This window comes from Streptomyces sp. NPDC050085, assembly GCF_044460595.1.
Classification (GTDB): Bacteria; Actinomycetota; Actinomycetes; order Streptomycetales; family Streptomycetaceae; genus Streptomyces.
Genome location: NZ_JBITJZ010000006.1, coordinates 56,710 through 113,125, shown reverse-complemented (window position 1 = coordinate 113,125; position 56,416 = coordinate 56,710). Strand labels below are relative to the sequence as shown.

Genomic DNA, 56,416 nt, shown 5'->3' with positions numbered 1-56,416 from the left:
CAGCTTGCGGTCACCGTCGTCCGTGCGCAGCCGGTCGCGGAAGCGCAGCATGCGGACGACTTCCTCGCAGCCCTCGGGCAGGACGTGCAGGTTGGCCGACTCGCTGCTCGGGTCGAGGTCGTACTTGCGCAGCAGGCGGTGCTCGTACCACTCGGGCTCACGGATGACGAGCGTGTAGCCGAGCTCCTCCAGGGCCGGTACGTAGCTCGCTTCGTCGCCGGCGTCCGGGACGATCAGGAGCACGTCGATGACCGGCTTGGCGGGCAGGCCGGGCACGGACGTGGAGCCGACGTGCTCGATCCGGTGCTCGACGTGCCCGAGGAGCTCCCGCATGCGGGCGGCCTCGCGATCGAAGACCACCGGCCACCGGGGGTCGTACTCCCGCAGCGTGACCCGGCCGTTGAGCTTGGGCGGCGCGGCCACGTGGGCCGCCTCGATCTCCTCGGTGGTCATGGCGGTGCGCGGCTCTTGCGCTTCGGGTCGTTCGGACATGGGAGCTCCTGTAAGCACTGTGCGGCGATCGTGGCAACACCGCACATCCAACGCTACGCACACCAACCCGGGGAACTCCGGCGTCAGTTGCGGGCCGGGACGAGGTCCTGGTCCCGGTCGGTGCGGGGCTCGGGCGGCGCGACGCGTCGGCTCCCGCGCAGCACGGTGAGCGCGATGACGGCGGCCGCCAGCAGCAGCGCCGCGCCGAGGGCAAGCCCCAGGGCGTAGCCGCTGTTGAGGGCCTCGATGGTGGTGGCGGTGCCGGTGCGGTGCTGGGCCGCGGTGCCCAGTGCGGCGAGGCCGAGCGAGGCGCCGATCTGGCGCGAACTGTTGAGCAGGCCGGAGGCGGTGCCGCTCTCGTGCGCGGCCACACCCGCGGTGGCCAGTGAGACGACCGGGCCGAGGCAGAGCCCGAAGCCGACGCTCGCGACGATGGAGGGCCCGAGCACGTCGACGACGAACGACCCGTCGGCGCTGATCAGCCCGAACCAGCCGAATCCGACGGCGGTGAGCAGCGCGCCGACGACCAGCAGCGTGCGCGGCGCGAACCGGTGGCCCAGCTTCACGGCCAGCACCGAACCGGCCACCACACCGAGCGCGAAGGGCAGGAACATCAGCCCGGTCATCGCCGGTCCCGTGCCGAGGACGCGCTGCACGTAGAGGGACACGAAGTAGAACGTGGGCGTCATGGCGGCGCCGACCAGCAGGTTGTACGTGTTCGCGCCGGCGACCGAGCGGTGGGCGAACAGGCCGAGCCGCAGGAGCGGTTCACGGGTCGTGGTGCGCTCGACGTACAGGAACGCGGCCAGCAGCAGGGCGGCGGCCGCGAGCGTGGTGAGGGTGGTCGCGGACGTCCACGCGTGGCGGTCCGTACGGACCACGCCGAACACGAGCAGGGCGATGCCGGAGGTGGCGAGCACCGCGCCGACCACGTCGGGACGTCCGCCGCGTACGGCCGAGGGTCCGTCGGCGGCCCCGCGTCGCGCCAGCACCAGGGCTCCCGCGGCCATCGGTACGTTCACGAACATCACCCAGCGCCAGCCCGCGTACTGCGTGAGCAGACCGCCGACGAGCACCCCGAGCGCACCGCCCGCGGCGTTCATCGCGCTCCACACGCCGAAGGCCTTCACCCGGGCCCTGCCCGTGGGGAACGTCGAGGTCAGCAGGGCGAGTGCGGCCGGGGCGAGCAGCGCCGCCCCGACACCCTGGGCGGCGCGGGCCGCGACGAGCTGGCCGGGTGCCTGCGCGCACCCGCCGACGAGCGAGGCGAGCCCGAACAGGCCGAGCCCGGCCAGCAGTACGCGCCTTCGCCCGTACCGGTCCGCGGCCTTGCCGCCCAGCAGGAGCAGCCCGCCGAACGTCAGGGCGTACGCATGGATCACCCAGGTCAGTCCCGCTGCGTCGAAGCCGAGGCCGGCCGCGATCCGGGGAAGTCCCACGTTCACGACCGACAGGTCGAGGGAGACCATGAACTGCACGACGGCCACGGCGGCGAGCGTGCGCCCCGGCCGGATTTCCACATGACTGGTCATCGTTTGCTCCGCATCTCACGGGCTGACGGCGGCTTCAGGAACGTACTGAAACGTGCTGACACACTTTAGGAACGCGTTCCGAAAGTAGCATCGCGCGCAGTGCCTCGTGAAGTACTTTCGGAACGCGTTCTGAAAGTGATGCGCACGCGCCGGTGCGGGCGGCATGATGGGAACCGTGTCCCGATCACCCGCATCGCGCGGCCGCACCGGCCGCCCGCCCGTCACCTCCCGCGCCGAGATCCTCGGGGCGGCCCGCCGGCTCATCGACCGTGACGGCTGGGAGAAGCTGACCGTCCGGCGGCTCGCCGCGGAGCTCGGGGTCGGGTCGACGACGCTCTACCACCACCTGCGCAACAAGGAGGACCTCCTGGTCCTCCTCCTCAACGACCACGCGACGCGCATCGAACGCCCCGCGCTGCCGGCCGATCCGGCCGAGCGCATCGTCGCGGCCGCGGTCGCGATGCACGACGCCCTCGCCGACTGGCCCTGGGCCGCGGAGGTCCTGACCGTCGACGGGTTCGTGGGCCTCCTCGACGCCTCGGCGCTGTGGATGGTCGAAGCGATCGTGGCCGGGGCCGAGGACGCCGGATGCACTCCCGAGCGGGCCGTCGACGTCTTCCGTGCCGTCTGGTACCTCACCGTGGGCGAGATCCTCGTCCGGATCCGCTCGACGCACCACCCGCGCGACGTCCAACTCCCCGCGCGCGAGGGCGCGTTCACCGACTTCGACGCCGACACCCTTCCCCGCCTGGCCGCGATCGGCCCCCGGTGGCCGGAGCTGGCCGCCCACGACGTCTACCCGCAGGCGCTGCACGCCCTCGTCACCGGCTTGCTCGCCGTCACACACTCGTGAGGTTCTTGAAGAGCTGACGGGCGCCCTCAGGCGGAGAGGACCACGCCGATCGTGCTCGCCGCCTTGAGCGCGGCCAGACTCGGGAGCCAGGCGTCGGGCACGCCCAGCTCGGTCATGCTCGCGGTGATCGCTTCGTTTCCGGTGAACGTCAGGAAGGCCGATGCGGCCAGGGCCGGGGCGAGCACGGCGCCGACGACGGCACAGGTGACGAACATGAGGGCTCCCGGGGTTGTGGGCCGGTGACCCAGAAGGTGCTCGCGGAGGCGCTCCAGGTCGACCCGAGCGTCCTCGTCTGCCGCGCTCTACGCGGTGGAGCGGGAGCTCTTCGCCGGCCTCTCCGAGTGCGAGCGCCGCGCGCTGCGCACCGCGCTGGGCAAGTTGCGCGCGTCGCCGGAGGGCTTCACTGCACGGGCGAGGACGCCGGTCAGCAGGCCGCGTTCCCATTTGTGCGCGAGGTTGTGCGAGGCGTTGTGTGAGGCTTCGTGTGCGGCGGGAACAGTTCGTGCGTCCGTCACTGTTGCAACGGCCGGAGGCCGGGCGCCGTGGGGCGGGGGAACGCGCACGTGACAGAGCGTCCCGACGGACCCGGACCGAGGCCTTTTCACACAGGAGGAATGTTTTCATGAACGACCGGCCCAGGAACGACCGCCCCTTGACGCTCATGGCTGTGCACGCGCACCCCGACGATGAGGCCACCAGCACGGGAGGCGTCCTCGCGAAGTACGCGGCGGAGGGCGTCCGCACGGTCCTCGTGACGTGTACCGACGGCGGCTGCGGTGACGGTCCAGGGGGTGTCAAGCCGGGCGATCCCGGCCACGACCCGGCGGCCGTCGCCGTGATGCGACGTCAGGAACTCGAGGCGAGCTGCGGCATTTTGAAGATCAGTCACCTGGAGACGTTGGGCTACGCCGACTCCGGGATGATGGGCTGGCCGGCCAACGACGCCCCGGGTTCCTTCTGGCGGACGCCCGTCGAGGAGGGGGCCGCCCGCCTCGCCGAGCTGATCCGGCACTACGAACCCGATGTCGTCGTCACGTATGACGAGAACGGCTTCTACGGCCACCCCGACCACATCCAGGCCAACCGCATCACCATGGCGGCGCTGGAGATGACTGAGCTGTCGCCGAAGGTGTACTGGACGACGATGCCGCACTCGGCGATGCAGCGGTTCGGGGAGACCGTGCGTGAGTTCCACGAGGACATGCCGGAGCCGGATCCGGCCGAGGCCGCCGCGATGGCCGAGCTGGGCCTGCCCGACGAGGAGGTCACCACCTGGGTCGACACCGCGGCGTTCGGCGCCCAGAAGTTCGACTCGCTGGCCGCACACGCCAGTCAGGGGGAGAACATCTTCTTCCTCAAGATGGGCCTGGAGAGGTTCACCGAGTTGATGGGCGTCGAGACCTTCGTGCGCGTCCAGGACACCACCGATGCGCCGCTGCCGGAGGACGACCTCTTCGCCGGACTGCGCTGATCCGCCGACCGTGCGCAGATGACCTGACCGTGCTCAAGAAGTGGCGCGGCGCCCGGCGCACAGGGCACGGTCGACGAGGGCGGAGGCCGCGATCACCTGCTCCGTGACGTGCTCCGAGGTGTCGCCGCGTGCCTCGGACATGGAGACTACGGCGCTTCGCCCGCCGTCGCCGCCCTCGTGGCTCCAGTAGGTTCCCCCGCAGCTCACGGGACGTTCGACCAGGCCGAGCCCGTACCGGCCGCCGGGCCACTGCTGTTGGGCGTCCGCGCTCACGGGGACGGTCCGCCTCATCTCGGCGAGTTGCCGCGCCGGCAGCAGGCGGCCCGTGAGCAGCGCGCGGAAGAAGCGGTTCTCGTCCCGCGTGGTCGTGGCGAACGCCAGGATCGAGTGGTCCACCGAGATCTGGTCGGTGACGTCGCCTCGGGAACCGGGGCCGAAGAGCTGGCAGGCGCAGAGCACCACCTACGTCGCCCCCGTACCGGCCGTTCCCGCGGGCGGCACCCACACGCGCGAACCGACCCTGGAGAACCTCACCCACCAGGCCCCGCGCTACGCCCAGGCCAGTGTCAGGACCTCGATCCCCGGCGACACGAACCCGTCGGACAACTCCGGCTACGCCGACCTCACGTTCCGCGGGTAGCGGTAGCCCGCATCCCCAGAGATCCCCAGAGATACCCGGATATGCCCTGAGGTGCCCGGAGATCCCCAGAGGGTTCCGGGGGACGGTTTGTCACCGTTCTGTGCCAAGCCCGGCCGCCGTACAACGCAGACGACCGTTGCCATGTCTACCTGGTCACAACCGTGATCGGCAGTGGGCGACGTGCCCACGCTCAGCCGGTCGCACGGTGGGGATCGGGAGAGAGGAACTGCCATGGGGGACATACGCAGACGGGCCGTGGCCGCAGTCGGTGTCACCGCGTTGGCCGCACCGCTGCTCGTGGCGCTGGGAACTGTCCCGGCGCAGGCGGCGAGCAGTTGCACCACGCAGAGCGGGCCGTACCAGAAGAAGGTCGAGAAGTTCCTCGGCCGACCGGTCGACGGCAAGCAGTCCGCCGCCGACTGCAAGGCCATCAAGGCCTTCCAGAGCAAGCACGGCATCACGCCGACGATCGGCTACGCCGGGCCCGTCACCTGGGGCGTGATGGACCTGATGAACCAGCAGAAGGCCATCGGCAAGACCCCGAACAAGGCCGGAAAGTGCCCCGTCAACAAGGGGCGGATCGCCTGCGTCGATCTCACGCACCAGCTCAGCTGGATCCAGGACGGGAAGAAGCTCGTGTACGGGCCGGTCCCGGTGCGGACCGGTCGCAACGGGTACGAGACGCGCACCGGCCTGAAGAAGATCTACTGGCGCCACATCAACCACGTGTCGAGCATCTACCACGTGGCCATGCCCTACAGCCAGTTCTTCGACGGCGGTGAGGCCTTCCACTCGGTGGGCGTGAGCATGTGGAACCCGCCGGGCTCGCACGGCTGCGTCAACATGACGTCGGCCACCGCGAAGAAGTACTGGTCCCTGCTGCGCACCGGCGACGACGTCTTCGTCTACGGCCGCAAGCCGGGCACCTGACGGGACCACGGTCCGTCCGTCCATCATCCGTACGGATCGTGAGTGACGGGGCGTCAACCATGGCGCCCCGCCGCATGGTTGACGCCGCTTCAGCCGCTTCAGCCGCTTCAGCCGCTTCAGCCGATTCAGACGATGAGCCGGAGCCGCTCGGCGCAGACGCCGACGCGGATCGTCTGTCCCCAGGTCAGCTCCAGCGAGTCCGCCTCCATGCCGTCGCCGAACGCGACCAGGCGCTCCGACTCCACGGTCAGGGACAGGCGGGCCGTGGCCGCGAGTTCCCCCGCGCTCAGTCGCGTCCCTGTGACCGGTGAGGGCCACGCCTCCCGGACGAACCACAGCAGCCGCTCGTCCGTCGGCCCCGGCAGCCGTCCGGCCCCGCCCCGCTCCTGCCACACCGACCGGATCCAACCGGTCGCCCCGGTACCCGTGCCGATGAGCACCCCGGAGGAGGCCTGGGCCTCGACGGCACCCCCGTCGCCGTCGAGGCCCAGGAGATAGCGGGCGGTGCGATGCCCGGCGGCGCCGACATAGATCTCGTTGAGCGCCACCAGCCGCTGGGCGTCGTCGGTGACGGCTTCCACCATGGTCAGTTCGTCGGCGTCCGCCCGGGCGTCGAGCGTCACCGACAGCAGGCGCGCGACGTCGGCCGGCCGGTGGCGCACCAGGACACCGGGATGGCGGCCGGGGTCCGTGTCGACCCCGATCACGGGCCGCGCTCCGACGTACTGGGCGACGTTGGCGACGAGCCCGTCCTGTCCGACCGCGATCACCACGTCCTGCGGTGCGAACAGGAACCGGTCCAGATCCGCCCGTTCCACCTGCGCGCGCCGCCAGTTGAGGGGCACGGCGGCGGCGACCTCGGCCAGGGCCCGCCGCATGCGGTGGTGCCGCTCCGCGACCTCGGCGATGTCGCGGCCGCGCGAGGCGAGGAAGAACGCGGCCTGGCCGTGCGTGCCGTGCCGCGCCACCAACTCCTCGTACTCCGTGGTGCGATGGACCACGACCGCGCGCGGCGCGAGGCTCATGCCGACGACCCGTCGTGCGGACCGAGCCGCGCGAGGAGGCCGGTGAGGACGTCCGGGGACACGGTCACGCTCTCGATGCGCGGCAGGTTCTCGGCCAGTCGCGTGCCGGTCAGGGCGTGCAGCGTCGCGACGTCCGCTTCGCCGTGCACCCGCAGCCAGGCCGCCTGCGCCTGGGCCCGCGCCTCGCCGACCTCCCGCGCGCCCTCGGCCTCCGCACGGGCCAGCCGCACCGCGCGCTCGGCCTCGGCCCCGACCCGTACGGCATCGGCGGCGGCCTGTTCCTCGGCCTCGCGGCGGGTGTTGGCACCCCGCTGCTCGACCAACTGCTGCTCCCTGCGGGCGAGTTCGATCTGGCTGTCCAACTCGTTCTCGGCGATGGCGCGTTCCCGCTCGACGGCGACCGCGCGCCGCTCGTACGTCGCCCGGTCCGCCTCCTGCTGGATGCGTTCGCGCGCCGGAGTGCGCAGGGCACGTTCGACATCGGGCTCGGGGCGCAGCGCCATCACCCGCACCGCCACCACCTCGATCCCGGTGGCGGGCAGCCGCGGCTCCTCGCGCAGCCCCGCCGTGACGGCGTCGCGGACCGCGGGCACCCCGTCGACGAGGGCCGACGCCAAGGTCGTACGCGTGAGGACGTCCAGGGCGTGCTGCTGCGCGGTCTCCGTCAGGAGCGTCGCCAACTGCTCCAGCGGCGAACCGCGCCAGACACCGGAGTCGGGGTCGACGGAGAAGTCCAGGTGCGCGGCCGCGACACCCGGGTCCCCGATGCGATACGTCACGGTCGCCTGCACGGCCACGTCCTGGAAGTCCGCGGTCCGCGCGTGGAACGTCATCGCCAACTCCCGGTCGTCGACCGGGACTTCGGAGAGAGCGGCGGACAACGGGCGGAACCAGAAGCTCAACCCGGCGCCGTCGTGGGCCAGTCGGCCCGAACGGTGGTGCCGTACGTGGGCGGTCGGTGCGGCACGCAGATGACGCCAGCCGAGGCGTCGGGTGATGTCGACCATGGAGAGCCCCCTTATTAGAGTCAGTAGGACTCTAAATGGGGAGTGTGTTGTCGTCAAGGAGATGAAAAGGGTGGGGCCGGTGAAGTCACTTCCGTCCCACCCGTTGACGTGGGCCACTGTGGACGTCAACCATGGGGCCGCTCCAGTTGACAACGTTGTCTTGCGCGAGAGGACCCCCTGTGCCACCCCTGAACGCCCCCATCGACCGTAGGCACCTTCTCCAACTGCTCGGCCTCACCGGGGCAGTTGCCCTGCTGCCGACCGCACTCGGGGAGACCGGCGCGCATGCGGCGAGCGGCGCGGTCGCCAGGGGTGCGGCCACGCCGCCGGACGACATCGCCGCCGTGTACCACCGCGTCCTGCTGCAGCACACCCGCTGGTCGGAGACGCAGTGGGACGCGGCCCAGGGGCACTACACGGCCAAGGACTTCGGCTTCGCCGTGGTGCTCGGCAACGCCCTGCTGCTGACCCACGGCGACTACGACGAGGACCTCGCGGGCGTCAGCCGGGACGAGCTGGCCCGGCGCACGCTGGCCACCCTGCGGCACTTCGCCGCCTCGAACCGGCTCACCGGCGGCACCGAATGGGGCCGCACCCTCTTCTTCGACACGACGTTCCAGCTGTACTTCGTCCTCGCCGCCCGGCTGCTGTGGGACGACCTCGACGCCACCACGCGGGCGAACGTCGACACGATCACCCGTGAACAGGCCGCCCACACACAGGCGTTGGGAACCGGCAACGACCCCGCCTCCGGTTCCTGGACGCCCAACGGCCTCGCCGGCGGCTTCCAGGGAGACACCAAGCTGGAGGAGATGGGGGTCTACGCCCAGTCCCTCGCGCCCGCGCTCGCCTGGGCGTCCGACGACCCGCGCGCCGCCGGCTGGGCCGACGCGTACGGACTGTGGTCGCGCAACGAGACGGGCCTGCCGCCCGCCGACCGAGCCAACCCGGCCACGGTCGACGGCGTGCCCGTCTCGGGCAACAGGGCACGCAACCTGTACGACACGTTCATCGTGGAGAACCACGGCTCCTTCGGCCCCCACTACCAGGAGGAGCTGTGGCGCACCTCGGGGCGGAACGCGGCCCACTTCCTGACCGCGGGCCGCCCGCTGCCCGAGGTCCTCACGCACCAGCCCAACGCGGCGCCGCTGTGGCGGACCCTGCTCGGTGTCATGAGCGACGCGGGCGAACCGCTCATGCCGATGGTCGCCGACCGCGAGCACCTCTACGGCCGGGACGTGATCCCCCTGGCGTTCCTGTCGCAGGTCCTCGGCGACCGCGCCGCGGCCCGCGCCGAACAGGAACTGGCGCAGCGCCTGGACGCGTACCAGAAGTATCCGCCGCAGTACCGCCTCGCGAAGTTCTCCGGCGAACCGAAGTACGAGCCCGAGGCCCGCGCCGAGATCGCCATCAGTTACCTCCTGCACGTGTGGGCCGCGGCCGACCACCGCCAGGTGACACCCCTCTCACGCGCCGAACTCTTCGCCCACGCCGCCTCGGTCACCGACTTCGGGACCGGCCCGGGGCTCGTCTCCCACCAGTCACCCGCGGCCTGGGCAGGATCGGTCTCCAAGCCCGGCTTCGTGAAGTTCACCTGGCAGCCCGCCCACGACGACTGGCTGTTCCGGCTCAGCGGGGCCACCCCGATGTTCCTGCCCGCGACGAACGGCAAGGTCGGCGCGCGCACGGTGCGCGTGTACGAGGACGTGCGCGACGGCTTCGACGGCAGCGCCACCCTGCTGCACCTGGACAGCGGCTACGCCGGATACACCACCCTGCCCACCGGCTCCGTCGTCTACGCGAGCACGGGAACGGCCCCGGGGGAGGGGCGCTTGGAGGTGCACAACCTCACGATGCCCGGCGTCGCGGGGCTCGACGGCTCCCGCACCTATCGCTTCGAGGAGGGCGAGGTCGCGGTGCCCGCGGCCGACGCGTCCCCCGCACCGGCCGCCGCGGACGGACGCGTGGACCGGGTGACGTTCCCGCGCACCACCGTCCGCCGGCTGCGCGTGCTGGGCGTGCACCCCGACCCGGCCTACGGATACTCGCTCTACGCCTTCGAGGCCCGGGCCGACGCCGACGGCGCCGACCTCGCGCGCGGCGGGGCGGCGACCGCGTCCTCCTTCGACCCGGGCAAGGAAGCCACGAAGGCGGTGGACGGCGACAGCGCGACCCGCTGGGCCGTGGCCAAGGCCGAACGCCCGCGCGCGGACAGCTGGTTGGCCGTCGACCTGGGCACGGACCAGGAGGTCACGGAGGTCACCCTGCGCTGGGAGGCCGCCGCGGGGCGCGCCTACCGCGTCCAGGGCTCGACGGACGGCGAGACCTGGAACGACCTGGCCACCTGGCCGAAGCCCGAGGCCGCCAGCCGCGGCGGCTGGCTCGACGTCGACGGACGGGCCGGTCTGGTCGTGCGCGGCACCGAGCATCCACTGGCCGTGTACGGAGACACGATCGTGCTGTCCGACGGCCCCGCCGCGCCGCTCGTCGTCGAGGGGTACGCCGACGCGTCCGCCGCCGAGCTGCGCGCCCTGGCCCGCGCGAGCGCTCCGACGACGGACCACGCCGCCGTGCGCGCGGCGCTGACGGACGGCCACCTGAGCCTGTTCAACCTCTCCGGCGACGCGGTCGCGACCCGGGTCGACGTCCCGCAACCGGGCACGCGCATCGCGGTCTTCGAAGGCACGCAGACCGTGACCGGCGACGGCACGACGTTCGAGGCGCGTCTCGACGCGGCCGACGCGCGTCTGCTGCCGACCCGGTTCACCCTCACCCCGGCCTCGGCGAAGGGCGGGACGCTGCCGTCGGGCCTGCGCGTCGAGGTGGAGAACGGGGCCCGGCTCCGTCTGTCCGGCGCCGATGCGCGGGTTCGCATCGAGGGACAGGGACGCACCACGACCGTGACCGTCCGCGCCCGCCGGGAGACCCGGGTCGAGCTGCGCGGCGCCGCGGCCCACCCGCACTCGGACCTGGCCCTGGGACGCACCGTCTTCCCCAACAGCCCGCTGCCGGAAGGGATGTCGGACCCGTCCGCGGCGGTCGACGGCGACGCGACCACCGCGTGGCGCCCGGGCCGCGACGGGCGCCTGGTCGTGGACCTCGGCGCGATCCGGCAGATCCGTACGGTGGAGGCACAGTGGACGACCGGCGCACCACCGGCCGGGCGGGTGGAGTTCAGCGACGACGGCATCGGCTACCGCGCCGCCGGACGCCTCACGGGCCGCGCCGCCATGCAGCGGGTCTCCACCCCGGGGTCGGCGCGCTATGTGGCCTTCCGGGTCGAGGGGACGGTGCCCGACCGGTCCCGGCTGATCAGGCTCTCCATAGGCTGAGGCGCTGAGGCGCTGAGGCGTTGAGGAGCTGAAACGGTCCTGGCCTGCGGGGGCCGCCCCGCAGGCCAGGCCGACCGACCGGGAGCCCGTTCGCTCACCCGTAGAGCGAACGGGCTCCCGGGCTGTCGGCCGCGAAGCGCTGGCCGGCAGCGATCTCCTCACCGATCACCGTCCAGGCGGTCTCGTCGTCCTGGAAGGGGAGCGGGTCGATGCGGCTCGTCTCGTGGCGGATGCGTTCGACTGCCCGCTCGAGGCGCTCGAAGCCGGCCTCCTCGTCGCCGTCTTGCCTGTCTTCCCCGTCTTCTTCGTCTGCTCCGTCGGCGCCGCTGAAGGTGAACTCCTCGAGCAGGCGCTGGAATTGGAGGGTGACGTGGACGAGAGAGGAGACGTCCGCGTGGAGTTCCCGCACGCTCTCCTCGTCGGCGTCGAAGGCGTACACCTTGCCGGAGCCGGGATCGAGGGCGAGGTGAGCATGGAGCAGCCAGCCGATGACGGGCCAGGCGCCCGCGTCCTGCGAGGCGCCCTCGAAGCCCTCGGCGTCGACGACGTCCTGGACGAGCGCGACCCGCCCGGTGTCCGCGTCGGGCTCACGCAGGTGCAGCGTCCCGGTGGGAACGCCGACGGTCCGCAGCAGCCGGGCGCCCTCGGTCTCCGCGACGGAGGGCGGGAGCGCACCGGCGGGCAGGGTCGCGAGCCGTTCCTCGCCGAAGACTTCGGCGAGGGCGCTGCGGGTGACGTCGAAAAGCACTTCCTGAACTCCGAACTAGACGGCCTGGTCCCATGGGTGCTGACGAGTGAACCAGCAACGCGCGGAACCGACGAATCACGGAGCAGTCGGCTACGGCCGGACGACCACCGAGTTCATGGGCGAGAGGTTCATCCACACAGCACCTCCCGGCGGGATCGGGGCCTCACAGTCGGCGCCATTGCTTCCCCAACACTCCATAGCGGTCGCCCGCCGACTGCATGGCCGACGCGGGGCTCACGGTGGCGGTCAGTGGACGGTTGCCCTGCGCCGGAAAGCCACAACGGGCGTGCCGCCCGACAGTCCCGAGGACAACGAGTACGGCGACACCCGCCTCGCCGACGGACACGTCACCGTCCCCGCCGTCGAGTACGAGGTCCCGATTGACACCGGCGGCTTCGAGGTTGGCCGCGCGGCACCTCGCAGCCGACCTCTGCGGCGGCGGGCACTCGCGAGTCCACCACGCGACACCCCGGAGCCATCGTGACCAGCGACCGGGCGACCTACCCGTCAGCATCCCGGGTGCTGAGCCTGCAGCGTTGGACGGCAGGACGACGGCGAACTCCCGGGCGGGCTAGCCGGCCGCTCCCGCTGGATGGAGCAGCTCGGACAGAGTCGCGTAGGAGCGGTCCCAGGTCCATTCCGTGCGGACCCAGTGGCGCCCCTTCTCGCCCATCCCGTGGGCGAGTTCGGGGTTGCGGAGGAGCCTGGTCAGCCGGTCCGCGGTAGCTGCCACCGAGCGGCCGTCGACGACATGGCCCGTCTCTCCGTCGCGTACCGCGTCGGGAGCACCGCCCGAGTCGCCCGCAAGGACGGGGAGTCCGGACGCGGCGGCCTCCAGATAGACGATGCCCAGACCCTCCACCTCCAGGCCCCGTCTGCGGGTGCGGCAGGGCATGGCAAAGGCGTCGGCGGCGGCGTAGAACGAGGGGAGCGCGCGATGGGGGTGGCCGCCCGCGAAGACGACCGAGTCCAAGATGCCCTCGGCCAGGGCCAGTTGACGCAGTGCCGGGGCGTACGGGCCGTCGCCGACCAGCAGGAGCATGGCGTCGGGAACTGCCCTGCGGATCCAGGGCAGCGCCCTGATCAGCGTGTCCTGGCCCTTGCGCGGGACCAGCCGGGCCGCGCACAGGATCACCGGGCGGCGTCCCAGGCCGTACCGTGTTCTGACCGGGGCCGCGTCGACGCCGGGGCGAAAGGCGGTGGTGTCCACGCCGGGGACGAGACGTGCGGTCCGGGTCCCGGGGGTGAGGGCCGCCTCGATCGGGCGGCGGGTGCTCGTACCCAGCCAGGTCAGTACATCCACCTGGTTCCCGATACGGCGCAGCAGGCCGCGGGCGCCGACGGTGCGGGCCCACCACACCTCATGGCCGTGCGTGGTGGCGACGGCGGTACGGATGTCCGTCGTCGCCCGCAGCCGTGCCGCCATCAGTCCGAGGGGCGCCGCGGCTGCGAACCACACCCGGTCGCAGCCGTACCGGCGGGCCACGGCCTCGGCGTGTGCGGTGGTCCGCGGGGTGGGCAGCAGGGTGCGTGCCCGATGGCGGATCACCGGGTACGGGAAGGCCCCGCGGACGTCGGCCGCGGGCGTGTCCGTAGCGGGAGAGGAGGTGAAGACGACGACCTCGCCGGGCGGGAAGCGGTCGGCCAGTTCCCGCGCGAAGGTCTCGATGCCACCTTGCCGTGGCGGGAAGTCGTTGGTGACGATCAGCGTGCGCGGCCTGCGAGTGGGACGAGTGGTGCGAGTCATGTCGTTCATGGGGGTCATGCGAGGGCCCTCTCCCTGAAGTTGAGCGGGGGTGTGCGGTGCGACGGCGGCCGGAGCGCCAACGCCCCGAGCACCAGCGGATAGACGAGGTAGCCGAAGCGCGTGGCCGGGAGCAGGGTCATGGCCAGGCCCAGACCGGCCGCGATCCGGATGCCCGCCCCGCGTGCCGTGCCCGGGGGCCGCGCCACCACGGACACGGCGATCACCACCGCGCTCGCCGCGAGGAGCGTGAGCGCGATCACGGTTCCGCCGGGAACGTACGTCGCGAGCAGATGACCGGGCAGCGGGCTCGAGGCCGGTGACGTCGTGCTGGTGAGACCCAGCGGGAAGGCGATGACGTTCCGACAGAAGCCCGCGGGATCGGCCAGGGCGAAGGGCAGCACCGCCACCGTCACGACACCCAGGGCCACGACGGCACACCGCAGCGCGTGCCGACGGCCTTGGCGCACCGCTGTCAGGGCCAGCACCACCGGAAGCGCGGGCCAGGCCGTCCACTTGAGGGCGGCGGCCACCCCGAGCACCAGTCCGGCCCCGCTCGACCGCCCCCGCCCGGCGAGCACGATCCCGAGGCACATCAACCCGACCACCGGCAGATCGATCCCGCCCACCGCGAGCGGCAGCGCGACCAGCGGACAGGCGAGCAACCGGGCCCGGAGCAGACCCGCGGCGGCGAGGGCCGCGACGAACACGCCGCCCGACCACCAGCGTGCGTCCCCCGGCAGCACGCCGAAGAGCGCCATCCCGGGGAGGTAGGGGTTGAAGTCCGCGACGGCCGCCGGGTCGGAGACGTAGGGGCTCCCGGTCGTGAGCAGCAACTGCCCCGACCGCTCGACGACCGAGACCTCCAACTGCCGTTCCCCCGCCGCCACGAGCCCGACGAGCGGGAGGACGACGGCCCCGGCCACCGCGACCGCACGGCCCGCCCGGCGCGGATACGACGGGGACGTCACGAGCGCCGCGACCGCGTACCCCGAGCCCGCCACCACGCCCCACACCCGGTGCGGGCCGAGGTGCGACACCAGGGCGAGCCCCAGCGCGACGGCGGCGCAGCCGGCCCACGCACACCGCTCGACACGGCTCCGCCGGCACGTCCCCCAGGCCGTCCCGCTGAGCCTCCGGACGCTCTGATCAAGGCTGTTCCTCATGTCCGTCGACGCTACGAATCCGCAGGTCGGACGGCGTCAACCGAGGCTCCGCACCTGGGACTCAACCCGTGGCATGACCCAAGCGCGCAGCCTCAACCCGTACGGTGACGCGCGCCGCCGCCCGAGCCGGGACCATGGACCCATGCGTACGTCCCTTCACCAGCGGTTCCGTGCCTGGATCGCCGCGCCTTCCTACCCCTGGGCCACCGGCGGTGCCCTGACCGTCGCAGCCGTGGCGGAACTGATCGCCTTTCCGGGGTCCGTGACGACCACCGTCGGGGTGCTGGTCTCCTCGGCCTCGCTGATGTGGCGACGGTCCTTCCCGCCCCTCGCGATGCTCACCGTCGCCGCGGGACTCATCGGGTTCGCGGGCGACGTCAACCTCTACCTCTCGATCATGGCGAGCGGGCTGATCGGCTGCTACACCCTGGGCCGCAACCGGGTACTGCACCCCGCGCTGACCGTCGCGGGCGGCGCGCTCGGGGCACTGTGCGTGAACCTCGTACACATCAACACCTGGTCGCGGATGGACCTGCCGGTGCCCGCGCTGTGGGAGAAGGGCTCCCTCAGCCTGTTCGCCGAGTCGTTCCTGCTGACCGTGGTCATCTTCGGGGCCGTGATGATGGGAGACGCGGTACGTTCCCGGGAGGAGACCCGCAACGAACGGAACCTGGCGCAGGCCCAGTTGATCGCCATGGAGCGACAGCAGGCCGCCGAGGCCGAACGGGCCGCCATCGCCCGGGAGTTGCACGACATCGTCTCGCACTCGGTGTCGATGATCGCCGTCCAGGCGGAGAGTGCCACGTACACCACCCCCGGCCTCACCGCCGAGGCCCGCGACGGCTTCCAGCAGATCGCCGGCACCGCCCGCTCCTCCATGGCCGAACTGCGCCGTCTCCTCGGCGTCCTGCGCGCTCCGCAGGGCCGGAGTGACGCGGTCCTCACCGCCCCGCAGCCGACCCTCGACCACCTCGCCGAACTGGTCGACCAGCACCGGGCGGTGAGCGGCACGACCGACCTGCTGGTCACCGGGGAGCGGGTGCCGCTGCCCGCCGCGTGGGAGCTGTCCGCCTACCGGATCGCCCAGGAGGCGCTGACCAACGTACGCAAACACGCGCCCGGCGCCCGTACGGTGGTGGAGATCGACTACGGTGCCGACCGCCTGCTCACGCTGCGCATCCACGACGACGGACCGGGCCCGCATCCCGGTCCGGCCTCCGGCGCGAGCCACGGCCTGACCGGAATGCGGGAACGGGCGGCCCTGGTCGGCGGCCGGCTGAGCGCGGGCGCGGGCCCGGACGGTGGCTTCCTGGTGGAGGCGGAACTGCCCTGGGGGACCGGGTGAACGACACGGAGAAGGAGCGCGGTGTGATCAGGGCGCTGGTCGCCGACGATCAGGCGGTCGTCCGCACGGGGTTCGTGAACCTCCTGGGCACGCAGGAGGACATCGAGGTCGTGGGCGAGGCCGAGGACGGGGTCCAGGCGGTGCGCATCGCCGCCGAGACCCGGCCCGACCTCGCGCTCCTCGACATCCGGATGCCGCACAAGAACGGCATCGAAGCGGCCCGCGAGATCCTGGCCGCATCCGGCGGAGCGACGAAGGTCCTGATGCTGACGACGTTCGGGCTCGACGAGTACGTGTACGACGCGCTCGCGGCCGGGGCGGGCGGCTTCCTCCTGAAGGACGCCACCTTTCCCGAACTGCTGCACGCGGTACGCGTGGTGGCGGCCGGGAACGCGCTGCTCTCGCCCGAGATCACCAAGCGGGTGATCGGCGCGTTCGTCCACGCGCGAGCGTCGCGCCTGCCGGCGCACGCCGTCGGGGAGCTCACGGCACGCGAGGCGGAGGTCCTCACCCTGATCGCGCGAGGGCTGTCCAACGCGGAGATCGCGAGCCGCCTCACGATCACGGATCACACCGTGAAGACCCACATCAACCGCCTGTTCGCGAAGCTGGAACTGCGGGACCGGGCGCAGGCCGTCATCGTGGCCTACGAGTTCGGCCTGGTGCGGGTGGGAGGCGCCGGCGGCTGACAGGGCGCCGATGGCACGGCGACCAGGCCCCGCGTCATGTCGGGCCGATGACCTTCCGGCGCATGTGCGCGTAGACCACCGAGGTCCGTACGTCGGCCAGTTCCGGGCGCTTGGTCAGCTTGTCGAGGACGACGGCGTGCAGGTGGTCGGTGTCGCGGACGGCGACGTGCACGAGGAAGTCGTCGTTCCCGGTGAGGACGAAGAGCGAGATCACCTCGGGCATCTGCTCCAGGAAGGTCTGGAAGGACTCGATCACCGCGCGCGTCGGCGGCCGGACCCGGACGGCGATCATCGCCTGCAGCCCGCGGTCGATCGCCGCGAGGTCCACCTCCGCGTGGAAGCCGGTCAGAACACCGCTGCGGCGCAGCGCCCGGATGCGCTCCAGACAGGTGGAGGGGGCGATGCCGAGTTCCTGGGCCATGTCCCGGTTCGTGCGCCGACCATCCGCCTGGAGCATGCGCACCAACGCCGAATCAAGTTCGTCCACGAGTTCCCCATCTCACTGGATTCCGAAGGTAGTTCGGACTCTTCGCGTCACTCTCGATGATGTTGTTAGCCTCCAGCGTAATCAGCTGACGTTTGTTCGGTGACGGCGCGGTGGGCGTCGACTGGGCGCGGAGAGGGGCGACGTGAGATGCGGGAACGCGGACCGACGGCGGGAGCGGTGTGTGCCGTCATGGCGGCCGCGCTGCTGTGGAGCAGTTCGTACGCGGTGACCAAGCGGGTCCTCGACGACGTCGGGCCGCTCAGCATCGGCGCCGTCAGATTCACGCTCGCGGCGGTGCTCCTCGGCGTCCTGGTCCGGCTGGGCAGGCGGCGGCGCCCGGTGCGCCGACCGGACGCCCGGCAGCGGCGGCAGCTCTACGTGAGCGGATTCCTCGGCATCACCGTCTACTTCGTCCTGGAGAACGTCGGCGTCGACCTGTCCACGGCCTCCGACGCGTCGCTGATCGTGGCGACGTATCCGCTGATGACGATGCTGGTGGAACTGGTCGCCTTCCGGGCCCGGATGCCGCTGCCGAGGGTGGCCGGGGTGCTCCTCGCCACGCTCGGCGCCTTCCTCGTCGTGCGCAACGGGGCCGAGGTGGGCGGGAGTTCGCGCTGGCTCGGCGACGTACTGCTGCTGCTCGGCGGTCTGGCCTGGGCCGGCTACAACGTGCTGGGCAAACGCGCGAGCGCCGGCCAGGACGCCGCGAGCGTCACGTACTACCAGACCCTGGCGGGCGCGGCCGGGTTCCTGCTCGCCTCGCTGCTGGAGGCGGGCGACTGGCGGATGCCGGGCGCGACGGCCTCGCTGCTCCTGGCCCACCTGGCCGTGGCCTGCTCGGTCGGCGGTTTCCTGCTCTACAACTACGGCCTGCGCAGGATGGCTTCGAGCGTCGCGGTGAACATCCTCAACCTGGTCCCGGTCTTCGGGGTCCTCGGCGCGATCGTGATCAACGGGGAGTCGGTCCGGCTCGCCCAGGTCGCAGGTGGCGTGATCATCATCGGCGGAGTGGTGCTGGGCATGATCGAACGGAAACAGGCGACCGTGCTCCGGCCTGCCGTCGTGAATGCCCTCACCAGGCAAGGGAGTTCACGGTAGGAGACTGGGTCGCCGGGCTCGCGGGACGGTAGTGCACAAGGGCGGCGGCCCGGTGGCGTCGGAGTGGCGCCGCCGGGCCGCGCGGGCTTGTTCAACAGGCGCCCTCGTCCTGCCACGGGCCCCACTCGGCGGCGCCGGGCCGCTCGTTCTGCGTCCACCACTTGGCTTTCCAGTTGTGGCTGTTGTAGCTCACCTCGTTGCCCTGGGTGTACACCGCCGTCGCGCTCCACGCGGTCTTGCACCCGGTGGACGGCGGCGTCGTGGGCGGTGTGGTCGGCGGGTCGGTGGGCGGTGTCGCGCCGGCGAACTTCACGGAGAACTTGGCGAAGTCCCACGCGTTCTGGGCGACGCTGGAGCACGTACCGGAGGTACGGCCGCCGTTGTCGGGCGGGGTGCACTGGCGGTCGCGGTTGAGGGACCAGAAGGTGAACCGGTCCATGTGGTGGCTCGTCGCGTAGTCGAGGACCGTCTGGAAGTCGGCCTGCGAGAACATCTCGCCGGTGTCGCTGCGGCCGTTCATGCCGGAGAAGCCCTCGTGGGCGTAGGCCGTCGCCTGGTCCCAGCCGAAGGTCGACTGCAGGATCTGGTTGAAGTTGGTCAGCGCGCCGGTCTGCGCCGCGGCGCCGTTGAAGCCGCCGTCGAAGGGCATGATCGAGAAGTTGTTGGGGGTGAACCCCTGCGACTTGGCCTCCAGCAGCATCTGCTTGCCGAACCAGCCCGTGCCGTCCGCCGTACCCGCCGTGGTGACCGAGACGTACAGGCCGGGGTTGTTCTGCTGCAGGATCTTCGCGGCGCCGATCTCGTTCCTGATCGCCGCCGTGTTCTCGTACTCGGGCTCCTCCAGGTCGAAGTCGATCGCGCGCAGCCCGTACTTGGTGATCACCTGCTGGTACGCGGCCGCGGTCGACGCGGCGTCGGAGCAGGCCTGGCCCAGCTTGGTGCCGTTGTAGCCGCCGATGGACACCGACACGTCGCCGCCCTTGGCGCGGATCGCGTCGATCTTCGCCTTGACCGCGGTGTCGGCCGACACCGGGGCGGTCCCGTCCCACGTGGGCGAACAGCCACCGCCGTTGGGCGCCAGGACGAAGGCCAGCTGGAACGCCTTGAGCCCGGTGGCGTCCATGATGGCCGTCGCGTCCGGCGGGTCGTTGTCCAACGGCATCAGATAGGGAGCGGCGGCGTACCAGCGATTGCTCAGGTCGGTCGAGGCGCCCGAGGCGCTGCTCGCCACGAAGGCCGTGGCGCCGACCGCGATCGTGGTGACGGCGGTGGCGGCGCCCAGGCATGCGCGAAGTCGTCTCACTCTGTGCCTCCTGTCCGGGGAGTCGAGTCGAGACAGCTTGTTGAGCGTGATAAGGACACGTCAATGGAGTGGACTGGACCAAAAGACTCTTTGGACTAGACCATGCCGAAAACTTTGCCGAGGGTCCCGCCTGCCGGAAGCCCCCGCGTCACTTGCGCCAGAACAGGTGGTGCGTCACGCCACTGGCGCTGGGCACGACCTCCAGGTGGAACCGGTCGAGCAGTTCGTCGGGCGACTCCCAGAGCCGGAGCCCCTCGCCGAGCTTCAGCGGTGAGACCGCCACGTGCAGGGTGTCGACCAGGTCGGCGTCCAGGAACTGCCGGATGGTGGTGACTCCGCCGCCGAGCCGGACGTCCTTGCCCTGCGCCGCCTCCCGCGCCTGCTCGAGCACGGTGGCCGGATCGGCGTCGACGAAGTGGAACGTGGTGTCGGAGAGCGTGAACGACGGGCGCTCGTGGTGGGTCATGACGAACACCGGGGTGCCGAACGGGGGCTCCTGTCCCCACCAGCCGAGCCAGTCGTGGTCCTGCCAAGGCCCGCGCTGGTACCCGAACTTGTTGCGGCCCATGATCTCGGCACCGATGTTGTGCGCGAAGTCCCGGGTGAAGTAGTCGTCGAGGCCCCGGCTCCCGCCGGGCGCCGTGCGCATGGGCCAGCTCGCCGTGGCCCCGGCCCAGCTGAACAGCCTCTCGGGTCGGTCGAGGCCGAACGGCTGCTCGAGGCTCTGGTGCTCGCCGGCAGCGACGCCGTCGCGCGAGACGTTGAAGTTCATGACTTTCAGCAGCTGGCTCATGCGTGCCCTCATCAGGTTCTGTCGCGTCAGTGTGCGGCGGGGTACCGCACATCAGGACGTCGAACAGGACGCGGCCGGATCGACACGGACCGAGAATTTCTTTCGGCAGGAATCGTCAGTACGAAGCCGAGGGCGCTTTCCGCGAGGAGTCCTGAGCGTCGATCGGTGCGGCCGACCTGGCGGCCTGCTCGATCCTCGCCCAGTGGGCCGCTCGGGCTTCCTCGTCGATCCGCGCCTCGAGGCCGGCGCGCAACCCGGTCCGGCCGTCGAGGCCTTCGCGCAGGATGTCGGCGTGCCCGGCATGCCGGATGGTCTCGCTGAGGACGTGGACCATGACGGCGAACAGGTTCGTGTTGGGGGAGGGCTCCGCCCACCACGGCACGTGGCCGGGGGCGTCGAGGGGGAGCTCGTCGATCGTCGCGTCCGCGTGCTCCCACGTGCGCCGGTAGAACGCGATGATCTGGTCGCGGGTCTCGTCCTCGCTCGCCCACTGATCACTGCCGTCGTGGTCCTGCCAGCGGGGCAGCGGTTCCGGGGAAGGGCGGTCGAAGACCTCGCCGAAGTACCTGGCCTCGACGGTGGCCACGTGTTTGACCAGGCCCAGCAGGTTGGTCCCGGTCGCCGTCAGAGGCCGACGGGCGTCGTACTCGGACAAGCCGTCGAGCTTCCAGAGCAGCGCCTCGCGGTCCCGCCGCAGTCTCCAGTGCAGGCTGTCCTTCGCGAATGAGTCGATCATGCGGCACGACCCTGCCACGGGCCGCTCGTGGTCTCAAGATCCGGTACGGGGTCCGCGACGACCCGCAGAGCCGGGGCCCTGCCGCTCAGTTGATGATCTCGGCACGGTCGTCCCGGCGGATGGCGGCCAGCCGGTCCCGCCACATCTGGAGCGCCTCGGGCGTCAGCCGTGTCCAGTCGGTGACTTCGCCGACGATCCGGAGCGGTTCCCTGCTGCGGTAGGAACGGGTGGGATTGCCGGGAAACTTCTTGTCGGTGACGTTCGGGTCGTTCTCGAACTCCCCGGTCGGCTCGACGGCGTACACGCGCGGGGCCCCGCTGCCGGATGCGAGTTCGGCGGCGAGGCCCGCGCCGTCGCGCAACGCGGTGAAATAGATGTGGTTCATCACGATTTCGGGCCGGTAATTCGACCGGAATCCTGCGGTGAGGTGATCCCCGACCTGCAGCTCGGCCTTCGTGCCGTGAAAGAACGGCCCCTCGTCCAACACCTCGTCCATGGCCACAAGGTATCAAGAGGCCTGTTCCGCCCCGCTTCGAGCGCAGGTCAGCAGCTCAGGTTCGCGCCCGGGTCGACGCCGAGGATCTGCGTGAACTTCTTGTAGTTGTCGACCCTGCTCCGGACCTGGCCCGGGTTGGCGCCGTTGCATTACCACAGGCCGGTCTTCCAGGAGACCGCCGCGTCGTTCTGCATGAGATCGGGGTTGTGCAGCAGGTCTATTCCGAGGGCGTCACCGGCGGCCTTGTAGTTGAAGTTCCAGCTGAGCTGTATCGGCCCGCGACCGTAGTACTTGTCGGTGCCCGCCGGGCAGCCGTAGGGCTGTGAAGTGTCGCAATAGTGCGGATAGTTGGCGGTGTTCTGCTCGACGACGTAGACGAGCCCGCCCGTCTCGCGACCCACGTTCGCGAGGAACGCGGCCGCTTCCTGTTTGCGCACGGTGTCGCTGCCCGTCCCGGTGAATTCCGGATAGGCACCGAGTGCGGCAGTGAGTCCGTCGTACGTGTAGAAGGAATTCCTGTTCGGGAACATCTGGTCGAACTGTGCCTCGCTCACCACGAAGGCGTCCTGCACGGGGACCTCCTGCGCAGAGACTTTGGCGGCGGACGCGGGGTCCGTCAGTGTCAGCGTGCCGAGGGCGGCCGCGGCGGTGGTGGCGCAGAGCAGTCCGAGGGTACGACGGCGCATCGCAGCGCTCCGTTCGGTGGGGGGGGAGGGGGTGCGGCGCCGCACCCCGTGGCGCGTGGGGCACGCCGTGGGGGAGAGGGGCGCGGCGCCGTCGTTCGGGCAGTACGCGGATCAGCCGCCGACGTTCACGTCGATGCAGGCGTAGAAGGCGTTGCTGGTGTCGGCGATGTTCCAGACGGCCAGGACCTTCTGCCGGCCGGTGAGCGAACCGAAGTCGACCTGGTGGGTGACGGTGGCGCCGGGCTTGGCGCCGTTGTCGTCGAATTCGGCGATCTTCTGGCCGCCCGCGAAGTACTGCCAGGTGCTGGTGGCGTGCTGCGCGGTGAGCTTCCACTCGAACCGGGCGGAGCGCTGCACCGGGGTGGCGGTCCAGCCCTTGGAGTCGTCGTCGAGCTCGGCGAACCGGCTGTTCCCGCCGCTGCAGCTCGTCAGGCCCTTGGGGCCTTCGACGCTCTGCGGTTCGTAGGTGATGTCGCCGCAGGAGACGGTGCCCGCCGCGCACTGGGCCTGGCGGCTCGGCGGCGAGGAGATGTATCCGTGGGCGCTTGCGGGGGATGCCGGGAGGGCGAGCGCGAGGATCGGGGCCAGTGCGGCGCCGGTCAGGGCAGCGGCTTTCCTTCTGGCGTGCATGCGTACTCCTTCACTGCAGGTCTTCCCGAACGCGCGCGAATCTGTGGGGACGCACGGACGGGTCGGCCTCTCGAGGGTGGGGCCAAGAGGCGCGAAGGGGGCAGGGGAGCGCGCACGTGCGAGACAGCGCGAACTCCCTTGAGCGGAACGGCCGTTGACGCTTGGCCTAGACCATACAAGTGGTCGTGATCCTGTCAAGGCACCCGTCGAGGGGCGGCCACTCGCCTCCCGCCCGCCCGAGGAGGGCTCCGACCCACGAGTACCGCCCCCCCGTGGGCATGCGGCAGCCTGACTGCTGACGGGCGACGCCCACCTCGCCGAGGACCTGCTCAGACGGTGTTCGCCCGGGCGCCCGGGTGTGGCCGATGTGGCACAAGATCGCGGACGGTGAGCCGGAGGCGTACATCCGCAAGGCCCTCGTCCACACGCACGCCTCTTGGTGGCGGCGGCGCTGGCGGGGCGGGGTGCCGCACGGCGAACTGCTCGACCGGGCGGCCTCGTTCGACGCCTACGAGGGCGCGGAACCGGAGCCGTCCCTCGCGCTGGCCGTACGGGTGCTGCCGGTGCGGCAGCGGGCGGAGGTCGTGCTGCGATACTTCGAGCACCTCGGCGTCGAGGAGACCGCCGAGGTGCTCGGCTGCGCGCCCGGCACCGTCAAGGGCCAGGCGTCCAAGGCCCTGCCAGCGCTGCGGGCGCTGGCGCCGCAGCCGGTGGGGGTGCCCGATGAGGGAATGCCTCGCCCGGCACGAGCCCCCGGACCTGGCCGAACAGGAGCGCGCGCGGCGGGAGTTCCTGGAGCGCGGAGTGCCGCGTCTGGCGACGCCCGAGGGGAGGATGCGGGGCGTGCGTGACCGGATCCGGCGGCGCCGCCGCCGGCGTACGGCCGTGGTGGCGGGTGCCGCGCTGGTCGCGGGCGTCACCGCCGCCGGCATCCTGCTGCCCGGCGAACGGCCCGACGAGCCTTCCGCGTTCGCACCGCCCGCGGCAGCGCCCGGCGGCACGCTCTTCCGCCATGCCGACCTGGACGGCCTGCCCGAAGGCCGGACGCGCGCACTGCTGCGCCGGCTGGACAGGGCGAGCAGGCCGGTCGTGGTGATGGGGGAAAGGGCGGCACTCGAGCGCCGAGCCCCGGCCGCACGGCCGCACGGCCGCACGTCCACCGTGCCCGGCCCGCGCCGCTCAGGCATCCTCCTCCGGGCCGTGCTCCTCGACGGTGCGGGAGTCGGTGAGGGCCAGGGCGCCGCCAGCCGTGATCAGTCCGACGACGACCGCGAGCAGGGCGTAGGTGACCCGCTCGCCGTGGAAGAACGACGCGACCAGGTCGCTGCTCCAGACACCGGCCGGGAGCTGTGTGGTGACCAGGGCGGCGATCAGGGTGCCGACCACGGCCGTGCCGACGCTGGAACCGACCTCCTGGGCCGTGTCGTTGAGGGCGGCACCCATCGAGGTGCGGTTGCTCGGCATGGCCTCGACGAGGGCGACCGCGCAGATCGTCATGACGGTGCGCAGGCCCACGGTCATGAGCACCATGCACACCGCGATGACCGCGTACCCGTGGTCGACGCCCCACGAGAGTCCGGCGAGCGAGCCGGCCAGACAGGCCGCGCCCACCAGGCAGGCGATGCGGTGGCCGAATCGGCGCGCGAGCCATTCGGACAGCGGGGTCGCGACGAGCATCGTCACGATGATCGGCAGGTTGGCCAGACCGGCGCGCACCGGGCTCCAGCCGTAGGCGTACTGGAAGTGGAGGATCAGCCCGAACATCACGCTGGCCATCGCGATGGACGTGCCGATCTGTGCGAGGGCGGCGCCGCGGACGGTGCCGTTGGAGAACAGACCGAGGTCCAGCATGGGGGCGGCGCTGCGGCGCTCGTGCCGGACGAAGGCGAACCCGGCCACGAGCGCGCCCACGATCGACGCGAGGGTGATCGCGGAGAGCCAGCCGTGGTCGACGCCGCTGGTCAGCGAGTAGCAGGCGAGGCCGATGGTGGCGACGCTCAGGGCGGCGCCCGGCAGGTCGAGCCGGTCCTTGGTCAGGTCCTCGGGCCGGTCGGCCGGAACGCCGAGCCGTACGCCGATGCACGCGACGAGCGCGATCGGGGCGTTGACGACCAGCAGCCATTCCCAGCGCACATGGGCCAGCGCGGTGCCGCCGAGCAGCGGGCCGAGGACGAAACCGGACATGCCGACGACGATCATCACCGTCATCGCGCGCATGCGCAGCGCCTTGTCGTCGAAGAGCCGGAACACCAGCGAGTTCGTGATCGGCGCCATGGCCGCGGCGGCCACGCCGAGCGCGGCGCGCAGGGTGATCAGCTGACCTGCCGTGCTGACGAAGACGACGCACAGGCTCAGTGCGCCGAACACGGCGAGTCCGACCAGCAGGACCCGGCGGCGGCCGAGCCGGTCCGCCATCGACCCCGCGGTGAGCAGCAGGCCGCCGAAGGTCAGTGAGTACGCGCCGGTGACCCACTGCAGCGCGGTGGTCCCGCTGCCGAGATCGCGGCCGATCGTGGGCAGGGCGATCGACAGCAGCGTGTTGTCGACCATCTCGACGAAGAAGGCGAGGCAGAGCGCGGCCATGGGGATCCACGCCGCGCGCAGTGACGTGTAGGCGCGTGAGGGAGGCGCGGACGAGCCGGGGGCCGCGGGCGGGGCGGTGGTCATGGAGATCCTTCCGATCGAACGACGTTCGGGTATCGAACGGCGTACGATACGGTACGATAGAACAACGTTCGGTTCAGTGCAAAAATCGGGATGGGATGACGCCATGGCAGGCCAGCAGACCCGCGCCGGCGCGGGGCGCCGACGGGCTTCGCACTCGATGGAGTCGGTGCTCACCGAGGCGGTGGCCCTGCTCGACGAGGCCGGGGCGTCGGCCCTGACGTTCCGGGCGCTGGCGCAGCGCCTCGGCGGCGGCGTCGCGAGCATCTACTGGTATGTCGCGAGCAAGGACGAACTGCTCGACCGTGCCACCGACCACGTCATGGGCACGGTGCTGGCCGACGTCGAGAAGCTCGCGGACAGCGGCGACCCGATCGACGATCTGCGCGCGATGGCCGTGACCCTGTTCGACGCGATCGTGGAACGGCCGTGGCTGGGTGCCTACTTCATGCGCAACACGGACGTGCAGAGCAACTCCCTGCGGCTGTACGACCTGCTCGGCCGTCAGACCCTCCGCCTGAACCTCAGCGCTCGGCAGCGCTTCCACGCCGTGTCCGCGATCGTGGGCGTCGTCGTCGGCTCCGCCGTGGACATGGGACAGGAACCGCCCGAGGAGGTCCTCGACGGCGCGGTCGACCGCGAGGAGTACCTCGGCCGCTTCGCCCGGGCCTGGCGGGAGCTCGACCCGGAGGAATTCCCGTTCGTGCACGAGATCGTCGACGAGTTCGACGGCCACGACGACGCCGACCAGTTCCGCTCGGCCCTCGACCTGACCCTCACCGGCCTGCGTCTGCAGGCCGGGGTCTGAGGGCGCGGGGGGATGCGCCGGTGGTGGCCGTGACCGTGGTCGTGGCGGACCCGGCGGGCCGGTAGAGGTTGGCTGGATCGTCGGCATGCCACCAGTCGCGCAGGTGCGGCTGCGGGGGCGTCAGCAACAGTTCTTCGATCGCCGTGACTTCGGCCGGGGCGAACGACGTCGGTCGGCATTCGCTCTTCTCGATGCCTCGAGCAGCGAGCTTCGAGCAGCGGGTGATTCGGGCCAAATCGATCTGAGAAAAGGCCAGTTGGGGGTATGCGGACCTACCCTCCTGCGTTGGTGCGACCTGTGAAGCCCCGGCAGAGGGCCAGTTCGCGCGCGGGAGGAACCTGCAATGAACTTGAGAAAGGTCATGGCTGTACCGCTGGCGGTGCTGGCTCTCGGTGGCGTCGCGGTCTCGGCCACGCCTGCGGAGGCCAGCCCGTCCGGCGGCATCGTCCACGGCACCTCCGACCCGTTGGATGACTGGTTCGACGAGGCGGTCTCGGCTTCCGCCTACTCGCACAGCAACGTCGCGGCGCTGTGGCAGGGCATCTTGTGGGCTGACAGCGATGATGGCTGATGGCGCCGAGCACCGAGTGCGCGGCGTCGTGCGCCTCGCGCACAGGGGACTTAAGTCCACCCCTCACTCGGAGGACAGCCTCATCCTCCCGCGGTTCCGGATCCGGTTGGCTGGTCGACGTCACCGATCAGGAACACAGGGCGGGGGATGGGAACATGCAGATGCTGTTGTCGAAGAAGGCCAAGGCGGCTGTGCTGGGTGCGGCGTTGTTCGCGCTGAGTTCTCCCGCGGCCGTGGCCGCGAGCGCCGGGCACGCGCCCGCGCGGCCCACCTATGACGAGCGCGTGCTCCAGCAGGACCTGGCGGCCGTACGGAAGGCCGGTGGCGGCCAGGTGAACGTACTGGCCAGGGTCGACGGAGCGAACGGCGCGCCCCTCATGGCACGCATCGGCACGCGGACGGCGGACTCCGCGGACCCGATCCCGTGGAACGCGCACTTCCGCGCGGCCAGCACGACGAAGGCGTTCATGGCGACCGTGGTCCTCCAACTCGCCGCCGAGAAGCGGCTGTCGCTCGACGACACCGTCGAACACTGGCTGCCGGGCGTCGTCACCGGCCACGGCAACGACGGCAGCCGCATCACCGTCCGCGACCTGCTCCGCCAGACCAGCGGCCTGTACGACTACATCGACGACCCGGAGCTCCAGGACCTGCTGATCCACCACTTCGACGAACACCGCTACGACACCACCCCGGCGGCCGACCTGGTCGCGGTGGCGATGAAACACCCTCCCGTGTTCGTGCCACGGCCCGGCCACGCCACCCGGTGGGCGTACTCGAACACCAACTACCTGCTGGCCGCGATGATCGCCGAGAAGGCCGGCGGCGCGAGCTGGCCGGAGCTGATCGGGCAGCGGGTGATCGACAGGCTGGGGCTGCGGGACACCTCCGTCCCCGGACTCGACCCCCGCCTGCCCGACCCGCACGTGCGCGCGTACCTCACCGCCGAGGACGGCACGCGCCTCGACGTCACCGAGCACAGCCTCCAGCACACCGCGGACTCCGGCGTGGTGAGCACCACCGCCGACCTGAACACCTTCTTCCGCGCCCTGGCCGACGGCAGACTGCTCCCCGCCGAGCAGTGGCGCGAGATGCGGCACACCGTCCGGCGCACCGATGACCCGGACGACGTGGCCGAAATGCCCGAGGGCACCTACGGCCTCGGGCTGCGCAGGATCCCGCTCTCCTGCGGCGGTTTCTACTACACCCACGAGGGTGACGGGATGGGCGCCCACACCCGACCTGCCGTGAGCGCGGACGGCAAACGAGCGGTGACCGTCTCGATCACCACCACCACGGCACCCCCCGACCTGGCCGCCCTCAACCGCGCCACGGGCACCCTCGTCGACCATGCCCTGTGCGACAGGTCCGCCAAGAGCTGACCGAAGGGCAGAGGGCAGAGGCAACTCGTCGAGGCGCCACCACCGGCCTGCGCGCAGTCTCAAGTGTGCTGGGGAGCAAGGGCAGTTCAGTCCGCACCGCCCGGCGTCGAGCTCCTTGGCAGGCCCCGCCTCCACTTCTGAAATCACCGGAAGCGCGCAGAGTTGGCGGTCCCTGCCGAGTGTCCGCACGGCGGCCGGCGCCGACGCCGGCGGTCCGGTCGACGCGACGGTCGTCGCCGATCCCGAGGCCGCCCGTCAGCAGTACTCCGGTATCGGCTTCTCCCTGGACGAGACGAGCGTCTCCAACCTGTGGAAGCTGACCCCGGCCAAGCGGCGTGCGGCGATCCGGCTCCTCGTCGACCCGGTGCACGGGGCGGGGCTCGACCGGTTCCGGCTGACGATCGGCAGCCCGGACCTCATCGAGCACCTGCCGTTCTGGTCCGAGGGCGACCTGCCCGCCGGAGTGAAGGACGCCGGTGAGGTCGCGCTCAAGCCCGGCAGCAGCACCGAGTACTACCAGGTGGGCACGTTGCGCGACGACTGCATCGACGTCTTCGCGCGCTACTGCGTCACGTTCGTCCAGGCGTACGCGAATTCGTCCAGGCGTACGCGAAGCACGGCATCCGCGTCGACGCGCTGACGCTGCTCAACGAGCCCGGCATGGACGTCGTCTGCCCCGCCATGCACATCAGCGTCGCCCAGCAGCAGAATCTGACGCTCGCCGTCAAGCGCGAGTTCAGGGCCGTGCGGCTCGACACCCAGCTGTACGTGCACGACTTCAACTTCTGGGACTGGCGCGACCCGAACAGCACCGTGACCAAGAACTACCACCGCTTCTTCGAGGATGCTCCCGACGGCTCGGTCACCGGTGAGCAGGTCCGCAAGGCCGCGGACGCCGTCGCCTTCCACCCGTACTGGGGCGAGCCGGGCGTGATGCGGGACGCGTACGAACATACGGGCAAGCCGGTCCACCTGACCGAGACGAGCGACCTGTCTCCCTCGACGATCCTCGACCAACTCCTGCGTCGCCGTCCTCGGCAACGATTCCGACGCCGACCGCCGGGTCCGCGTCGTCGTCGGCGGCCGGCGGAGGCTCGGAGCAGTGTTGGTGCGACGTGTCGGCGCGGTCGAATTGACCCGTCCTTCAAGCCGTCAAATGCACCTCTCCTGAGGTCTATTGGCTCCATAGAGTTGTCTTTGCGAGGCGCCGGGAAGGCCGGAGGCCGCAGCTCGTGGACAGGACGTACGTTGATGAACGCGCAGACCGCTCCCAAGGCAGTGCTCACCCGTGCGGCGACCGCCGAGACCACCGCGGACCCGAGCAGCGTGATGACCCTGCTCGCGGACTACGGCACGGACGGCAGTGGCCTCACCAGCTACCGCTCGACCTTCGCCGAGGGGGCGGTCGGTGCTCCCGCGCACTTCCACACCAAGGCGTCCGAGCTGTTCTTCGTCGTGGACGGTGCCCTGCGGGTGCTGGTCGACGACGAGGTGAAGGAGCTGGGCAAGGGCGACTTCCTGCTGGTGCCGCCGCACACCCCGCACGCCTTCGCCGCGGCCCCGGGGCGCGAGGCGGACGTGCTGTTCGTCTTCAGCCCGGGCATGCCGCGCTTCGACTACCTGCGTCTGCTGGGCCGTGTGATGCGCGGCGAGGCGGGCTTCGAGGAGATCAAGAACTCTTCGGAGCTGTACGACAACCACTACGTCGACAGCCCGGTGTGGCAGGCGGCCCTCGACGCGGCCAAGTAGCCGCGCGCAGGCCTGGCATCGAGAGGCCGGCATCGCGAGCCGGTGTCGAGAGCCAGTGGGGAACCCTCCAAGTCCGGGCAGGCATCGTTGTGGCAGGCAAGATCACTGTGCTGCCGCGTGCGGTCGCAGACTTGCCGGACGGGGTGGCCGCTGCGGCCACCGCGTTCCTGTCCGTGACGACACCTGGGGCACCACACCGTGAGCGAACGCGTCATTGCGCCCAAGAGCCGGGGCTTCCTGTTCCTCGATTCTCATCCTGGTGGCTGCAGGCGGCTGGTGGACGAGATGTGGCGGGCGGTTCCCGCCCTGCACGCCACCGGAGGCGAAGGACCGGTGGCCCTGGTCATCGGTTCGTCCGCCGGATACGGCTTGGCCGCGACGATCGCGGGCCTGGCCCGGGTCGGCATCCGTGGCATCGGCGTCTGCTTCGAGAAGGGGCCCGCGCGGCGCACCGCAACGGCCGGCTGGTACCGCACCGCCGCCACCGCCCGGCTCGCCCAGCAGCACGGGCGGGACATGGTCTTCGTCAACGGCGATGCGTTCAGCGATGCGGTGAAGGAGCAGGTCGCCGACCTGATCGTCGAACGGTTCGGGGGACACCTGGACCACCTCGTCTACTCGGTGGCCGCACCTCGCCGCACCGACCCGGACACCGGCAGCGTGTACGCGTCGGTCCTCAAGCCGGTCGGCTCGCCCTACACCACCAAGACGCTCGTCTTCGACGAGTCCGGTGCCCCGGAGATCAAGGAGGTCACCACCGCGCCGGCGGAGGGCGACGACGTCGAGCAGACCGTGGCGGTGATGGGCGGCGCCGACTGGGAGCGGTGGATCACGTTCCTGGCCGACCGGTCGCTGCTCGCCGACGGCTTCACCACCGCGGCGCTCTCCTACATCGGCTCACCGCTGACCGCGGCGATCTACCGGCAGGGCACCATCGGCGCCGCAAAGGCCCATCTGGAGTCCACCGCCCGCACGTTGGACGCGCGCCTCGGCGCCACCCTGGGCGGCCGGGCCGTCACCTCGGTCAACGCCGCCGCCGTCACCCAGTCCTCCACCGCCATCCCCGGCATCGCCCTGTACGTCGGGCTGCTGCGCGGCGTGCTCGGTGACGCCATGGTGGCGCCGGTGGGGCAACTGGTGGACCTCTGGGACCAGTTGACCGGGCTCCGCCCGCTCGACCTCGACGGCGAGGGGCGGGTGCGCCTCGACGCCTGGGAACTCGACCCCGCCGTGCAGGACGCCGTCGCCGAACGCTGGTCCGCCGCCACCAGCCACACCATCACCGGCCTCGCCGACCTCGGCTGGTTCAGCGACGAGGTCCGCCGCCTCTACGGCTTCTCCGTCCCCGGCGTCGACTACACGGCCCCTGTCGAAGTCGACGTCCCGTGGCCCACCCCGGCCACCTGACCCGCGCCTCGTCACCCCCTGGATGCCACCTCGGTGAGTGAGGCGTCGAGGTGGCCGACGAGGAAGCGGGCGGCACGGTCGAGCGCGGCGTCCGCCTCGTCCAGACGTCCGTGCTCGCTCTGGTAGACGTGCGGGAGGCCCGGCCCGATCTCGAGCGTGGCCTCGACGTCGGCGGCGCCTGCGCGGGCGGCCAGGCGGACCGCGTCGTCGAGCAGCACCTCGTTCGCCCCGACCTGCACGAGCAGCGGGGGCAGGCCGGACAGATCGGCGAACACCGGGCTCGCCAGGGGGTGACTCCGGTCGCCCGCACCGACGTACAGATCCGCGTACCCGCGCACGTCGGCCTCGGTGAAGATCGGGTCGGCGTCCTCCTTGGTCCGCATGCTCTCCCCGGAGAGCGTGAGGTCGACCCAGGGGGAGAAGACGACCGCGGCGGCCGGCTGCGGCAGTCCCGCCTCGCGTGCGGCAAGCAGTGTGGCGATGGTCAGGCCGCCGCCGGCCGAGTCACCGGCGACGACGATCTCTCGCGGGTCGGCTCCGGTGGCCAACAGGTCGCGGTAGGCGGCGAGTCCGTCGTCGACCGCGGCGGGGAAGAGGTGCTCGGGCGCCAGCCGGTAGTCCACCGACGTCGCCCGCAGCCCGGTGCGGGTGGCGAGTTCGCCGACCAGGCCGACGTGGGTGTCCGGTGAGCCGATGACGTATCCGCCGCCGTGGAAGTAGAGCAGCCGGCCGCGGTCCGCCGCTCCGGCCGGCTCCAGGTCCAGCGCGGGACGCCCGCCCAGGACGGTGCTGCGGGTGGTCACGCCGGACGGTGCAGGTCGGGTCATCACCGTGGCGAACGCGGTGCGTTGCTGCTCGGGGGTGGGGCGCGTCTCGCTGCGCGGGGCGGAGCGGAGCAGGGCGTCCAGGGCTTGGCGCTGCTGTCGGGACATGACGGGCCTCCATCGGGTCGGGATGCGAGGATGGATTCCCAGGAATCCATCTGGTCGTGTCCAACCGGCTTCCGGGGAAGATGATTCCCAGGAATCTATGGGAGGTTTTGTGAGCCACGTCACTCCGGTCTTCCTCGATCTCGTGCGCGTGGAGACCCGTCTCTACAACGCGGTCGGCGCCCGACTGCGTGCCGAACAGGGCCTGACGCTGGGCCAGTTCGAGTTCCTGCAGATCATCGACCGGGTGGACGGCTGCCGGGTGCTCGACATCGTGGGCGAGCTGGCGATCACCGTGGGGGCCGTGAGCAAGGCGGTCGACCGGCTGGTGGCCGCGGGCTGGTGCGTGCGGGTCGCGCACCCGCAGGACCGCCGCTCTTCCGTGCTGCGCCTCACGCCCGAGGGTGAGCAGGTGCTGGCGGCCTCCCGGCCCGTGGTGGAAAGCTCGCTCGCCGCGCTGACCCAGGGGATTCCCGCCGCCGACCTCAGGAGCCTCGCCGCCACCCTGGCCACCCTCCGGGCGAGGCTCGAGGCGGACGGCCAGGGCCGGTCCGGCTGAAGGAACGGCGGCGCGAAAGCTCTACTTCCTGACGGTGTGGCCGGGGTCGCGGATGCCTGTGTGCGTGATTCATGCAGGTGGGGTGGCTGTGTGCGTCACGCGTGATGATCGCTCCGTTCAGGTTCTGAAGATGGTTCGGAAAACAGACCGCTCCCGAGGTCTTGCCGAACCGTTGCCTCGACCCTTAAATCAAAGCTCGAACTAAGCCGTTTCATATAGCCGTTCATCCCTTCCGCTCGCGGTCGGGGTGCGCTCCACAGCGCCCGTCGGTCCAGACGTGCGCTCACTTGGTGAAGGCTTCCTTCGGGCCGCATCACCCTCACCCCCGCACGGAGTGACACGTATGAGACACAGATCCTTGGGGATCGCGCTCGCCACGGCGGCGGCGCTGCTGACCATCCCCGCCCAGGCCTCGGCGGCGGCCGCCGCCGAGGCGCCGCTCTCCCAGGGCAAGGCCGCCACGGCCTCCTCCACCGAGAACGGCGGGACGCCCGCGGCGTACGCCGTCGACGGGGACACGGGCACCCGCTGGTCGTCCGCCGCCAGTGACGCGCAGTGGTTCCAGGTCGACCTCGGTGCGTCGGCGAACCTCAGCAAGGTCGTCCTCAACTGGGAGACCGCCTACGCCAAGGACTACAAGATCCAGGTCTCCGACAACGGAAGCACCTGGTCCGACCTCAAGTCCGTCACCGGCTCCGACGGCGGCACGGACACCCTCGACGTCTCCGGCTCGGGCCGGTACGTGCGCATGACCGGCGTCACCCGCGCCACCCAGTACGGCTACTCCCTCTGGGAGTTCCAGGTCTTCGGCGACTCCGGGAGCACCCCGCCGGCCGACGGCTGCGCGGCCGCGAACGCCGCCAAGGGCCGCCCCGCGACCGCGTCCTCCACGGAGAACGGCGGCACCCCGGCCTCGGCCGCCTTCGACGGCGACACCGGCACCCGCTGGTCAAGCGCCGCGTCCGACCCGCAGTGGGTCCAGGTCGACCTCGGCTCGTCGCAGAGCATCTGCAAGGTGGACCTCAACTGGGAGGCCGCGTACGCCAAGGCCTTCAAGATCCAGGCCTCCGCGGACGGCCAGAACTGGACGACCCTGAAGGACGTCACCGGCGCCACCGGCGGCACTACCTCGTACGACGTCAGCGGCTCGGGCCGCTACCTGCGGATCTACGGGACCACCCGCGCCACCGGCTACGGCTACTCGCTGTGGGAGGTCGCGGTGCACACCGGCTCCGGCAGCACCACACCGCCCGTCGAGGGCGGCGGCGACCTCGGCCCGAACGTGATCGTCGTCGACCCGAACACGGCGAACCTGCAAGCAAAGTTCGACCAGGTCTTCGCGCAGCAGGAGTCCAACCAGTTCGGCCCGCAGCGCTACCAGTTCCTGCTGAAGCCGGGCACGTACAACAACATCAACGCCCAACTCGGCTTCTACACCTCGATCTCGGGGCTCGGCCTCAACCCGGACGACACGAAGATCAACGGTGACGTCACCGTCGACGCGGGCTGGTTCAACGGCAACGCCACGCAGAACTTCTGGCGCTCCGCCGAGAACCTCTCCCTCAACCCCGTCAACGGCACCGACCGCTGGGCCGTCGCGCAGGCCGCGCCGTTCCGCCGCATCCACGTCACCGGCGGCCTCAACCTCGCGCCCAACGGCTACGGCTGGGCGTCCGGCGGCTACATCGCCGACTCCAAGATCGACGGCACCGTCGGCCCGTACTCGCAGCAGCAGTGGTACACCCGCGACAGCTCGGTGGGCGGCTGGACCAACGGCGTGTGGAACATGACGTTCAGCGGTGTCCAGGGCGCCCCCGCCACCGACTTCGACACCGGCCCGTACACCACGCTCGACACGACGCCCGTCTCGCGGGAGAAGCCGTTCCTGTACCTGGACGGCAACGACTACAAGGTCTTCGTCCCGGCCAAGCGCACCAACGCGCGCGGCGTTTCCTGGCCCGCCAACGCCGGTACGTCACTGCCGCTGAACCAGTTCTACGTCGTCAAGCCCGGCGCGACCGCGGCCACCATCAACCAGGCGCTCTCGCAGGGCCTGAACCTGCTGTTCACGCCCGGCGTCTACCACCTCGACCAGACCATCAACGTGAACCGCGCCAACACGGTCGTGCTCGGCCTCGGGCTCGCCACGATCGTCCCGGACAACGGCATCGACGCGATGCACGTCGCCGACGTCGACGGCGTGAAGCTGGCCGGGTTCCTGATCGACGCCGGTTCCCAGAAGTCCGACACGCTGCTCCAGATCGGCGGGGCGGGCGCGAGCGCCGACCACGCGGCGAACCCGACCTCCATGCAGGACGTGTTCATCCGGATCGGCGGCGCGGGTCCCGGCCTCGCCACCAACTCCGTGGTCGTCAACAGCGACGACGTGATCGTCGACCACACCTGGATCTGGCGCGCCGACCACGGCGACGGCGTCGGCTGGGAGACCAACCGAGCCGACTACGGACTCGTCGTGAACGGCGACGACGTCCTCGCGACGGGGCTGTTCGTGGAGCACTTCAACAAGTACGACGTGCTCTGGAACGGCGAGCGCGGCCGCACGATCTTCTTCCAGAACGAGAAGGCGTACGACGCGCCGAACGCCGCCGCCATCACGCACGACGGCATCGTCGGATACGCGGCCTACAAGGTCGCCGATGGCGTCACCACCCATGAGGCGTGGGGCCTCGGCAGCTACTGCAACTACACCTCGGACCCGAGCATCGTGCAGCAGCACGGCTTCCAGGTCCCGGTGAAGCCAGGCGTCAAGCTGCACGACATCCAGGTCATCTCGCTCGGCGGCAAGGGCCAGTACGCCCACGTCGTGAACAACACCGGCGCCCCGACCTCGGGCACCGGCACCGTCCCGTCCAAGATCACGTCCTTCCCGTGATCCCGCGGCGCTGACACCAGGTGTGCGGGGGCGGTCCGGTCACGGGCCGCCCCCGCTCTGCCGTCGCGTGGCGTCGTCCCGCGCTGCCGCCCCGACGGCGTCGCTGCGTACGACGCTCGACAGTCCTTCCGGCCGGTCCTAGCATCCTGGGCGAGCCGCCGGGGTTGCGTCGGCGGCCTCCGGGAGGGGGAGTGGCCATGGGTGCTTTCGACGGGGCGCTGTCCGCGAGCCGGTACTCGCTCACGACCGACGGGGTGGAGATCGCGTCGTTCGGGCAGTTGGGCGAGTTGCGCTCGGCGGAGATCGTTCTCGATGCGGCGGGAAAGCCGGTGGCCGGAGCCCCGCGGCCGCGGGTGGTGCTGCTGCGCGGGTGGAGCGCGGCGACCGAGTTGTGGTCGTGGCACCAGGCGGCGGTCAGCGGCAGTCCGGCCGGGCGCAGGAGCTGCACGCTGGTGGGGTACGGCTCGGACGGCAAGCCGGTGGCCAAGTACTGGCTGGAGAAGGCGTTCCCGGTACGGCTGGACATGGGCGCCGTCACGGGCACGAGCCCCCAGCAGCTGGCGGAGACGCTCACGCTCAGCTGCGACACGCTGCAGCGCCTCGCTCCATGATCGTCCGCCGCGCGCGGATCCGATGAGTCATTTGGTGCAGCGTACTAAATTGGTACGCTGCACCAAATCGTGTCACCATGGATGCCATGACGACGCGAGCACGCCGGCCACAACGGCGTAACCAGGTGCTCTCCCGCGAGCAGATCATCGAGGCCGCGGTCGAGCTGCTCGACGCGGGCGGCGAGGGCGCGCTGACCGTCCGGGCGCTGGTCGAGCGCCTGTCGACCGGGTCCGGCGCGATCTCGTACCACGTGGGGAAGCGGGACGATCTGCTGGACGCGGCGACCGAGACGGTCGTGACCGCCGCTCTGGAAACGAAGCCCGGCGGGGTCCCGGCCACGCCCGCGGACGAGATCCGCACCGTCGCGCTGGCCCTGTTCGACGCGATCGCCGATCACCCGTGGCTCGCCACGCGGCTGACCCGCCAGATCGTCCGCAACCCGGTCGGGCCGGTGACGGTGGGGATCTTCGAGCGGATCGGCCGACAGGTGGGTGCCCTGGGCGTGCCGCGAGCCCGCTGGTTCGACGCGGCCTCGACGCTCGTGCACTACATCCTCGGAGCGGTCGGCCAGAACGCGCGCATCGAGGGGGACCCGTCCGGGCTCGACACCGAGGCGGACCGCGAAGCGTTCTTCGACGCGGCTTCGGCGGCGTGGGAGGAACTCGCCGCCGAGGACTACCCGTTCATGCACGCCATCGTCGGCCAGATGAAGGACCACGACGACCGCGAGCAGTTCCTCACCGGCATCGCCGTCGTCCTCGACGGCCTCACCCACCTGCGCTGACGCGCCTTCTCCGGCCGGGACAGCCCCACGTACGTATGGGTTCGAGGAAGGACCGTCTCATGCATGACGCAGTACATGACGCAGTACATGACGCAATACACGACGTAGTCATCGCGGGCGCCGGACCCGTCGGCCTGTTCCTGGCCAACGAGCTGGCCCTGTCCGGCTGTTCGGTCCTCGTACTCGAACGGGACCAGGACGCCCACGCGGCGGGGAAGGCCTATCCGCTCGGGTTGAGGGGACTGAACGCCGGGTCCGCCGAGACGTTCCACCGCCGCGGGCTGCTGGAGGCGATGGCAAAGGCTTCCGGCGTCGACGCGGAGCAGGTCGGCGCCGACCCCGAAGCCACCGAGGCCCCTGCGCCGCGTGAGGTGAGCCATTTCGCGGGCATTGCGCTCGATGCGGCCGACATCGGCCCGGCCGCCCTCTCGTTCCGGCTGCCCGGTCCGGCGATGGAAGGCTTCATGACGAGCCTGGAAGCGGTCGGGACGGTGCTGGCCGAACAGGCCTCCGTGCTCGGCGTGGAGATCGTCCGGGGCGCTCCCGTCACCGCGGTGCGCCAGGACGACGAGGGCGTCGTCGCCACGGCCGGCGGGCAGCAGTACCGGGCGCGCTGGCTGGTGGGATGCGACGGCGGGCGCAGCGCGGTGCGCGAACTCGCGGGCTTCGCATTCGTCGGCACCGAGCCGCTGTTCACCGGCTACGCGGCCAAGGTCACCTTCGCCGACCCCGGGCAACTGCCCATCGGATTCCATCCGACGCCGAACGGCATGTACATGCGTACGCCGTTCGAAGGGCACCTGGGCATGATGGACTTCGACGGCGGCACCTTCGACCGCTCCCGGCCGCTGACCCGCGACCACCTCCAGACGGTGCTGCGCCGCATCTCCGGCACCGACGTGACACTGGACGCGGTCCACCTCGCCTCCAGCTTCACCGACCGCGCGATGCAGGTGACGACCTACCGCGAGGGCCGGGTCCTGCTCGCCGGCGACGCCGCGCACATCCACTCGCCGCTGGGCGGCCAGGGGCTCAACCTCGGCATCGGCGACGCCATGAACCTCGGCTGGAAGCTCGCCGCCACCGTGCACGGACACGCGGCCGAGGGCCTGCTCGACAGCTACACGAGCGAGCGACACCCCGTCGGTGCCGCCGTGCTCGACTGGTCGCGGGCCCAGGTGGCGACCATGAAGCCGGGCCCCCACGCCCCCGCCCTGCGCCGGCTGGTACGCGACCTGATGAGCACCCCCGACGGGACGACCCACGTGTACCGCAGGACATCGGGCCTGTTCCACCGCTACGACCTGGGCGATGAACACCCGCTGGTCGGCCGCAGCGCCCCGGACTTCCGCTTTGGCGACGGCACGCGGCTCGGTGAACTGCTGCGCCAGGGCCGGGGCGTCGCCCTCGACTTCACCGCGGACGGCGCGCTGCGGGATGCGGCCCAGCGCTGGACGGACCGCATCCGGTACGTCGCCGGTGCAGTGCACGACGGCCTCGGACTGGCGGCCGTACTGGTGCGGCCCGACGGCGTCGTGGCCTGGGCGGGCGACACCCCCGATCGCGAAGCGTTCGAACGGGCCGCTGCGCGGTGCTTCGCCCCCGCGGACGCGGACAACCAGAGGGCGGCGACACCGACTTCTCGCACCGCCCGGTGTGAAGGCGGTTACGGCCGCCACTCCTCGCGGTAGCCAGGACGGTCCGCGTAGGGTGCCGCGAGCAGGCGCAGGTGACGGCACGGACAGCCGTCGAAGCAGCCAGTGCAACGCGGCGGGACGCGCTCGTCCGGCTCGTGCCCCTCGACGAGTTGTCGCTTGGCGCCGATCTCGCGGAGTACGCGGGCCGGAATCCCGCAGTCGCAGACCGCGCCCGGAGCGTCGTGGAACATCGCCATGGCCGCCTTGACGGAGTCGAGGTCGCCTTGCAGATAGGCGTGGATGTCGCACTCGAGGGCGTGCCAGCTGCTCGCCTGGCGTGTGTCCTCGTCGAGCTGTCGGCCGAGCCATGCCACGAGTTCGTCCACCGCTGCGCCTCCGCGTCGCTCTTCATCTGTCGCGTCGTCCCGACCCCGGTCCTGTACCCGGCCTCGTGAACACCGCCTGCACCATCAGTAGATGCGGGGCGCAGCCTCACATCAGGGATCTCAGCACGTCGACCTCACAGCCCGGTGCGAACGGGTCGAAGCCGTGCTCGGCCAGCCAGCGAACTGCCAGCAGGCTGCGCAACGACCACCACGCGTGGATCACGTCGAGGTCGACGTCGGTGCCATAGCCGGCGATGACGTCGTCGAAGTGCTCCTCGTGCCCGAGCGTGAAAGTGGCGAGGTCGTACAGGGCATCGCCCTGGCCCGCCTCGGACCAGTCGATGATGCCGGTGACCTGGTCGTCGCCGTCGACGAAGACGTGCGCGATCTGCAGGTCGCCGTGCGTGAACGCCGCGGTCCACGGCCGCAGCGCGGCCTCGGCGACCCGGCGGTTGCGGGTGACCAGGTCGGCGGGCAGGAGGCCGTCGGCCACGAGGAGTTCGCACTCGGCGTCGAGCTCCGCCGCCAGCGCGGCGGTGCTCCGGCCCGCCCGCCCGGGCCGGGGCGGCAGCGGTGCCTGGTGCAGCGTGCGGATGGCGGCGCCCGCCGCGGCCCACGCCGCCGGTGAGCCGGTCGACGGCCCGCCGAGGCGCCCGAGCGTCGTCCCCGGAAGAGCGGCGATCGCGAGCACGGGCGGCCTGCGCCACAGGACCTTCGGGGTCGGGACCGGCGCCAGAGCCATCGCCTCGACCTCGGCGTCGATGCGCGCCTGATCGGCGTCCACCTTCAAGAACACGTCGCCGACGCGCAGGGTCGCGCGCTCGGAATGGGCGACGACGACTTCGACCTCATCCATGGGCGACCAGTATCCCGGGGATGATCGCCGACGTCGCCCGGTTTTGTCGCGCGCGACGGCGCGGCCGACCGCGTCCTGCTGCCCCGGCCAGGTCAACCACTGCCGTCGGCGGTCAGCTGCCCCAGCCAGTGCTGGGCCTCGACGAGGGACGTGTCGGCGCCACCGATGGGCTCGAACGACAGCTTCCGTTTTCCCTTGGCCTCGCTCTCCTGGAAGGTCAGCGAGGGGGCGCTCTCGGCGCAGAGCGACGGCTGCTTGCTGTCGGCGAGCTGCGCGGGCGCGGTGCGGAGCAGGGCCGATTCCTGGGAGAACACCTGAGCCTTGTAGGCGCACCTGTCCCCGGTCCCGCTGATGGACACGAGCCGGATGTCGCGTTTCGTCGCCTCCTGGCCCATGGTGACTTCGAAGCGGTAGGTGCCGTCCTGCCCGCGGCCGCTCCACGAGCCCCGATGGCTTTCCGGCAGCGCGCCCTTGGCGGACGATGCCTTCACGAACGTGTCGGGGTGGTACTCGGTGTGCCCGTCGTCGCCGTAGTCGAAGTACCCCGGGTCGTCCGCCCACTTGAACGTCCCGTCCCACACGGCCACGAACGCCCCCGCGCCGTCCGGGGCAGGGGATCCGTAGTCGTCGGAGTTCTCCTTGCAGCGGTCCGTCTCGGACTTGGGGATCGCGCTCTTCAGACGGCTCGTGCCGAACTTGATCGCGTCGTTCTGGGAGCCGCTGGCAGAGGCCTTCTTGACCTCGGTGATGGTGCTCTCCCAGACGCACAGCCGGTTCTCGTCCAACAGGGAGTACTCGGCGGTGCCCTGCGCGCCGACGACCAGGCGTGCGGTCATCCCCTCGATGCTGAGGCCGTCGCTGTCCTTCCGGTCGGGGGTCGCCTCCCAGCTTCCTTGCAGCGCCTTCGGAGCGCTCAGCGAGGCGGATCCTCCCGCCCCGTGCTCGGCGTCCTGCCACGGGCGGAGCGCGAGCAGTCCGCCGACCGCCACGAGCACCACGACGGCTGCCGTCCCCGCCACGACGGCGGGGCGGCGCCGCCGGTCCGGTGCCTGCGCCGGACCGAAGGAGGGTGGCGTTGCGTCGAGTCCCGGCCCGACCGTGGGCGCGTACGCGAGGCCCTCAGGCGGGGGAGCGGCAGGCGCGTGCACGGGCTGAGGTGTGGCGGGTGCTTGCCCCGGGCGCGGTGGGGCGGGCGCGGGTCGGGAGGGTGCCGGTGGCGTGGGATCCGGGCCCGGCACGAGGGCCGTGTGCGGGCGCAGCGGGTCGAAGTCCAGCAACTGTGCGGCGCGGCGCCCCAGTTGACCCAGCATCGCGCCCGGCAGCCATTCGTCGGCGCCTTCTGTCGCGGTGCGGGCGGCGACCTGCTCCGGCGTGGGGCGTTGCGCCGGGTCCTTCCGCAGGCATTCCCGTACGAGTCCGAGGAGGGCCTGCGGCATCCCGTCCAGGTCGGGTTCTTCCTCGGCGACCCGGAACAACTGGGCGTGCAGCCCGTTGCCGGTCGCCCCGAAGGGCTGGCGCCCCGTGGCGGCGTAGGCGAGGACCGAGCCCAGGCAGAACACGTCGGAGGCGGCGGTGACGTGCAGCCCCCGCACCTGCTCCGGCGACATGAAGCCGGGCGAGCCGATCACCATGCCCGTGCGGGTCTGCAGGCTGTCCCCGCTGATGCTGTCCAGCGCCCGGGCGATCCCGAAGTCGATGACCCGGGGCCCGTCCACGGTGACCAGGACGTTGGACGGTTTGAGGTCGCGGTGGACGAGGCCCGCCCCGTGGATGGCCTGCAGGGCGAGCGCGAGCCGGTTGGCCAGGACCCGGACCGAATGCTCGGGCAACGGCCCGTGCTGCTCGGCCACGACGGCGTGCAGATCGGGCCCGGGAACGTACTGCGTCGCGACCCAGGGCGTCTCCGCGTCCGTGTCCGCGTCGAGCACGGCCGCGGTCCAGGCCCCGCCGACGCGCCGCGCAGCGGTCACCTCGCGCGCGAACCGCGAGCGGAATTCGGCGTGTTGGGCGAACTCGGCCTGCACGACCTTGACCGCGACGGTGCGTCCGCCTTCGGAGCGGGCGAGGTAGACCCGGCCCATGCCGCCGGCGCCCAGGCGGGCGATGAGGCGGTAGGGGCCTATGTGAGGCGGGTCTTCGGCGATCAACGGGTCCACGAGGAAGGAGGGTAGCTCAACTGTCCGGCGGAGACGGGTCGTTGAGCGGGGACGGGCAGCCCCCCGTAGCCGTGCCGCCGGATGGGAGACGTCCTGAGCTCTCAACAGGTGTGTCGGTAGGGGACGTTCGGCAGGTACGTCCTCCAGTCGCGCGCAGAGAGGCCCGAGCCGACGCGTTCGCAGACCCGGGCGGCCAGGTGCGCGGGCGTGATGTCGTACTTCTGCACGGGTACGTTGGTGCCGGACGCGTACAGCGTGCCGTCGTCGGAGCCGAACGACAGGGCGAGAACAGGGTCGCCCGGGGTCGGCAGGGCAGTGCCGAAGAGGCGTTGGGAGGGGACGTCCCACAGCTGCAGGGGCCCCGTCTCGCTCGCCACCGCCAGGGTGTGGCCGTCGTGGGAGAAGGCCAGGGCCGACACGGGGCCGGTGAAGTCCGTGCCGATCTGGGGCAGGGAGCCGTCCAGTACGCCGATGCGCGTGCGGGACTCGCCGTCCCAGAGGGTGACCCGGCCGAGCGCGTCCCCGACGGCCAGGCGCGTGCCGTCGGGGCTGAACGCCGCGAAGCTGATCATCTCGTCGCCGAGCACCCGCGGCTCCATGTTTCCCTTGCGCAGGTCGGCGACCAGGCCTTCCTCCGTCACCATGCGGCCGTTGTCGGAGCGCAGCGCCAGGCGGGCGGAATCCGATTCGGTGACCCCGTCGTCGGCGCGGCTGCTGCGCACCGTCTTCACGTGCCTCTCCCGGCGTACGTCCCACACCTCGACCGTCGGCCGGAGCGCCGGCCGATAGACCAGCAGGGTGTGGGCATGGGTGTCGAGGGCGAGCGCGGTCACCGTGTAGGAGTCCTCGCGGTCGGGCCGGATGCTCATGGTGGCGTACACGCGTCCGGTCCTGACGTCCCACACCGCGACACGGGTACGGCCCGGGCTGCTCTTCCGGTGGCTGTCCTCCCTCTGGATGCGCGCGAGGTATCTGCCGTCCCCGCTGAGTGCGATGGGGGCGGTGCAGATGGTCTCGTCCTCCTCGCCCGGGCAGGTCACTGCCTCGGGCGCAAAGACGACTCGGCCGTCACGGGTGTCCAGGACCTGCACCCGCTTGCTGTTCTCCGTTCCCGTCACGCGGGCCAGCACCCGGCCGTCACCGGAGAGTTCCGCCCGCTGCGCCATGTGCGGAGACCAGGCCTTCGTCAGCGTTCTGCCGAGGGACAGCGAGCGGACGACGGTCCCCGAAGCGTTGAGGTAACGGACGGTTCCCGCGGCGCGGTCGAGGGCGACGTCGGTTCCGTCGCCTTCGGTGAGCGGCTGCTGCAGCACGGGGATGTACGGGAACGAGGCCCGCCACACGAGGAGTTGTCCGGGTCCCGTGGTCACCAGGAACTCGCCGCGGGAATCGAACCGCACCTGGGTCAGCCCCTCCGCCTTGAGGGTGAGGGTCTCGCGCCCGGTGCGCAGATCCCACCCGCGGATTCCGCCGTCCACGACGACCGCGAGGGACCTGCTGTCGGGGGCGAAGGCGAGCGCATGCGCGGAAGAGCAGTCGCCGGTCCGTGCCTTCGCTGCCCAGGGCGCGGACGTCTTGCGGTGGTGTGCGAGATCCCAGACCCCCAGGTGTCCTGCCGCGCACCGGGCGAGCCACCGGCCGTCGGGGCTGACGGCCAGCACCGCCCCGATCTCCTCGGACGCGGCCATGCGCGATGTCCGGCGTCCGCTGGGCAGGTCCCAGACGTTGATGTCGCCGTTCTCTGCGTCCGTCGCGGCCAGGACGTGCTCGTCGAAGGCGACCTCGTCCTCCCACTGCTCGGCCCGGCTGAGCGTCCTCGTGACCCGCGCGGACCGGACGTCCCACAGCTTGACTCCCACCTCCGCGATCGGCAGCGCGAGGGTCCGGCCGTCCGCGCCGACCACTGGCGAGGTGCCGTCGTCCATCAGCTTGCCCGGTCCCGGCGCGGAGAGCGTGAGGCGTCGCGTGCGCAGGTCCCAGATCCGGACCCGGTCCCGGGTGACGGACACCACCGATCTGCCGTCCGCCGTCAACCGGCGCGCCTCGTTGCCGGAACGGTCGAACCCGACGTCGGCCCCCGGCACCGCGAACACGTCCTGTTCCCGTTGCGCCATCGCCCCGATCAGCGCCGACCGGGTCTCGGTCGTGTCGGCCAGCCGCCACGCGGCCACGCTGAGCCGCATCGCGGTGACCGGGTCGGAGAACCGCATGCTGTCGGCGACCCCGGCGCCACGGCGGGCCTCCGCCTCCACCCGGCGGCGGTCACTGGTGCGGCCCTGCTGCCAGGCCACGGCTCCGGCGACAAGGGCGAGCACGACCAGCACCGCGAGGGTGCCGAGGAGCCCGCGCCTGCGCCGCCGTTCGCCCTGGAGTGCGGCACTGCTCGCGTCGAGGAAGGCCCGTTCCAGCGGTGTGAGCGAGGCCCCGGACAGCTGCTCACGGGCCGCGGCGAGCCGAGTGCCCCGGTACAGGGCTCCCGCGTCGCGACCGAGTTCGTCCCAGGTACGCGCCGCTTCGGTCAACCGGCGGTGCACCCGCAGCTGTTCGCGATCCTCGTCGATCCAGCCGGACAGCCGCGGCCAGGCGGTGATCAGCGCCTCGTGGGCGAGGTCGACGGTGCCGTGGTCGAGGCTGATCAGCCTCGCGCGGGCCAGCCGGTCGACGACCGAGGAGACGTCCGCCGCCGCGAACGGGGCGGGCGCGTCGCTCGTGGCAGCGGGTGCGCCTGGTGTGAAGTCGAGCTCGGAGCGGTCGACCGGGCGCCGGGTGTCCTGCGCCCCCTCACCAGGAACGATCAACCGCAGCAGGACGAGCCGGGCGAGCCGGGCGTGCTCGGCGGTGAGCCCGGCGTAGACGTCCTCGGCGGTCTGCGCGATGGCGCCGTGCAGGCCGCCCGCGGCCTCGTACGCCTCCTCGGTCAGCGCCCGACCACGACGGCGCCGCCAGGTCTCGCGCAGTACGTGCGACAGCAGGGGCAGGCCGCCGGGTTCCCCCGCGGTCTCGGCCACGAGGCGTGCGGTCAGGGCACGTTCGACGATGAGACCTTCCGCCTGGGCCGGTTTGACGATCACCTCGCGCAGTTCGTCAGGGTCCATCGGGCCGACCAGCAGCCCTGCCTCCCCGAGGGCGTCGGCGAGGCCGCGGTGTTCGGCGCAGCGGCCGTAGAAGTCCGCGCGCACGGCGAGGACCACCCGCAGCCCGGACGACGGGGCGCGCGCGGTGAGCAGCAGGTCGATGAACTTCCGGCGCTCGTCGGCGTCCCGGCAGAGGGTGAAGACCTCCTCGAACTGGTCGACCACGACCACGGTGTCGCCCGCCGGCCCGGGCCGCAGCGCGGCGGCGTGCGTGCGGGCCGGGTGCTCGCCCGGGGTGAGGATGCGGATCGCGGCCACTTCGCGCTCGGCGCGCAGGGCAGGGACGAGTCCGGCCCGCAGGAGCGAGGACTTGCCGCTGCCGGACGGGCCGAACAGCGCGCTGAAGGCGTGGTCCCGCACCTGCTGCCGCAACGTGGCGACGAGGCGGTCGCGGCCGAAGTAGCGCTCGTGGTCGCCGGGTTCGAAGCGGGCGAGACCCTGGTACGGCGCCTCTGCGTCGTCGCCCTCGTGGACCGCCGAGTTGCGGACCTCGCAGTCCGCTTCCTGCCAGCGCTCCTCCCACTCCTGCTCGTCCGCGCCGCAGGCACGTGCGTAGGCCAGGGTGACCTGGAGTGAGGGCAGTTGCTCGCCGGCGGCGGCCTGGGAGAGCGCGGTCACCGAGTAGTGCGCCCGGCGGGCGAGTTCGCGGTACGTGACGCCGCCGGCCTCCTGCCGGAGCTTGCGCAGTTCGTACGCGAAGCGCTGCACGGGTCCCGCGCTCGGATCGACAGGAGTCTCCCGACGGCCCATGTTGTCCTACCCCCCGGTCACGGTCACCCGTCCGTGCGCTTGTGGCACTGACGCCCCCTCGGCCGCGGCCACCCTAAAAAGCGGCCGGGGCCCTCTGCAAGGCGGCTGGCGGCCAACTACCAGGCCTCTTCGGATTGTTCAGTGTGGCGGCGGGGGGCTGCTGAACAATCCGCCGGCCGCTGAACTCGTTCTGGCGGGCCTCGCTCTCGAGGCATCGAGGGCCGCACCGCACACGCTGCGGATCCCGAACACGGACACCAGGAGAGGGCAATCATGACGATCACCACGCGGACGGCCACCCGGGCCGGAGTGCTCATGGCGACGGCGGCGCTGGCGCTGGGCACCATGGCCGGGCACGCCGACGCCCGCAGCGCGAACATCTCCGGATGGAACAGCAAGTCCGACTGCGACGCGGGGAGCCCGTACACCTTCTGCCTGTACTACTCGCCCAACGCCAAGAACGCGCCGTACCGCAGCACGTCGACGAAGATCGGCGACCTGAACTCCAAGAAGTTCACCGGCAGCAAGCCCGGCCACGGCCTCAAGGTCCGCAACCACGCCGCCTCCGCCCAGAACGGCAGCGGGTGCAACGTGGGCATCTGGTACTCGCCGAACTTCCGCGGGGACTCCAACTGGCTGTCGCCGTACAAGGGAGGAAACTTCAAGAGCTGGCTGCGCAACAACGAGGCGTCCATCGCCATCTCGGACCACACCCGCTGCCCCGGCATCGGCCACTGACCCGGTCCCTTCCGTGAGCGTGCGGTGCCCCGCCGGGGGGCGGGGCACCGCCTCCGGACCTGCGAGACCCGAATTCCGAGGAAGCGACGGCCATGGCGTACGTCTCCACACCTGCCTCCGAACCACCAGTACGGCGAGTACGGCTCGTACGGCGCGCGGCGCTCGTCGGCGGCGCGCTGACATTGGCGGCCCTGACCGCCTGCTCGTCCCAGAGTCCAGGGCCGGCTCAGCCGTCCGCGCCGGCCGAGCCGCCCGCGCTGGACGCGATTCCGCGCACGGTCGCGGTGGAGCACTTCCATCTGCCGGTGGAGCGCTACATGTTGACGCCCCGTCAGGCACTGGACCTCGACGAGGCGAACGACGCGACCGTACGCGCGTGCATGCGGCGGCTCGCCGCGCCCTATCCGGCCGCGACCCGCCTGCGGACCGGATCGGCGGAGGAGCGTCGGGCGCTGGACACGTACACCGTGCTCTACCGGCGGTACGGACTCACCGACGCTTCGGAAGCCCGCACTTGGGGCTACCACGCCCCCACCACGCACTCGCCGGGGACGACGGCATCGACGCCGGCGAATCCGAAGTCCCTGTCAGCGACGACCAGAAGCGTCCTCACGGGAGTCAACTCCTTGGGAAAGCCGCTCACTTCCTTGCATGGCCGGCGGGTCCCGCAGGGCGGGTGTCTGGGCGAGGCCGAGCGGCTCCTCGGAGCCCGCGGCCCTCAGGGGCCGGGCACCGACCCGGAGGGAATCGTCGTCGCCATCAAGGCCGACAGCTTCGAGCAGTCCATGGCCGACACCCGCGTCACGAAGGTCTTCTCCGCCTGGTCGGCGTGCATGAAGTCCCGCGGCTTCGGGATGTCCACCCCCATGGACGAGGTGCCTTCGTCGAACGGCGCGACCCCGTCCCGCAGTGAGATCGCCCAGGCACGGGCGGACGTCGCCTGCAAGGCGCGCACCAATCTCGTGGGCGTCTGGTTCGCGGTCGAATCGGCCTACCAGAAGGCCGCGATCGACCAGCACCACGCGGAACTGGACGAGGTGACCACGGCGCGCGACGCCACGCTCCGCATGATCGACCGGCAGTCGCACGGCCGCGGCACAACCCGGTCGTGACGACGCCACCCCGGGGCGCTTTCGCCGTCGCGTCCCCGATGAGGGGGCCGACCGCGCACACAGACCCAGAAGAACGGGGGACCCCACCATGAATACACGCCACCACACTGACCAGGCGCGGGAGTTCGAGGAGTACGTCCGCACGCGGCAACCCTCCCTCCTGCGCAGCGCCCGACGCCTGGTCGCCGACCCGGTCGACGCCCAGGACCTGTTGCAGACCGCGCTGTTGCGCACGTACCGCGGATGGGACCGCATCGGCGACAAGCGGCTCGCCGACGCCTACTTGCGCCGCGTCATGATCAACACGCGGACCGAGTGGTGGCGGGCCCGGAATCTGCGGGAACTCCCCACCGGGCAACTGCCGGACGTGCCGGTCGAGGACTCCACCGAGCAACACGCCGACCGCGCCCTGCTGTTGGACGCCATGAAGGTGCTGTCGCCCAAACAGCGCGCGGTCATCGTCCTGAGGCACTGGGAGCAGATGTCGACCCGCGAGACGGCCCTCGCCCTCGGCATCGAGACGGGCACGGTCAAGAGCACGCTGCACCGGGCGCTCGTCCGGCTTCGTGAGGAGCTGGAGGCCCAAGCCCTCGATTCCGGTGCGGCGGCGCCGACGGACCGGTCCTGAGACTCGGCCGCTCCTGCCGCTCCTGCCGAGGCCCGGCAGTTTTCTATACGCCCGTCATAGACAAGCGTATAGATCGAGGCTACGGTGAAGCCATGACCAACGAAACCGCCATCGCGCGCCACACCCTCACCCTCGCCGAACGCACCTTGTCCTACGTGGACTTCGGCGGCCCGGGCCGCCCGCTGATCGCCCTGCACGGCCACATGTCCGAGGGCATGTCCTACGCCGACCTCGCGCAGCGCCTCGCTCCCGACTGGCGGGTGATCGCGCCCGACCAGCGGGGTCACGGCGCCTCCGACCGGGCGGCCGACTACAGCCGGGACGGCTATCTGGCCGACCTGGAAGCCCTCATGAACCACCTCGGCCTCGACCGCGCAGCCCTGCTCGGGCACTCGCTCGGCGCGATCAACGCCTACCAGTTCGCCGCCCGGCACCCCGAGCGCGTCACCGCGCTCGTCAATGCCGAGGGCTGCGCCGCACTCGGCCTGGACGGCGCAAACCCGCTCGCGTTCGTCCTGAACCTGCCCACCGCCACCACGCCCACCAAAGAGCTGTACCTCGTCCAACTGGGCCCGTTCGCACCGCACTTCACGTCAACGGTCCGTCAACTGTCGGACGGCACCTGGGGCCTGCCCTTCCATCCGCAGGACATCTACGACTCCGAGGAGCAGGTCCACGGCGACCACTGGGCCGACTGGACCGCCTCCTCCTGCCCCGCCCTGCTCATCCGCGGATCCGAGGGCGGCGTACTCCCGGCCGGCCAGGCCCACGAGATGACCACCCGCCGCCCCGGCACCCGCCTGGTCGAACTGCCGACGGACCACTTCGTGTACGCCAACGACCCTGCGGGATTCGCAGAGGCGGTGCGCGATTTCCTGGCAACGACCTGACGGCGCGAGGCACGTCGAGCCCCTCCGGTCCCGCCGAGGCCCCGTGGAGCCGTTCATCTAGGCTGGCGAGGTGACTGACAAGCAGGGGCAGGAGCAGGAGCAGGTGCAGGCGTCACCGTCGGGCGTATGGGCCACGGCGGTAGGGGTGGCCAAGGTGCGAGCGCGGGAGACCGCGAGGGAGGACGCGCTCTTCCGCGACCCGCTGGCACAGGCCTTCGCCACCGCGGGCGGCCTGTGGCCCTCCTCCCCGCCGCTGCCCGACGACGAGCCGGCCCGACGCCGCCGGTCGGCCGTCGCGTTCTCCATCGTCATCCGGACGAAGTTCCTCGACGACCTGCTGCGGCAGGCCGCCGACTCCGGGATCCGGCAGGTCGTGCTGCTCGGCGCCGGTATGGACAGCCGGGCCTTCCGCATGGAATGGCCCGAGGGCACCCGGATGTTCGAGGTCGACACCTCTGCACCACTGGACTTCAAGGCGTCGGTGCTGCGCCAGGAGCGGGCCGTCGCGCGCTGCGAGCGGATCCCCGTCGCGGTGGACCTGCGGGAGGACTGGCCGGCCGCGCTGGCGGCGGCAGGACACGACTTGACCGTGCCGACCGTCTGGATCGCCGAAGGGCTGCTGATCTACCTGCCCGAGGACGCGGTGGACCTGCTGCTGGCCCGGATCGGCGCGCAGTCGGTGCCGGGCAGTCGGATGGGGCTGACCCTGGGCTCCCGCGGTGTGATCGAGCGGTTCGGCGCGGACGCGGCGCCGGGATCGGCGGCGTCCATGTGGGTCTCGGAGATGCCCGACAATCCGGTGGGCTGGCTGGCGGAGCACGGCTGGGACGCCGACAGCCGCACCCTGCGCGAGTGCGCTGCCGCCTACGGCCGCCCGATCGACACCCCGCCGCAGCGCGAGGAGCGGCCCGGCGGACTGATCTCGGCGGTCCGCCGGTAGGGCTGCTCTCCCGATCCACGCCCGCGGGAACGAAGTCGAGAGCCCGGACGGGATCGACCCTCGTTCCCGAAGTCAGCCCGGGGCGACGCCCGAGGCGACGTCCGGAGTGTCGCCCGGTGTATCGCCCGGAAGGTCGCCCGGAGTGTCGTCCGGCAGGCTGAGCACGGCGACGGCACCGCCCTCCGAGGAGTTCCTCAACTCCAGCCGCGCACCGACCACTTGGGCCTGCCCGAACGCGATCGTCAGCCCCAGGCCGTGCCCGTGACCCCGCTCGGCCGCGCCCGTGCGGAACCGCTGCGGCCCGTGCCGCAGCAGGTCCGCGGGGAACCCCGGCCCGTGGTCCCGCACCGTCACGGTGGACGCGTCCACGGTGACCTGCACCGGGGGAGCGCCGTGCCGGTGGGCGTTGACGATCAGGTTCGTGACGATCCGGTCCAGCCGGCGCGGGTCCGTGCGCAGCACCGGGTCGCCGATCACGTCCACCTTCGTGGGCAGGCCCATGCGCCGTACGGCATCGGTCACCAACTCGCCGAGCGGCACCGGCTGCGCGTCGGCCTCCTCGACGCCCGAGTCCAGACGCGAGATCTCCAGCAGGTCGTCGACCAGGCCGCGCAGCACCCGTACCCGGTCCCGTACCAGGTCGGTGGCTTCGCTCTCCGGCAGCAGCGCGGCCGCCGTGACCAGGCCGGTGAGCGGGGTGCGCAGTTCGTGCGCGACATCGGCGGTGAACCTCTGCTCGCCGTGCAGCCGCTCCTGGAGCGCGTCCGCCATGTGGTCGACCGCCAGGGAGATCTCGCCGATCTCGTCGTGGCCGGCCCGCCCGCTGCGCGCGTCCAGTTCCCCGTGCCGGATACGGCGCGCGGTGCCCGCGACCCTGCGCAGCCGGCGCAGCGTCAGCTCGGCGGCGAGCAGGGTGAGCGGCACGACGACGGCGAGCATGGCGAGCGCCGCGTAACGCATGTGCCGGTCGAGCGCCGCACGGCCCAGCTGATCGCCGGTCATGTTCACCGCGACGGCGAGCACGGTCCCGTCGGTGCGGGCCGCCGCCCACATGGTGGGTCCCTGAAGCGGTTTGCGGGTGTCGTACCAGGTGACAGGAGCTGTGCCGGATCCGAGGCGGTCGCGAAGCTGTTCCGGTACCTCGTCGCCCTCGTGGTAGGTGGGCTCCTGCGGCGGGCTCTGCCGCTGCGTCGTCGCATCGCGGAACTCGGCCGTGGCGGATTGCAGGTCGGCCAGGGCCTTGGCGCGGCCGATGGACAGCGAACGGTCCTCGGTGGTGCGGTGCACCAGGACGCCCATGCCCAGGGCCATCGCGACGGCGGCGGCCGCGACGGCCGCGGCGACCTTCCAGCGCAGGGAGCGGAGGTCGGCCAGGCGCAGCACGGCACGGGCCGCGCGCGACAGCTCGAGGCCGTCGTCCCCGGTCCCCGTGCGCGCCGTGTCAGCGGCCCCAGCGGTCCCAGCGGTCCCAGAGGTCTTAGTGGTCTTCGTACGGGTCATCTCAGCGCCGGAACCGGTAGCCGTGCCCGCGGACCGTGTCGATGTGGTCGGCGCCGATCTTCTTGCGCAGCCGCTGCACCGCCAGGTCCACCACCCGGCTGTCCCCGTCCCAGCCGTAGTCCCACACCCTGCGCAGCAACGCCTGCCGGGACAGGGCCACGCCCGGCTCGGCCACGAACTCGAGGAGCAGCCGCAGCTCGGTCGGAGTGAGCGCGACGGTCGTCCCGGCGCGGCGCACCTCAAGGCCGAGCGTGTCCACGGTCAGGTCGCGAAAGACCCGGAGCCGCTCGTCGGCGGGCGGCGCCCCGTCACCCGCGACGGGCGCGGCGGTGAACTCGGCGCGGCGCAGCAGAGTGCGGATACGCGCCACCAGGACGGTCGTGTCGACGGGCTTGACCACGTAGTCGTCGGCGCCCGCTTCCAGGCCCGCGACCACGTCGGGCGAGTCTCCGCGTGCGGACATCATCAGGATCGGCGCCTGGCTGGTCTCGCGGATGCGGCGGCACAGCCCGATGCCGTCCAGGTGCGGCAGCATGATGTCGAGGACGAGGACGTCGTGCCCGCCCTCCCGGAACACCTCCAGGCCGGTGAGGCCGTCCGGCGCGGCCGACACCCGGTAGCCGTACCGCTCCAGGGCCATGCCGACGGACCGGCGGATGGCCTCGTCGTCCTCGACGAGAAGGACGTGAACGGGCGTGGCGCCCCCGTGTTCGTGCTCGTGCATGAACTCGACGGTAACCGCCACGGGCAGCTCCCGGGACCGAGGGCGGGTCGTCACAGCCGCACCGACGCCGCGACCGGGAGGTGGTCGCTGCCCGTGCGCGGCAGTGTCCAGGCGGAGACCGGAGCGATGCCCTTGACCAGGATCTGGTCGATCCGGGCCACGGGGAACGCGGCCGGCCAGCTGAAGCCGAAGCCCGCGCCCGCCTCGTCCTGCGCCGAGCGCAGGCCGTCGGTCACGCCCGCGAGAGCCCGGTCGCCGGTGGTGCCGTTGAAGTCGCCGAGCACCAAAACCCGGGGCAGCCGCTCGGCGTGCACCGCGGAGGCCAGTGCGGCCGCCGCCTCATTGCGCCGGTCCGTGCCGAATCCCGAGTTCAGGTGGACCCGTACCGAGGCGAGGTGCGCGACATAGACGGCCAGCGGACCCTTCGGGGTGTCGACGGTGGCCCGCAGGGCACGGGGCCACGGCATGATGGGGAGCTCCCGGACGTCCTTCAGCGGGTAGCGGCTCCACAGCCCGACCGTCCCCTCCACGTCGTGGTACGGGTACGCGCCGGCCAGCATCCGCTCGTACACCGGGGCCGAGCGCGAGGACAGCTCTTCCAGGGCGATGAGCCCGGCGCCCGAGGCGGCCAGGTCGCGGGCGGTGTCCGCCGGGTCGGGGTTGCCCTCGTCGACGTTGTGGCTGACCACGGTCAGATCACCGCCCCCCGACCCCTTGTCCACGAGCGTGGTGGCGAACAGGGAGGCCCAGACCAGAGCCGGAATCAGCACGGCCAGCGCGGCCGTCGCGGAACGGCGCACCACGGCGAGGGCCAGCAGCACCGGCACGCTGAGCCCGAGCCACGGCAGGAAGGTCTCCAGGAGACTGCCGACGCGGCCGAACACGTTCGGCACCAGGGAGTGCCCCACCATGAGCGCCGCGCTGCACACGGCGAGCGCGGCGAGGATCCGCCCGCGCCACCAGATGCCGTCCCGGCGCCGGCCGGGGGAGTCCTCCTGCTCCAGCGCGCTGTGCGTGTCGAGTTGAGCGGTCACGGCCGTGCCCCCTTCCCGGAACCCACCGCACCGGGCAGCTCGCGGCGCAGGGCGTCGATGAGTGCGCCGCTGCGGTCCAGGGCGGCGGCCAGGCCCTCGGTGGGCGTGGTGTTCACGCGCTGGGCGAGCGTGACGCCGAGCACCAGCCGGCGCTCGCCGCCCGCGACCACCTCGGCGGCCCACACGAGATTGCCGCCCGCGGGCGTGGTCGACCCGGTCTTGAGGCCGACGACCCCGGGCCGCTCCAGGAGCCGGTTCGTGTTGGCGATCTTGCCGGGTATGCCGGGCACGGCCGTCTCCGGCAGCCGGACGACGGCGCGCAGCACCGGCTGCTTCATGGCAGCCCGCGCCAACTTCAGCTGGTCATCGGCAGTACTGCGGGTGCTCTCCTCGAATCCGCTCGCTCCCGTGTACGTCGTACGGGTCATCCCGAGGTCCCGCGCCGCCCGGTTCATCTTCCCGGTGAACGCCTGCTGGCTGCCGGAGTCCCAGCGGGCCAGGAGCCGCGCCACGTTGTTGCCCGACGGCAGCAGGAGCAGCTCCAGCATCTGGCGCTCGGTGAAGCTCCCGCCCTCGGGCAGCGGCGCCGTGGACTCGCTCAGCGACTGCGACTCCCGGGCGGCCGCGGCATCGACGTCGATCCGCGGCCCCTGTTCACCGTCCTTCAAGGGGTGTTCCCTGAGGATCACGTACGCGGTCATCACCTTGGCCACGCTCGCGATCGGCACCGGCCGGGAACCGCCCCTGCTGCCCAGCGAACCGAGCCCCTCGACGGCGACGCTCGTCTGCCCCTCACCGGGCCACGGCAGCTTCAGCCGGTCGGCGAACTCCGCGACCCCCATGGACTCGGCAGCCGGCGCGGACGCCTGTGCCCCGCCGTCCCCGAGCAGCCCGAGACCCGCGTACGTACCGCCTCCCACGACGGCCACCAGCGCCAGCGCGCCACACGCCGCCTGACGCCCGGAGGCCCGAGCCACCGTCGCGTTCCACACACCCATCAAGATCACCACTCCCACCGCCCGGTGCGCGAAGGAGCCGCGCACACCTCGGAGTCTGGGAGGGCGCTGCATCCGCCTGATCATGACTGTGCAGCCGCTGGCGCACGGAATTGTGTCGATGGGATGTCAGCGGCTCGGTGGCGCTGCGGCGACGGAGACGGGGGTGGACAGGGTCCGGCACGTGATCCTCAGTGGGCTGCCCCGCGAAGCCGGCGGCCCGCGCCGGTTCGGCCAGTGCCCAGTGACCTGCAGCCGTCGACGGCGCCGCAGCATCCGCGGCGCCGGTACAACTCGGCCGCGGCCGGGGTGACCCACCCGCTGCATGACCCTGGCCCGCGGAACGCCACGCACGGTTACGTCATGTCTGACGCCGTCCGATGGCCGCCCTGCTTCTGCGAGTGACCCTGGCGCTGCCGCGGGCGCCTCGGAGGCCATCTCGACGCACCCGGCGGCGGCTCCGCGGCGCGGCACTCATATGCTGCCGCGCATGTCACAGCCGATACAGCTCGTCATCCTGATCACTACTCGTCCGGGCCTGGGCGGGGAACAGGTCGCCCTCTTCGAACGCCTCGCACCGATCGTGCGCGCCGAACCGGGTTGCCTGCAGTACGACATGCACCAGGTGAGCGACGATCCAGACCGCTTCGTACTCGTCGAGCGGTGGGCATCGAAGGAGGCACTCGCCGCGCACGACGCCACGCCTCACATGATCGACGCCGACGCCGCCAGCCCCTCATTCCGAGCCGGACCCGCGGAAGTCATCCGCCTCGACCCCGAACCCCTGGCCTGATCGCGGCACGCCGAGCCCTCGTCCATGGTCCTCGGGATTTCTCAAGCCCCGCTGCTCTGCGACTGATCGGCGAGAGCGTGCTGTGGCAGGGGGATTCGCCTCAAGCGGAGACTCCGTGCAGGGCACGGAGTGCGGGCGAGGGGCGCAGTTCCTCGGATGCAGTCCCTGACATCAGGCCCAAGCCTCAATGGCGTACTTGCTTGGCTTCGAAACGTCCGTGCCCCAGGTGAAGGATGAAGGTGACCTGCTGGTCGGCGGAGAGGTTCTTGCAGTCGCCCTCGAGATCGTCGCGGTGGACGTAGACGGGCTGGTTCCCGCCGAGGGGAACGATGAAGCCGTACCCCCGACCACGGTCCCAGAATTCGACGAATCCCGTACTCCTGTCGCTCATGGCGACCTCCTCATGTCGACTCGCTGCTGAACGGGGCCGCGGCGATCCGGCTGTCGGGGTGGTGGACGGCGCGGCGCCCGATCAAGGGCTTGGTCCGCTCCTTGCCCGTCTGGGAGTGCGTATGGCTGAAACCGCCCGTATGGAGCGAGTGGAAGCTGAGTGGCGCCGTAGAGCGCGCTCGGACGACAGCG

At 71.5% G+C, this 56,416-nt stretch carries 52 protein-coding genes and 1 pseudogene (1 of these 53 cut by a window edge); 26 read left to right on the top strand and 27 right to left on the bottom strand.

What is annotated here, in order from left to right; genetic code table 11:
- Together ACIBUY_RS23590 and ACIBUY_RS23585 are read right to left on the bottom strand one after the other, a co-directional pair.
- On the bottom strand, positions 1-492 hold the 5' portion of the coding sequence (locus ACIBUY_RS23590; RefSeq protein WP_399153575.1) for a GrpB family protein. It extends 135 nt beyond the left edge of the window; 492 of the gene's 627 nt are visible here — the first part of the coding sequence; the start codon lies at positions 490-492; the stop codon falls past the left edge of the window.
- An 83-nt stretch (positions 493-575) separates the two neighbouring features.
- Entirely contained in the window at positions 576-2,024 is a 1,449-nt protein-coding gene (locus ACIBUY_RS23585) for an MFS transporter (RefSeq protein WP_399153574.1), read from the bottom strand.
- A gap of 175 nt (positions 2,025-2,199) precedes the next feature.
- On the opposite strand from ACIBUY_RS23585, the gene ACIBUY_RS23580 reads away from it, so the two are divergent.
- Positions 2,200-2,877 (top strand): helix-turn-helix domain-containing protein, encoded by a 678-nt coding sequence (locus ACIBUY_RS23580; RefSeq protein ID WP_365565456.1) that lies wholly within the window; start codon positions 2,200-2,202, stop codon positions 2,875-2,877.
- Positions 2,878-2,903: 26 nt separating this feature from the next.
- Here ACIBUY_RS23580 and ACIBUY_RS23575 read toward each other — a convergent pair whose 3' ends face one another.
- A complete protein-coding gene (locus tag ACIBUY_RS23575) occupies positions 2,904-3,092 on the bottom strand; it encodes a DoxX family protein (protein ID WP_365565454.1) in 189 nt (62 codons plus the stop codon).
- Between the two features lie 446 nt (positions 3,093-3,538).
- Here ACIBUY_RS23575 and ACIBUY_RS23570 point away from each other — a divergent pair, with 446 nt between their 5' ends.
- A complete protein-coding gene (locus ACIBUY_RS23570) occupies positions 3,539-4,348 on the top strand; it encodes a PIG-L family deacetylase (protein WP_365565760.1) in 810 nt (269 codons plus the stop codon).
- Positions 4,349-4,381: 33 nt separating this feature from the next.
- On the opposite strand, the gene ACIBUY_RS23565 is transcribed toward ACIBUY_RS23570, so the two are convergent.
- On the bottom strand, positions 4,382-4,744 hold the full coding sequence (locus tag ACIBUY_RS23565) for a hypothetical protein (protein ID WP_399153573.1): 363 nt from the start codon (positions 4,742-4,744) through the stop codon (positions 4,382-4,384).
- Between the two features lie 13 nt (positions 4,745-4,757).
- Here ACIBUY_RS23565 and ACIBUY_RS23560 point away from each other — a divergent pair, with 13 nt between their 5' ends.
- Positions 4,758-4,988 (top strand): hypothetical protein, encoded by a 231-nt coding sequence (locus tag ACIBUY_RS23560; protein ID WP_399153572.1) that lies wholly within the window; start codon positions 4,758-4,760, stop codon positions 4,986-4,988.
- Between the two features lie 231 nt (positions 4,989-5,219).
- Complete coding sequence (locus ACIBUY_RS23555) at positions 5,220-5,918, top strand: L,D-transpeptidase family protein (protein WP_365565447.1); 699 nt, start codon at positions 5,220-5,222, stop codon at positions 5,916-5,918.
- A 125-nt stretch (positions 5,919-6,043) separates the two neighbouring features.
- Here the strand turns inward: ACIBUY_RS23555 and ACIBUY_RS23550 are convergent, their stop codons facing one another.
- Positions 6,044-6,943 (bottom strand): hypothetical protein, encoded by a 900-nt coding sequence (locus ACIBUY_RS23550; protein ID WP_399153571.1) that lies wholly within the window; start codon positions 6,941-6,943, stop codon positions 6,044-6,046.
- Complete coding sequence (locus tag ACIBUY_RS23545) at positions 6,940-7,950, bottom strand: SPFH domain-containing protein (protein WP_365565442.1); 1,011 nt, start codon at positions 7,948-7,950, stop codon at positions 6,940-6,942. The genes ACIBUY_RS23550 and ACIBUY_RS23545 overlap by 4 nt, the downstream gene beginning before the upstream one ends.
- Positions 7,951-8,129: 179 nt before the next feature.
- Between ACIBUY_RS23545 and ACIBUY_RS23540 the strand changes: the two genes are divergently transcribed.
- On the top strand, positions 8,130-11,282 hold the full coding sequence (locus tag ACIBUY_RS23540) for a discoidin domain-containing protein (protein WP_399153570.1): 3,153 nt from the start codon (positions 8,130-8,132) through the stop codon (positions 11,280-11,282).
- Between the two features lie 94 nt (positions 11,283-11,376).
- On the opposite strand, the gene ACIBUY_RS23535 is transcribed toward ACIBUY_RS23540, so the two are convergent.
- The 3 genes from ACIBUY_RS23535 to ACIBUY_RS23525 all read right to left on the bottom strand — a co-directional run bounded on the left by ACIBUY_RS23535 (position 11,377) and on the right by ACIBUY_RS23525 (position 14,940).
- On the bottom strand, positions 11,377-12,030 hold the full coding sequence (locus ACIBUY_RS23535) for an SUKH-4 family immunity protein (protein WP_399153569.1): 654 nt from the start codon (positions 12,028-12,030) through the stop codon (positions 11,377-11,379).
- Positions 12,031-12,601: 571 nt separating this feature from the next.
- On the bottom strand, positions 12,602-13,786 hold the full coding sequence (locus ACIBUY_RS23530; RefSeq protein ID WP_399153568.1) for a glycosyltransferase family 4 protein: 1,185 nt from the start codon (positions 13,784-13,786) through the stop codon (positions 12,602-12,604).
- A 5-nt stretch (positions 13,787-13,791) separates the two neighbouring features.
- On the bottom strand, positions 13,792-14,940 hold the full coding sequence (locus ACIBUY_RS23525; protein ID WP_399153567.1) for a glycosyltransferase 87 family protein: 1,149 nt from the start codon (positions 14,938-14,940) through the stop codon (positions 13,792-13,794).
- A 142-nt stretch (positions 14,941-15,082) separates the two neighbouring features.
- Between ACIBUY_RS23525 and ACIBUY_RS23520 the strand changes: the two genes are divergently transcribed.
- On the top strand, positions 15,083-16,285 hold the full coding sequence (locus tag ACIBUY_RS23520; RefSeq protein WP_399153566.1) for a sensor histidine kinase: 1,203 nt from the start codon (positions 15,083-15,085) through the stop codon (positions 16,283-16,285).
- Positions 16,282-16,974, top strand: a complete 693-nt coding sequence (locus ACIBUY_RS23515; RefSeq protein WP_365565422.1) for a response regulator transcription factor — start codon at positions 16,282-16,284, stop codon at positions 16,972-16,974. The genes ACIBUY_RS23520 and ACIBUY_RS23515 overlap by 4 nt, the downstream gene beginning before the upstream one ends.
- Positions 16,975-17,008: 34 nt before the next feature.
- Here the strand turns inward: ACIBUY_RS23515 and ACIBUY_RS23510 are convergent, their stop codons facing one another.
- Positions 17,009-17,461 (bottom strand): Lrp/AsnC family transcriptional regulator, encoded by a 453-nt coding sequence (locus tag ACIBUY_RS23510; protein WP_365565419.1) that lies wholly within the window; start codon positions 17,459-17,461, stop codon positions 17,009-17,011.
- 147 nt (positions 17,462-17,608) lie between these two features.
- On the opposite strand from ACIBUY_RS23510, the gene ACIBUY_RS23505 reads away from it, so the two are divergent.
- Positions 17,609-18,559: a DMT family transporter gene (locus ACIBUY_RS23505; protein WP_365565416.1), complete on the top strand. Its 951-nt coding sequence runs from the start codon at positions 17,609-17,611 to the stop codon at positions 18,557-18,559.
- 91 nt (positions 18,560-18,650) lie between these two features.
- Here ACIBUY_RS23505 and ACIBUY_RS23500 read toward each other — a convergent pair whose 3' ends face one another.
- From ACIBUY_RS23500 to ACIBUY_RS23475, 6 genes and pseudogenes are all read right to left on the bottom strand, one after another.
- Positions 18,651-19,862 (bottom strand): chitinase, encoded by a 1,212-nt coding sequence (locus tag ACIBUY_RS23500; protein WP_399153565.1) that lies wholly within the window; start codon positions 19,860-19,862, stop codon positions 18,651-18,653.
- Positions 19,863-20,010: 148 nt separating this feature from the next.
- On the bottom strand, positions 20,011-20,655 hold the full coding sequence (locus tag ACIBUY_RS23495; protein WP_399153564.1) for a dihydrofolate reductase family protein: 645 nt from the start codon (positions 20,653-20,655) through the stop codon (positions 20,011-20,013).
- Positions 20,656-20,770: 115 nt separating this feature from the next.
- Entirely contained in the window at positions 20,771-21,391 is a 621-nt protein-coding gene (locus ACIBUY_RS23490; protein WP_399153563.1) for a DinB family protein, read from the bottom strand.
- Positions 21,392-21,476: 85 nt separating this feature from the next.
- A complete protein-coding gene (gene arr / locus ACIBUY_RS23485) occupies positions 21,477-21,887 on the bottom strand; it encodes an NAD(+)--rifampin ADP-ribosyltransferase (protein WP_365565406.1) in 411 nt (136 codons plus the stop codon).
- 47 nt (positions 21,888-21,934) lie between these two features.
- A pseudogene (locus tag ACIBUY_RS23480) lies at positions 21,935-22,573 on the bottom strand (chitinase).
- A 111-nt stretch (positions 22,574-22,684) separates the two neighbouring features.
- Positions 22,685-23,203, bottom strand: coding sequence for a lytic polysaccharide monooxygenase auxiliary activity family 9 protein (locus ACIBUY_RS23475; protein WP_365565404.1), 519 nt, complete (start codon positions 23,201-23,203; stop codon positions 22,685-22,687).
- Between the two features lie 365 nt (positions 23,204-23,568).
- Between ACIBUY_RS23475 and ACIBUY_RS23470 the strand changes: the two genes are divergently transcribed.
- The gene (locus ACIBUY_RS23470; protein ID WP_399153562.1) at positions 23,569-24,054 is read left to right on the top strand and encodes a sigma factor-like helix-turn-helix DNA-binding protein; all 486 of its coding nucleotides are present in this window, start codon (positions 23,569-23,571) and stop codon (positions 24,052-24,054) included.
- 328 nt (positions 24,055-24,382) lie between these two features.
- Here the strand turns inward: ACIBUY_RS23470 and ACIBUY_RS23465 are convergent, their stop codons facing one another.
- The gene (locus ACIBUY_RS23465; RefSeq protein ID WP_399153561.1) at positions 24,383-25,870 is read right to left on the bottom strand and encodes an MFS transporter; all 1,488 of its coding nucleotides are present in this window, start codon (positions 25,868-25,870) and stop codon (positions 24,383-24,385) included.
- 157 nt (positions 25,871-26,027) lie between these two features.
- Between ACIBUY_RS23465 and ACIBUY_RS23460 the strand changes: the two genes are divergently transcribed.
- The 6 genes from ACIBUY_RS23460 (at position 26,028) to fabV (ending at position 31,784) form a co-directional block, all read left to right on the top strand.
- Positions 26,028-26,675, top strand: a complete 648-nt coding sequence (locus tag ACIBUY_RS23460) for a helix-turn-helix domain-containing protein (protein WP_365565758.1) — start codon at positions 26,028-26,030, stop codon at positions 26,673-26,675.
- 361 nt (positions 26,676-27,036) lie between these two features.
- Positions 27,037-27,246: a hypothetical protein gene (locus ACIBUY_RS23455; protein ID WP_365565396.1), complete on the top strand. Its 210-nt coding sequence runs from the start codon at positions 27,037-27,039 to the stop codon at positions 27,244-27,246.
- 155 nt (positions 27,247-27,401) lie between these two features.
- A complete protein-coding gene (locus ACIBUY_RS23450) occupies positions 27,402-28,628 on the top strand; it encodes a serine hydrolase domain-containing protein (protein WP_399153560.1) in 1,227 nt (408 codons plus the stop codon).
- A gap of 115 nt (positions 28,629-28,743) precedes the next feature.
- Positions 28,744-29,268, top strand: a complete 525-nt coding sequence (locus ACIBUY_RS23445; protein WP_399153559.1) for a hypothetical protein — start codon at positions 28,744-28,746, stop codon at positions 29,266-29,268.
- 611 nt (positions 29,269-29,879) lie between these two features.
- A complete protein-coding gene (locus ACIBUY_RS23440; protein WP_399153794.1) occupies positions 29,880-30,377 on the top strand; it encodes a cupin domain-containing protein in 498 nt (165 codons plus the stop codon).
- 198 nt (positions 30,378-30,575) lie between these two features.
- Entirely contained in the window at positions 30,576-31,784 is a 1,209-nt protein-coding gene (gene fabV / locus ACIBUY_RS23435) for an enoyl-[acyl-carrier-protein] reductase FabV (protein WP_399153558.1), read from the top strand.
- Positions 31,785-31,795: 11 nt separating this feature from the next.
- On the opposite strand, the gene ACIBUY_RS23430 is transcribed toward fabV, so the two are convergent.
- Positions 31,796-32,716, bottom strand: a complete 921-nt coding sequence (locus ACIBUY_RS23430) for an alpha/beta hydrolase (protein WP_399153557.1) — start codon at positions 32,714-32,716, stop codon at positions 31,796-31,798.
- 109 nt (positions 32,717-32,825) lie between these two features.
- On the opposite strand from ACIBUY_RS23430, the gene ACIBUY_RS23425 reads away from it, so the two are divergent.
- From ACIBUY_RS23425 to ACIBUY_RS23405, 5 genes are all read left to right on the top strand, one after another.
- Positions 32,826-33,272, top strand: coding sequence for a MarR family winged helix-turn-helix transcriptional regulator (locus ACIBUY_RS23425; RefSeq protein WP_399153556.1), 447 nt, complete (start codon positions 32,826-32,828; stop codon positions 33,270-33,272).
- Between the two features lie 343 nt (positions 33,273-33,615).
- Complete coding sequence (locus ACIBUY_RS23420; protein WP_399153555.1) at positions 33,616-36,165, top strand: discoidin domain-containing protein; 2,550 nt, start codon at positions 33,616-33,618, stop codon at positions 36,163-36,165.
- Positions 36,166-36,362: 197 nt separating this feature from the next.
- On the top strand, positions 36,363-36,776 hold the full coding sequence (locus ACIBUY_RS23415; RefSeq protein ID WP_399153554.1) for a phage tail protein: 414 nt from the start codon (positions 36,363-36,365) through the stop codon (positions 36,774-36,776).
- An 86-nt stretch (positions 36,777-36,862) separates the two neighbouring features.
- A complete protein-coding gene (locus tag ACIBUY_RS23410; protein WP_399153553.1) occupies positions 36,863-37,561 on the top strand; it encodes a TetR/AcrR family transcriptional regulator in 699 nt (232 codons plus the stop codon).
- Between the two features lie 95 nt (positions 37,562-37,656).
- Positions 37,657-39,252 carry an FAD-dependent oxidoreductase gene (locus ACIBUY_RS23405; RefSeq protein WP_399153793.1) on the top strand — a complete coding sequence of 532 codons (1,596 nt, stop codon included), beginning with the start codon at positions 37,657-37,659 and terminating at the stop codon, positions 39,250-39,252.
- Here the strand turns inward: ACIBUY_RS23405 and ACIBUY_RS23400 are convergent.
- The 4 genes from ACIBUY_RS23400 to ACIBUY_RS23385 all read right to left on the bottom strand — a co-directional run bounded on the left by ACIBUY_RS23400 (position 39,228) and on the right by ACIBUY_RS23385 (position 46,480).
- A complete protein-coding gene (locus ACIBUY_RS23400) occupies positions 39,228-39,584 on the bottom strand; it encodes a DUF6221 family protein (protein ID WP_399153552.1) in 357 nt (118 codons plus the stop codon). The two genes, ACIBUY_RS23405 and ACIBUY_RS23400, sit on opposite strands and share 25 nt — an antisense overlap.
- A gap of 106 nt (positions 39,585-39,690) precedes the next feature.
- Positions 39,691-40,440 (bottom strand): aminoglycoside phosphotransferase family protein, encoded by a 750-nt coding sequence (locus ACIBUY_RS23395; RefSeq protein WP_399153551.1) that lies wholly within the window; start codon positions 40,438-40,440, stop codon positions 39,691-39,693.
- 92 nt (positions 40,441-40,532) lie between these two features.
- Positions 40,533-42,596, bottom strand: coding sequence for a serine/threonine-protein kinase (locus ACIBUY_RS23390; protein ID WP_399153550.1), 2,064 nt, complete (start codon positions 42,594-42,596; stop codon positions 40,533-40,535).
- Between the two features lie 101 nt (positions 42,597-42,697).
- Positions 42,698-46,480: a helix-turn-helix domain-containing protein gene (locus tag ACIBUY_RS23385; RefSeq protein ID WP_399153549.1), complete on the bottom strand. Its 3,783-nt coding sequence runs from the start codon at positions 46,478-46,480 to the stop codon at positions 42,698-42,700.
- A 273-nt stretch (positions 46,481-46,753) separates the two neighbouring features.
- Between ACIBUY_RS23385 and ACIBUY_RS23380 the strand changes: the two genes are divergently transcribed.
- The 5 genes from ACIBUY_RS23380 to ACIBUY_RS23360 all read left to right on the top strand — a co-directional run bounded on the left by ACIBUY_RS23380 (position 46,754) and on the right by ACIBUY_RS23360 (position 50,788).
- Positions 46,754-47,218, top strand: a complete 465-nt coding sequence (locus tag ACIBUY_RS23380) for a hypothetical protein (RefSeq protein ID WP_365565361.1) — start codon at positions 46,754-46,756, stop codon at positions 47,216-47,218.
- Positions 47,219-47,310: 92 nt separating this feature from the next.
- The gene (locus tag ACIBUY_RS23375) at positions 47,311-48,330 is read left to right on the top strand and encodes a hypothetical protein (protein ID WP_399153548.1); all 1,020 of its coding nucleotides are present in this window, start codon (positions 47,311-47,313) and stop codon (positions 48,328-48,330) included.
- Between the two features lie 88 nt (positions 48,331-48,418).
- On the top strand, positions 48,419-48,958 hold the full coding sequence (locus ACIBUY_RS23370; protein WP_399153547.1) for a SigE family RNA polymerase sigma factor: 540 nt from the start codon (positions 48,419-48,421) through the stop codon (positions 48,956-48,958).
- A 92-nt stretch (positions 48,959-49,050) separates the two neighbouring features.
- Complete coding sequence (locus ACIBUY_RS23365; RefSeq protein ID WP_399153546.1) at positions 49,051-49,848, top strand: alpha/beta fold hydrolase; 798 nt, start codon at positions 49,051-49,053, stop codon at positions 49,846-49,848.
- A gap of 70 nt (positions 49,849-49,918) precedes the next feature.
- A complete protein-coding gene (locus tag ACIBUY_RS23360) occupies positions 49,919-50,788 on the top strand; it encodes a class I SAM-dependent methyltransferase (RefSeq protein ID WP_399153545.1) in 870 nt (289 codons plus the stop codon).
- 72 nt (positions 50,789-50,860) lie between these two features.
- Here ACIBUY_RS23360 and ACIBUY_RS23355 read toward each other — a convergent pair whose 3' ends face one another.
- The 4 genes from ACIBUY_RS23355 to ACIBUY_RS23340 are packed head-to-tail and all read right to left on the bottom strand — an operon-like array spanning position 50,861 to position 55,089.
- Positions 50,861-52,288, bottom strand: a complete 1,428-nt coding sequence (locus ACIBUY_RS23355; protein ID WP_399153544.1) for a sensor histidine kinase — start codon at positions 52,286-52,288, stop codon at positions 50,861-50,863.
- A gap of 1 nt (position 52,289) precedes the next feature.
- Positions 52,290-53,012, bottom strand: coding sequence for a two-component system response regulator CseB (cseB, locus tag ACIBUY_RS23350; protein WP_365565348.1), 723 nt, complete (start codon positions 53,010-53,012; stop codon positions 52,290-52,292).
- 50 nt (positions 53,013-53,062) lie between these two features.
- The gene (locus ACIBUY_RS23345) at positions 53,063-54,016 is read right to left on the bottom strand and encodes an endonuclease/exonuclease/phosphatase family protein (protein ID WP_399153792.1); all 954 of its coding nucleotides are present in this window, start codon (positions 54,014-54,016) and stop codon (positions 53,063-53,065) included.
- Between the two features lie 26 nt (positions 54,017-54,042).
- A complete protein-coding gene (locus ACIBUY_RS23340) occupies positions 54,043-55,089 on the bottom strand; it encodes a D-alanyl-D-alanine carboxypeptidase (RefSeq protein WP_365565345.1) in 1,047 nt (348 codons plus the stop codon).
- Positions 55,090-55,531: 442 nt separating this feature from the next.
- Between ACIBUY_RS23340 and ACIBUY_RS23335 the strand changes: the two genes are divergently transcribed.
- A complete protein-coding gene (locus ACIBUY_RS23335) occupies positions 55,532-55,834 on the top strand; it encodes a putative quinol monooxygenase (protein WP_365565343.1) in 303 nt (100 codons plus the stop codon).
- A gap of 184 nt (positions 55,835-56,018) precedes the next feature.
- Here the strand turns inward: ACIBUY_RS23335 and ACIBUY_RS23330 are convergent, their stop codons facing one another.
- The gene (locus ACIBUY_RS23330) at positions 56,019-56,225 is read right to left on the bottom strand and encodes a cold shock domain-containing protein (RefSeq protein ID WP_365565340.1); all 207 of its coding nucleotides are present in this window, start codon (positions 56,223-56,225) and stop codon (positions 56,019-56,021) included.
- Positions 56,226-56,416: the final 191 nt, after the last annotated feature.

Excerpts from the sequence above, each read along its gene's own strand:
- ACIBUY_RS23570 (WP_365565760.1), top strand. The coding sequence starts at position 3,539 with ATGGCTGTGCACGCGCACCCCGACGATGAGGCCACCAGCACGGGAGGC.
- ACIBUY_RS23440 (WP_399153794.1), top strand. The coding sequence starts at position 29,880 with ATGAACGCGCAGACCGCTCCCAAGGCAGTGCTCACCCGTGCGGCGACC.
- ACIBUY_RS23460 (WP_365565758.1), top strand. The coding sequence starts at position 26,028 with ATGGAGTCGGTGCTCACCGAGGCGGTGGCCCTGCTCGACGAGGCCGGG.
- ACIBUY_RS23420 (WP_399153555.1), top strand. The coding sequence starts at position 33,616 with ATGAGACACAGATCCTTGGGGATCGCGCTCGCCACGGCGGCGGCGCTG.
- ACIBUY_RS23575 (WP_365565454.1), bottom strand. The coding sequence starts at position 3,092 with ATGTTCGTCACCTGTGCCGTCGTCGGCGCCGTGCTCGCCCCGGCCCTG.
- ACIBUY_RS23450 (WP_399153560.1), top strand. The coding sequence starts at position 27,402 with ATGCAGATGCTGTTGTCGAAGAAGGCCAAGGCGGCTGTGCTGGGTGCG.
- cseB (WP_365565348.1), bottom strand. The coding sequence starts at position 53,012 with ATGCACGAGCACGAACACGGGGGCGCCACGCCCGTTCACGTCCTTCTC.
- ACIBUY_RS23410 (WP_399153553.1), top strand. The coding sequence starts at position 36,863 with ATGACGACGCGAGCACGCCGGCCACAACGGCGTAACCAGGTGCTCTCC.
- ACIBUY_RS23555 (WP_365565447.1), top strand. The coding sequence starts at position 5,220 with ATGGGGGACATACGCAGACGGGCCGTGGCCGCAGTCGGTGTCACCGCG.
- ACIBUY_RS23475 (WP_365565404.1), bottom strand. The coding sequence starts at position 23,203 with ATGCACGCCAGAAGGAAAGCCGCTGCCCTGACCGGCGCCGCACTGGCC.
- ACIBUY_RS23330 (WP_365565340.1), bottom strand. The coding sequence starts at position 56,225 with ATGAGCGACAGGAGTACGGGATTCGTCGAATTCTGGGACCGTGGTCGG.
- ACIBUY_RS23490 (WP_399153563.1), bottom strand. The coding sequence starts at position 21,391 with ATGATCGACTCATTCGCGAAGGACAGCCTGCACTGGAGACTGCGGCGG.
- ACIBUY_RS23550 (WP_399153571.1), bottom strand. The coding sequence starts at position 6,943 with ATGAGCCTCGCGCCGCGCGCGGTCGTGGTCCATCGCACCACGGAGTAC.
- ACIBUY_RS23520 (WP_399153566.1), top strand. The coding sequence starts at position 15,083 with ATGCGTACGTCCCTTCACCAGCGGTTCCGTGCCTGGATCGCCGCGCCT.
- arr (WP_365565406.1), bottom strand. The coding sequence starts at position 21,887 with ATGGACGAGGTGTTGGACGAGGGGCCGTTCTTTCACGGCACGAAGGCC.
- ACIBUY_RS23430 (WP_399153557.1), bottom strand. The coding sequence starts at position 32,716 with ATGTCCCGACAGCAGCGCCAAGCCCTGGACGCCCTGCTCCGCTCCGCC.
- ACIBUY_RS23355 (WP_399153544.1), bottom strand. The coding sequence starts at position 52,288 with ATGACCCGTACGAAGACCACTAAGACCTCTGGGACCGCTGGGACCGCT.
- ACIBUY_RS23455 (WP_365565396.1), top strand. The coding sequence starts at position 27,037 with ATGGCTGTACCGCTGGCGGTGCTGGCTCTCGGTGGCGTCGCGGTCTCG.
- ACIBUY_RS23395 (WP_399153551.1), bottom strand. The coding sequence starts at position 40,440 with ATGGATGAGGTCGAAGTCGTCGTCGCCCATTCCGAGCGCGCGACCCTG.
- ACIBUY_RS23380 (WP_365565361.1), top strand. The coding sequence starts at position 46,754 with ATGACGATCACCACGCGGACGGCCACCCGGGCCGGAGTGCTCATGGCG.
- ACIBUY_RS23365 (WP_399153546.1), top strand. The coding sequence starts at position 49,051 with ATGACCAACGAAACCGCCATCGCGCGCCACACCCTCACCCTCGCCGAA.
- ACIBUY_RS23585 (WP_399153574.1), bottom strand. The coding sequence starts at position 2,024 with ATGACCAGTCATGTGGAAATCCGGCCGGGGCGCACGCTCGCCGCCGTG.
- ACIBUY_RS23385 (WP_399153549.1), bottom strand. The coding sequence starts at position 46,480 with ATGGGCCGTCGGGAGACTCCTGTCGATCCGAGCGCGGGACCCGTGCAG.
- ACIBUY_RS23495 (WP_399153564.1), bottom strand. The coding sequence starts at position 20,655 with ATGAGCCAGCTGCTGAAAGTCATGAACTTCAACGTCTCGCGCGACGGC.
- ACIBUY_RS23470 (WP_399153562.1), top strand. The coding sequence starts at position 23,569 with ATGTGGCACAAGATCGCGGACGGTGAGCCGGAGGCGTACATCCGCAAG.
- ACIBUY_RS23375 (WP_399153548.1), top strand. The coding sequence starts at position 47,311 with ATGGCGTACGTCTCCACACCTGCCTCCGAACCACCAGTACGGCGAGTA.
- ACIBUY_RS23505 (WP_365565416.1), top strand. The coding sequence starts at position 17,609 with ATGCGGGAACGCGGACCGACGGCGGGAGCGGTGTGTGCCGTCATGGCG.
- ACIBUY_RS23370 (WP_399153547.1), top strand. The coding sequence starts at position 48,419 with ATGAATACACGCCACCACACTGACCAGGCGCGGGAGTTCGAGGAGTAC.
- ACIBUY_RS23465 (WP_399153561.1), bottom strand. The coding sequence starts at position 25,870 with ATGACCACCGCCCCGCCCGCGGCCCCCGGCTCGTCCGCGCCTCCCTCA.
- ACIBUY_RS23530 (WP_399153568.1), bottom strand. The coding sequence starts at position 13,786 with ATGAACGACATGACTCGCACCACTCGTCCCACTCGCAGGCCGCGCACG.
- ACIBUY_RS23525 (WP_399153567.1), bottom strand. The coding sequence starts at position 14,940 with ATGAGGAACAGCCTTGATCAGAGCGTCCGGAGGCTCAGCGGGACGGCC.
- ACIBUY_RS23545 (WP_365565442.1), bottom strand. The coding sequence starts at position 7,950 with ATGGTCGACATCACCCGACGCCTCGGCTGGCGTCATCTGCGTGCCGCA.
- ACIBUY_RS23335 (WP_365565343.1), top strand. The coding sequence starts at position 55,532 with ATGTCACAGCCGATACAGCTCGTCATCCTGATCACTACTCGTCCGGGC.
- ACIBUY_RS23415 (WP_399153554.1), top strand. The coding sequence starts at position 36,363 with ATGGGTGCTTTCGACGGGGCGCTGTCCGCGAGCCGGTACTCGCTCACG.